Below are 56,674 nucleotides of genomic sequence, written 5' to 3'. Positions count from 1 at the left end.
ACGCCATCCCTGTGGGAGCGGGCTTGCTCGCGAAGGTGTCGTGTCAGCCCATTCAAAATTGAATGGCACACCGTATTCGCGAGCAAGCCCACACAGGGTTCGTTGTCAGGTGAAGTGGCGTCCTGCCAGCCGTCTCGCTCAGCCCCGTCTACACTCAACCCATCAACGGAGGTAGCGCTCGGCAGTGCGCCGGCAAAGGAGTGCGGCATGTCGCCTCGTTCGCAGTTCAATGGCCCGGCCCGGCAGCGGGGGGCAATCGGTTTGATGGCGGCGCTGACCCTGGGGTTGGCGCTGGTGTTGATGCTGGTGGTGGTCGACAGCGGTCGGCTGTACATGGAGCAGCGCAAGCTGCAGCGAGTCGTCGACACCGCGGCGCTTGAGGCCGTGAGTCGCGGCGGTAGTTGTCAGTCCGGTCTGACCGCTGCCAGTTACGCCGGGCAAAGCGCCGTGCGCAATGGCTTCGCCGTCAATGCCAATAACACTCTGGCCACGACCTGCGGCACTTTGCTGACCGGGCCAACCGGTCTGCGTACCTTTACCGTCAGTGCGACGCAGGCGACGGCCATCAAAGTCGCCGCCAGTCACACCGTAGCCACCAGTTTTGCCAATGCTGTGTATGCGTTGTTCAGTGGGGCGTCGGTCAGCCTCAATACCGTACTTCGTGCTTCTGCCGTTGCTGCCCAGCCACAGCCACCGGTTGCCCAATTGAGCATCCGCAGTACGCTGGGCAGTATCAACACAGCGCAATCGAATATTCTGAACCCAGTGTTTTCAGGGTTGCTCGGAGGCAACGTCAACCTGACGTTACTCGGCTGGGACGGATTGCTCCACACGGACATCAATCTGCTCAAATACCTGGATCAACTGGCGATCAACCTTAATGTGACCGCCGGCGATTACACCCAGCTACTCAACACCCAAGCCTCGGTGACCCAGCTGATTCAGGCCGCTGCGACCGTAGTTCAAGCCAATGGTGCGACTGCCGAAGTGATTACCGCTCTAGGCAACCTGCAAGCGGCGGCGCTCAGTGCCGCCCCCGTCAAACTGGGAGACATTTTACAACTGCAGACCGGCACCACATCGACGGGGCTGGATGCCGACGTGCAGTTGATGCAGCTGATTCAGGGCGTCGTGCAACTGGCGAACAGCAAAAGCGCGGTGGCTGCGACATTGCCAATCAGCGTGCTTGGGCTGGCGAATGTCACGGTGCGGGTCAAAGTGATCGAGCCGCCGCAGTTTTCCGCCATCGGCAATCCGGCGTTGGCCAAGATCAATCCCACCGGGCCTGACCGGATTTATGTTCGCACTGCGCAGATCCGCACGATGCTGTCAGTGAATCTGCCAGTGCTGACCGGTGTGAGCGGGCTGAGCAACGCAGTGCTGGGGCTGGTCGGTACTTTGACCCCGACTCTCAATTCACTGCTGAGTCTGAACCTGGTCGCTACGCTCAACTCGGCCGCTTGCTTACTGGGTGCCGGTTGTCAGCAACTGGATCCGAAATTGTTGCCGTCGCCCCAAATCGATATCAGCCTGGATGCCGGTGGCGCCACCAGCTACGTCACTGACTACACATGTCCAACCGGCACCAGTGGCACCAAGAGCCTGACGGCTCATACCACCATGTCTATTGCTGATCTCAAAGTCGGCAAAATCGATCCGACCAATGCCTTTTCATCGGCCGCCGAACCCACGGTCACGCCTTTGCCGTTGATCGACCTCGGCATTGTGACCTGTCACAAGATTCTGGGGATCGGCAGTTGCGACGCTAGCACCCATGTTCAGTATGGCGCCGGCGGCATCGCGATCATGGCCAGCACCAGCGTGGCAGGCAGTACTCAAGATCTGCTTTATTCCAGCACTACACCTTTCCCAATACCGGCCAACCTTAAACTGCCGCCGAGCACGTTGTCCGCCACGCCTTCCAGCAATGTTGTCGGTAGCCTGGCGAGCACTCTGGCCGGTATTAATCTGATTGTTTATAAGCCGCAAGGCGGTAACCCGTTTGGTGCCATCGTTACTGGCGTTGCCAGTTCGATAAGTGATGTCGCCAGCATTCTCCAACCGCTGATCACCAACCTGTTGAGTCCGCTGCTCGATCCGTTGCTCAACAACTTGCTAAATAGTCTTGGCATCAACCTGATGGCTGTCGATGTCGGCGCCAATATGACCTGTGGCCAGACCGGCAAGGCCTATCTGGTGATCTGATCGTCCTCGGCCATCGGCAGCTCGATACAAAACCGCGCGCCCTCGTCACCATTGCGCACGCTCAGGCGTCCGCCCATGTTGTCGACGATGCCGTAGCTGACCGACAACCCCAGCCCGGTGCCGACGCCGACTGGTTTGGTGGTGAAAAACGGTTCGAAAATCCGTTCAATCAAGCGCGGGTCAATACCGCCGCCGTTGTCCTCGACCCACAGCCGCACCACATGCTCATCGCACTCGGCATAGACCGCTATCCATGGCTGGAAGTCGCGGTCAGCCTCGCGTTTGCCGAGCAAAGCGTCGCGGGCGTTGACCATCAGATTGATCAGCACCTGCTCAAGTTGATCGACGTAACCGCGCACCTGGACTTCAAAACCGGCCTCTTTGATACGCAACTCGACGCCTTTACCGCGCAAGCCCTCGGACAATAGCGACAACGTGCCTTCAATGGCGTCGAGGGGGTTGAACGGATGCTGTTCGATTTCCGAGCGGCGCCCGAACACGCGCATGTGATCCACCACCCGCGCTGCCCGTTGAACCTGGGCGTCGATGCGATTGAGCTTGTCGGTCAGGTAGTCGATCTGCGCGTCGCCATTGTTCAAGCGCTTGAGCACATTGACGATGGCCATACGCATCACGTTCAGCGGCTGGTTGATCTCGTGGGCCAGGCCGGTGGCCATTTCGCCGAGGGTGGCCATTTTCGCACTCTGGGTCAGTTGTTGTTGCGAGCGGCGCACCTCGGTGTTGTCGCGACCCACGGCTTGTACCTCGATCAGTTGCCCGTGCTCATCGAATACCCCACGATCCGACCAGACCCACCACGCGTGTTCGCGGCCGGGCAGGCGCAGATTGATCTCAGCGGTGCTCACTGGCAGTTGCGGGGTCAGTTGTGCCAAGCGCTGGACGAACGCCTGGCGCTGTTCGTCCGACATCCAGTTGCCCAGGTTTACCCCGGGCAACTGCTCCGCTGTGCATTCCAGATAAGTCGCCAAGGGCCGATTGCCGAAGGTCAGGGTCAAGTCCGGGCGGTAGCGGCAAATCATCGCTGGGGAATCTTCCACCAGCATCCGGTAGCGCTCTTCGCTGGTCTTGATTTGCTCGGCGGCGAGGGTCGCTTCGGTGACGTCCAGCCATAAACCTACGGCCTCTACCGGCAGGCCCAAGTCGTCGCGCAGCAGTTTGGCTTCGTCGAGCAGCCAGTGTGCGTTGCCTTGGCGGTCGAGCATCCGATATCGCGCGCTCACCGAGCCTTCGCGCAGCAACTGCCGCGTGCGTTCGAAATAGCGAGGACGGTCTTCGGGGTGTATGTGTTCCACCAGTCGGCCATCGTCACAGTCGGTCAGCGTCCAGCCCAGCAAGGGTTGCAGGCTGGCGCTGAAGAAGGTCGGTTGCAGCGCCCCCTCGACGTAGCGTTGCACGTAGATCACGGCGGGGGCGCTGGCGATCAGATTGTCCAGGCGCGCATGGGCGGCGGCGGCCTGTTGCTGTTGATTCTTGATGTCGCTGATGTCGAGCATGAAACCCACCAGCCTTCGCTCGGTACCGATGCCCAAAGAGCGACCTTGCAGGCGATACCACAGCGGCTGTGGTTGATCGCTGCGTTGCAGGCGCACGCACACCTCCAACGGGGTGCCTTCCCCCTGCAAGGCTTGCAGGCGACTGCGCAGCTCATCCCGGTCGGCAGGATGCACATGATCGAACCAGTCCTGAATCGGCAGCCGCTCAGCTTTCACATCCAGACTGGCGACCAGTACCGGGGCCAACTGTATTTCGGCGCCGTCGTGGGTCATCTCCCACCAACCCGTACCGAGCAATGCTTGCAGAATCTCCAGGCGCTCCAGTTGCTGGTGATGGTGATGCTCGCGCAGGCGCTCCAGCAGAGGGGCGGCCACGGCAGCGGCCAACAGCAGCCAGTCGTGATCGTTCAAGTCCGGCGCCTGTTGCTTCGCGTTGTAGCCTGCGCAAAGCAACCACGCCGCCACACCTTGGGCGTCGCGGTAAGGCACGGCGAAGCTTTCGTCGAGACCGAACAGTGCACTCAGGCGTGGCTGTTCGCTGGCCAGCAAACGTTGTGGTAACGCACCGTTGAGGCTGTCGAGCCCGGTTCCCAATCGTTGCTGGTCATGCCACATCTGCGGTGCATCTGGCGCTGCGTAATGCTGATGAATCTGCCAGCCCTGGCCCTGCTCATCGAGCAGGGCCACTGCCAGAGACGGAATGTGCCACTGCTGGCTCAAGCGTTGCAGTTGTTCGCCAAGCACATCGGGCAGGCGCGCAAGGCTGCACAACCGCAATTGATCGCGCATCTGCGTGGCCAGCCACTGGCATTGCTCACGATTGCGCGCCTGAAGCCGCTCACCCAGCAAGTCACCGATGTCCAGCAACTGCAGAAGCCAGCCATCGCCTTGGGCCTGCACCCAGCCGCGCAAGTGCAGCGGTGCACCGTTCTGGCTGAAAAAATCGAGGTCGAGTAATTGTCCTTGCCAGTCGGCGGGGCGACCCTCTATCGCCAGGCTGCTGTAGGGCAACACATACTCCAGCAGACGCGCGGGCTGGGGGCCGGACATCCGCTGCGCCAGCACATGGCGCAAGGGGCCGCTCAAATGATTGACGTGGCCTTCGCCATCCAGATACAGCTGCAGGCCGACACTCGGCACCACAGGGCTGTCCAGAGGCTGTGGCGTCTCGGGTTGTCGATTGAGCAGACGAGCGAACAGCTTGTCACCGGAACTCAAAACTGCAGGCTCGAAGACGCGCTCAATGTCGCTGGCAGACGCGGCACCGAACCGATGCCGGGCAGCACCAGAAACGGCAGCGCCTGATTGAGCTTGGCGGTGGGGTAGTTGACCGTCACCGTCAGTACGCCGCCGACATAGGTGATGTTGCTGTCGGTGGCCGCATCGAAATTCAATGCGCCGGGCAGCCAAGCCAATTGGCGGGTCAGCTCGGTACGGGCCGTGGTGATGACGGTGGTTGAGTAATCGGCAGAGGCCGGATCCAGCGCCACGCTGCGGCGCACGGCCTCGGCAGTGGACTCATTGAACGACTGCATCAGCAACAGCGGCAGGCTGTAGCTGACCAAGCCATAAAACACGGCGAAGAACACGATGAACACCAAGGCGAATTCGATGGCGACAGCGCCTTTTTGCTTGCGGGGGAGGCTGGATTTCATGAGTGCGTCTACCCTGACATTCACTGCTTAATATCAGCATAGAATCATTCAGCCAAAACGGACGTTTTTTACCGCATGCACATCTTTGTCCTACTGATCTGGCTGACACTTTGCGCGGCGCAGGATGCCCGACAACGGCATATCGGTAACGGCCTGACTTTGGGTGTTGGAGGGTTGGCCACCGTTTATCTACTGACGACCGGCAACACTTGGCTCGGCGCCGAAGCGGTTCAGGGAGCCTGGGCGGTGCTGCTGGCCTTGGCGTTCACCCTTCCCGGTTATGCGCTGAAACGTTTTGGCGCAGGCGATGTGAAACTAATGACAGCCTTTGGTGTTGCGACGGACGGTGCTCACCTGCTCGGGGTGTTTATCGGCGCGGCGCTCGCCAGTGCAATCTGGGTCCTGCTGGGGCCAAAGCTCTGGTTGCATATGAGTCAAAGGCTTAGAGAACGTCTTCGATATATGGAGCCTGAAGCGTCAAAAAAGCTGCCATTTGCACCGTTCGCGCTGGCAGGCTCAATGCTCACCTTGTTGTGGTTCCATTAGTCGCCCCTTGTCAGTACTGCTATGTACATAGTCGGAAAGTGGGTCTACTTTCAAATCAGTGTTTGTACGGCAGCGTGCTGTAAGTACAGGAACGGTCAGTCTTTGGCCCGGGCATGGAGTGGCATGTGAACGAGCTTACATCTGTTGTAAAGGTGCTGGTGGTCGACGATCAACCGCTGATTGTCGAGGAACTCTGCGAATTCATCGAGAGCAGTGGCTACCGTTGCGTGCCTTGCGAGTCGAGCAAGCAGGCCATTGAACAATTCACCGAGGACACCGCCATTGGCCTGGTGCTGTGCGACCTGCACATGCCGGACATGGACGGCATTGAACTGGTGCAGGAACTGCAGCGGTTGTCGGGTAAACATCGGGTCTTCGAGGCCATCATGCTGACCGGGCGCGCCGACAAGCAGGACGTGATCAAGGCCTTGCGTGCCGGCATTGCCGATTACTACCAAAAGCCCATTGACCTGGACGAACTGCTCGAAGGTTTGCAGCGTCAGGAAACGGCGTTGCGGGAACGGCAGAAAACCCTGCAGTTGGGCCACCTCAATCAAAAGCTGCAATACCTGTCCGAGTCGATCGACGATCTTTACCAGGACCTCGACAAAGTACGCCGCGGACCTTCGACGATGAGTGAAGACGCGTCGAGTGATGGAGAAGGGGTGGAGATGCCGGCGATTTTCAATCAATTGTCGCCACGCCAGCTCGATGTCGCACGGTTGGTGGGCAAGGGCCAGACCAACTACCAGATTGCCTGTGAACTGGGGATTACCGAGAACACAGTCAAGCTCTATGTGTCGCAGGTCTTGCGCCTGACGCACATGCACAACCGCACCCAATTGGCGCTGGCGTTGTCGCCGAGCAATTCGGGCATGCGTCAACGGGTGACCGCACACTGATCCCCTCTGACCCCGGTGTTATGCGGGGTCAACTACCTCAAACGATGTGGGCTTTGGACTTGGGAAACAGGTTGTCCAGGGTTTCCAGCAACCGTACGTGATAGATCGGTTTGCGGAACAGGTCCAGCACCTGCAGGCGCAGCATATCGCTGACATCCTCCATGTCGGCATGCCCGGATGTCACGATCACCGGCAAATGCTGGCGTGAAGTGTGTTCACGCAGCCGCTTGATCAGCGACATGCCACTTTCTTCGGGCATGCGCAGATCGGTGATCACCAGGGCGATATCCGGGTGGCGGGTCAGATGGTGCAGGGCCAGCTTCACCGACGTGGCGGTATGACAGGTGAAGCCTTCACCCTCCAGCAACTCCGCCAGCTCCAGCAGTGCGTCCTCCTCATCGTCGACGAGGAGCAACTGCTGGCGCGGAGTGTAGGAAGAGTTCATGGGCAACACCTGCAATGGACTGAGTGCTGACGGTAGAACCCAATGGGCGTATTGACAAGTTATCGGTCCGATCAGGTGAGGGCGGTCTGGATTGTGGTCAGGATGGTGGTGACCGCGGTGCCTATACCGTTGCCGAATGCGGCAATCACCAGCGCCACCAGGCCGACGACCAGCGCGTACTCGATGGCGGACGCACCTTCAGTGTCTTTGCCCAAGCCTTTGAAGAGGGCGAGGTGAGATTTGATTTTTTGAGCAGCCTTGGAATACGACATAAGCAATCTCCTTGGGGCACACCAGGTGTTGCGCGTTCGCAACATGATTTCCCTGTGCCACCCTCAGCATTGTTGGCAATTGCCACCCCTTCAACTGTAAGAACGGATTAACACCTAAGTAGTAGGGCGCCGTTTAACGGCAGAAAACGACATTTGGCGCGTTAGACCTCTACTTTTGCTGGATATTTCCCACTTCGTAATGGCGTTTTGTTCTGCCTGCGCTACGGTTAAATAGCGAAATAGTTACTTGTTCATAGCTGCCTGATTGCGAAGTTATCTCGTTGGAATTCACGGGACATTGCATGAGAGACAAAGCGCTGCGGGAAAGGGAGAGCCGTCATGAACAGTCGCGTCACTCTGGGTCTGGCCGGGTTGTTTTTGGTGGGCGCCATCATTGCCGGATATTGGGGGCTTACCTTGAGCCGGGCACCGGTCGCTGAACCGGTCGCTACCCCCGCCACTGAGCCTGTGGTGCCTTCAGCCGTCAAAACCGAACCTGTGGAAGACCCGACGCGTCAGCCCGTCGTGGTGCTGCTGCGAGACATCCCGCCGTTCGTGAAAATCACCGCCGCCGACGTTGCCGTGGAGAAACTTCGCACCGCGCCTGCCGGCAGCCTGGGCAATGTCGATCACGTCATCGGCCGGGCGCCTTGGCGGCACTTGAACGCGGGCAGTTGGCTGAGTGACGAGAGCTTCGAATCCGGCAGTTCACTGGCCCGCATGATTCGCCCCGGCGAACGGGCGGTGGCGGTGGCGGTGGACGAAGTCATCAACGCCGGCGGGCAATTGGCCCCCGGCGATTACGTCGACGTGCTGCTGTTCCTGCGCAAGGACGAAAACAATCCACAGCCCTCGGCACAACAGGTGGTGTCGGCAGTGCGTGTGCTCGGCGTCGGCAGCCAGTTGGGCCTGACCAACGACGGCCAGCCTGCAGGTCCCGCACGCAGTGATGAGGAGCGACTCAAACAGGAACAACAGCGCCTGGCCGCCCGCAGCGTACTGCTGGCCGTGCCAGAGCCGCTGGTCAGCCGCTTGATGCTGGCGTCCAGCGCCGGTGTCCTGCGCCTTGCCGTGCGCAGCGCGGACGAACAGCAACTGGCGAAATACTGGGCGGGCGAAAACAATGTCGCTACCCAACTCGACACGCCTCGCCGCGAACTGATCGAGTTCAGTCAACTGTCCCAGACCCTACCGCCCAAACCCATGGCCGTGGCCGGCCAGCCCGGCCCACGCAAACCCGCCGTTGAAGTCATCCGCGGTGCTGAAACCGCCCAAACCACACCCTGAATCGAGCAAGGACGCCTTTACATGCGCATACGCTTTACGCCTCTGTTCAACGGTTTGCTCTGGGCCTCGCTGCTGAGTGTCACCTCGATCGGCAGCGCCGGCGCCGCCACCGGCAATTGCGCCACGTTGGGTCCATTGCCCTCGGTGCTGGAAGTCGGCGAAGGTTTGCAGCAGGCGTTGCAATCGCCGGTGGCGATCACGCGTGTCGCCGTAGGCGATCCGAAAATCGCCGATGTGCGTGCCACCGGCGATAAGGCCGTGTTGCTCACAGGCGTTGGGCCCGGCGCAACCACGCTGATGATCTGGACGGCCTGCGCCAGTGCTCCACGGCAAAGCATGGTGTTCGTGCAAGGTAAGGCCAGTGCGGCGATGAAGACCGTTTCCCTGCCGGCCACGGATGATCCGACCTTGCCCTCGCAGGTGCAGACCGACATCCGTTTTGTTGAAGTCAGCCGTACCAAACTCAAAGAGGCCGGCACCTCGATTTACGGCAAAGGCTCGAACAACTTCCTGGTCGGCGCTCCCGGCACGGTGCCCGGCACCGGAGTCAGGCCGGGTACGGTGCCGATCACTGCGCCGAACATTCCCTTGGCCAACGACATGTTCAACATTGTCTGGGGCGGCGGCAGCAGTAAATTTCTCGGCATCGTCAACGCATTGGAGGGCAGCGGTTTCGCCTACACCCTGGCGCGCCCGAGCCTGGTGGCGTTGAGCGGTCAGAGCGCGAGTTTTCTGGCCGGCGGTGAAATCCCGATCCCGGTGCCCAGCGCCAACAGCAACAGCTACTCCATCGAATACAAGGAATTCGGCATTCGTCTGACGCTGACCCCGACCGTGGTCAGCCGTGACCGCATCGCCCTCAAGGTCGCCCCTGAAGTCAGTGAACTCGATTACAACAACGGCGTGACCATTGGTGGCACCACAGTGCCGGCCTTCACTATCCGCCGCACCGATACCAGCATCTCGCTGGCCGACGGCGAGAGCTTCGTGATCAGCGGCTTGATCAGCACGCAAAACGCTTCCCAGGTGAGCAAATTTCCAGGGCTGGGTGACATTCCGGTGATCGGCGCGTTTTTCCGCAATTCATCAATCAACCGCGAGGAGCGTGAACTGCTGATGATCGTCACCCCGCACCTGGTTCAACCCCTGGCGGTCAATGCACCACTGCCTTCGCTGCCCGGGGAAAAACTGCGCAACTACGACCCCAACTGGTATCGCCTGTACTTCCTTGAAAACGGCAACTTCGATAAACGCAGCGGATTATCGCAATGAGCCAGAGCCTGAATCAGACCTTCCTCGCCATCACCCGTAACGACACCGATCTTGAGTGGCTGCAAGGCGCGCTAGCACCGCTGGGGCAGGTGGTCAGTGCTGGTGGCGGCAGTCTTGATGAGCTGCTGGCGCTGGTCGACGTCACCTGCGCCAGCCTCGTCTTCGTCGGACTCGACCCCGAACATCTGGTGGCCCAGAGCGCGCTGATCGAAGGCGTTCTGGAAGCCAAACCGATGCTCGCCATCGTCGCCCTCGGTGACGGCATGGACAATCAGCTTGTACTCAATGCCATGCGGGCCGGCGCGCGAGACTTTGTTGCCTACGGCTCACGTTCCAGCGAAGTCGCCGGGCTGGTGCGGCGCCTGAGTAAACGTCTGCCGGCGGTGACGCCGAACACCCCGTTGGGTGGGCTGACTGTGCTCTACGGTGTGCAAAGCGATGCTGACGGCGCGCTGCTGGCCAACCATATGGCGCTGGTGGTGCAGAAGAGTGGTCAACAAACCCTGTTGCTGGATCTGGGGCTGCCCCACGGTGACAGTCTGGCCTTGCTGGGGCTGGAGAGTTCATTCCATTTCGGCGATGCGTTGCGCCACTTGCGACGCCTCGACGCGACCCTGATCGACAGCGCCTTCACCAGCACCGAAGCCGGTCTGCGCATTCTCGCCTATGCCCCTGCCGATGAGCCGCTGGAGCGCACCAGCACTGCGGAGCTTTACATGTTGCTCAGCGCCTTGCGCCAACACTTCCAGCACATCGTGGTCAACCTCACCGGCCAGCCTGACAGCGAAGCGCTGCGCACCTTTGTCAGCCATTGCGACAAGTTGCTGTGGTACACCGACCAGAACGTGCTCGACTGCCGGCGCAATCTGGCGGTGCTGAACCAGTGGCGCGAGAAAGGCGTGAAACTCGACCACGGCCGCTTGCTGGTGGATCGCTACCTGCGCAACGTTGCGCCCGACTCAGAGGCACTGGGCAAAACCTTCGGCCTGGAAGTGATCGCCGTGCTCGCCTACAGCCCGGAACTGCGCCTCAACGCCAAAAATCAAGGCGTGACCCTGTTCGAACTGGCGCCGCGCGAAGCCCTCAGCCAAAGCCTGCGCACCCTCGGTGAGTGCCTGGCCAAACGCTCTGAAGGCCTGACCAAACCGAAGGTCACCTGGTTCGACCGCTTGCGAGGCACCTCATGAACGGCGAGCAATTGTTTGGCGGCCCACAGCGCCAGGCGACCGGTAATACCGATCACGATGGCCTGAAACTGGTGCTGCACCGCTACATCATCGACGCCATCGAAGAGTCCGGGAAAAACCTGCTGGAGGGCTCGCGTCAGGTGCTGGCGCAATTCGTCATCGACAAAGTCGCCGAATACATCGCACGCCTGCACCTGGCGATTTCCCGTTATGAAATGGAGCGTCTGGCCGAAGAAATCGTTGATGAACTGACCGGCTTCGGCCCGCTCGAAGTGCTGCTGCGCGACAGTTCGGTGACGGAGATTCTGGTCAACGGCCCGCACAAAGTGTTTATCGAACGCGATGGCCTGCTGCACCTCAGTGACCTGCGTTTCATTGATGCTCACCACGTTGAGCGCGTCATGCAGCGCATCCTGGCGCCGCTCGGTCGGCGTCTGGACGAGTCGTCACCGATGGTCGATGCGCGCCTGCCCGATGGCAGCCGGGTCAACGCCATCATCCCGCCGATTGCCCTCGACGGCCCATGCCTGTCGATCCGCAAGTTTCGCAAGGACATGCTCAAAAGCACTGACCTGATGGCGATGCAAACCATCGATCAGGCGATCTACGATTTCATTCAGGAGGCGGTGGGCAAGCGCTGCAACATTCTCATCAGCGGCGGCACCGGTACGGGCAAAACCACGCTACTGAACATTCTCAGCCAGTTGATCAACCCCAGCGAACGCCTCGTGACCATTGAAGATGTCGCCGAATTACAACTCGGCCACCCGCATGTCGTGCGCTTGGAAACCCGGCCACCGAATGCCGAGGGCCATGGCGAGGTCAAGGCCAGCGACCTGATCCGCAACGCCCTGCGGATGCGTCCCGACCGGATCATCCTGGGCGAGATCCGTGGCGTTGAAGTGGTTGATGTACTGACGGCAATGAACACCGGTCACGACGGCTCCATGAGTACCGTGCACGCCAACAATGCCCAGGACGCCTTGCTGCGCCTGGAAACCCTGGTGGGCCTGACCGGCCGCGCCATCGCCGAACGCACCCTGCGCCAGATGATCTGCGCCGCGCTGGATGTGGTGATTCAACTGACGCGCCTGCCCGATGGTCGGCGCTGCGTCAGCGAAGTGGTGGAAGTGGTGGGCGTGCGCGAAGACGTCTACGTCACCAACACCTTGTTCCGCCTCGACCGGCGCACAGGCTTCGGTTTTCTGCGTGAGGCGGTCAACCCGGCCGGCGACAAGCTGCGCCACGAATCGACGCTCGCGCACTGAGGGCCACGGCATGCTTAAAGCGCTGCTGCCGTACTTGCTCAGTCTGGCATTGTTCGGGCAATCCATGCGTCTGTTCTATAAGGCATGGCGTCTGAGCGGTGCCACTCGTGTGATGGAGCGATTGAATGAGGGACAGCCGCATGAAAACGCACCACCAACGCGTTGGGCGGGCCTTGAACGGGCCTTCTTGCGCGCGGGTCTGGGGCGGCCGACCGAACGTCTTGGTGCATGGATCCTGCTCTGGATGTTCGCCATCGTGCTTAGTCTGGCGCTTGCCGGATGGATCGGTGTACTGGTGATGGTGGTGTTGCCGCCAGTGGCCGTGCGGTTGTACGTCAGTTGGCGCTACCAACGGCGCTTGCGACGGATGATCGAGCAACTGCCGCAACTGCTCGATTACACCGTGCGCAGCCTGAAGTCGGGTCGCACGTTGGCCGACGCGGTGCTCGGTGGCATCGAGGCCAGCGAAGAACCGCTGAAAAACGCCATGGGCCGGGTGCAGCGCAACGTCCAGTTAGGGGTGAGTTTGCCGGACGCGGTGTCGGATCTGGCCGAACTCTACGAGCGAGACGAGTTTCGTCTGTTCGCCCTCGGCCTCAAGGTCAATCATCGCTATGGCGGCAATGCCAGTGAGTTGCTTGAAAACCTGATCAAGATGATCCGCGAACGCGATCAGGCTGCGCGCCAATTGCGCGCCATGACCGGTGAAACCCGCCTCACCGCGTGGGTGCTGGGATTGTTGCCGATTGCCATGGCCGGGTATTTCCTGATGGCCAATCCGGTTTATCTGGTCGCCATGTGGCACGATCCGTCCGGGCAGCGAATGCTCGCCACGGCGTTCGGCATGCAGGTGATCGGCAGTCTGTTGCTCTGGCGGATGTTGCGCAGCCTATGACGACGCCTCTGATGATCAGCGCCTTGTTGTTGCTCGGCGCCGCCGTGTTACTGATCGCCCATCTGCTGGAGCAGCGTCGCCGCGCGCGGCAAATCATCCGTCGACTGGACGGCGACCTGATTCGCGAAAACAGCCTCGGCAACCTGTTGCAGTCGCTCGGCGAGAGCAAGGTCGGGCAGCACAGCGTCAAGCTCGACAACGAAACGCAAACCCTGCTCAGCCGTCTCGGCTGGCGCAGCGCACGACAGCGTTCGCTGTTCGCTGCGTGTCAGATCGGTGCGCCGTTGCTGATGCTGGCCCTGGCAGTGCTGTTGCAATCGGTGTTTTTCCCCACCGTGGAAAAACAATGGATCGCGCCGTTGTTCGCCCTCGGCGTCGGCTACCTGCTGCCCAAGCGGTTGCTGGTGATGGCCGTTGCCCAGCGACAGAAACAACTGGCCAGTGAGATCGGCACGTTTATTCCGTTGCTGCGCATCCTCTTCGAGTCCGGCATGGCCGTGGAGCAGGCACTGCGTGTGCTGAGCCATGAAGGCCAAGCGTTGCTCCCCGTGCTGACTCATGAATTGCGCCTGGTGCTGGCCCGGGTCGACTCGGGCCTTGAACTGGGCGAAGAACTGAACAAGGCCACGCAACTGTTGGCGGTGGATGAGTTCACCGACACCTGCGTGATTCTCCAGCAGTTGCTGCATCAGGGCGGTGGAGCGATGAAATCGCTGTTGTCGCTCAAGCAACTGCTCGATGACCGGCGCCTCACGCGCCTGCAGGAATACATTTCGAAGATGTCGGCAAAAATGTCCGTCGTGATGATGCTGTTTCTCTTCCCTGCATTATTGATCGTCCTGGCCGGCCCGGGCTTCACCGCCCTGGCCAAGGCATTGGGGGCATGAAGGAGTGGTGATGAAAGCAATGATGGCTGGTGTTTGCCTGTTGTTGCTCGGTGGCTGTGCCAACACCGGGCAAAACCCCTGGGAGGCGCTGACCAACAGCGCCAGTTGCGGCAAGTTGAGTTCCGATCAGCAACTGTCGCTGAACCTGGCCGACGACATGGCCAACGAAGGCAAGCTCCACGCCAGTCTGGCCAACCTGCAAAGCCTGCCGGACAACCTCGCCGACGTGCGTCTGCGCAAGGCCAGGGTTCACCGCTTGCTCGGCCGCAGCGAGGCCGAACCTTTGTATCGCAGCTTGCTCGGCACATGCCTGGCGGCCGAAGCCGAACATGGTCTGGGCCAACTCGCGGCCGCGAAGTCCGACTACGGCCAGGCGCAGGCGCACCTGCAACGCGCTGCACGCCTGGCCCCGACCGACGAAAAAATCCGCAACGATCTGGGGGTGGTCTACCTCAATCAATTGCGTATCGAAGACGCGCGCTTTGAATTCCTCACGGCCATGGAACTCAAGCAGAGCGATCAATTGGCCGCGCTGAATCTGGTGACGCTGTTGCTGTATCAGGATGACTGGAACCGCGCCGCCGAACTGGTCAGCCGCCTCGGCCTGAGCCCCGCGCAGTTCAGCGAAGCACAGAGTCGCGCGGAAAAACTCAAAGTGCCGAGCCCATCTCCCGCCGCCGTTACGGCGATGCTCAAATAAGGAGACCCGCGATGAAAACCATCATTGTTTGCCTGGGCTTGCTGGCCCTGCCGCTCACCAGTCACGCCATCGACGCCGGCCCGGCCTCGGCCCAGCAACAGGAAACCGAAGGCTGGCTGCTGCTGCAAAGCCGCAACAAAGTGGCTTCGCCAAAACCTCAAACACTCACGCCGACTGAGCGCGAGCTGGTGATGCAGCGTTGGCTGAAAAGCTACCAGCATGAGATCCCGCCGTTTTTCGATCAGGAGCAGGGTGGCAAGGTCAGCAGTGGAACGGGGGGCGGTGGCTGACAGTATTCAGCAGGCTGACCGCGTTATCGTTCTTCGCGAGCAAGCCCGCTCCCACAGGTTGAAATGCATTCCACGATTTGAAGTGCATACCCCTGTGGGAGCGGGCTTGCTCGCGAAGAGGCCCGTGCAGTCAACCCATCACTTTCAGATGTTTAAACATGTGTGAATTTTGCGGAGCCTTCCCACAAAGTTTTCAGGTTGTCCGTCGGACGTGCGCTCACTAGTCTTGGGCGGTCGCTGACACCTCAGCGATCGGGTGTGGAAACCTGAATTCTAAGTAGATGCATTGCATCAGCACCGTAATCGTTGCCGACGTCTTCGTTCGTCTGCAAACTGCGTCGCGGCGGCTGTGCGTGGGCAGACTTCGGTCTGGCCGATTGCCTACTTATCGGTATTTCCACCCTGCGCACAGTTGCCACCTTTTTGTTGTGTGGAAACGACAACAGGTGGCTCCTTTAACCAAGTAGGAGCTGTTAATGGACAAGCTGATTCCCGATCCCCCCCTCGAAACCACCACCCCTCTGGCCGAAGCCCTGCGCGCCGATGACCAGGCGAAAAGCCGGGAAGCCATCAAGCGCGCGCTCGATATCTACCTCAGCCCCGATCCCGTCAAACCCCGACAATCGAGCACGATGTTCCTCGTCAATCCGAGCGTCGACACCGAAAGCCTGCTCGCCCACGCCTGCGAATCACTGGCCAGCGCCAGCGCGGCGGCCAACAACTTTGCCAATGAGCTGAGCGGTTCGCAGCGCAGCACCGTGTTGGGCATCGCGCAGATGGTCATGCTCGCCGAACTGGCGGTGAACCGGGCGCTGGATCGGTTAGACCCGCCGACCTGACTTGCAGGCTGACCGCGTTATCGTTCTTCGCGAGCAAGCCCGCTCCCACAGGTTGAAATGCATTCCACGATTTGAAGTGCATACCCCTGTGGGAGCGGGCTTGCTCGCGAAGAGGCCCGTGCAGTCAACCCATCACTTTCAGATGTTTAAACATGTGTGAATTTTACGGAGCCTTCCCACAAAGTTTTCAGGTTGTCCGTCGGACGTGCGCTCACTAGTCTTGGGCGGTCGCTGACACCTCAGCGATCGGGTGTGAGAACCCGGCAACTTATGGTCATTCAGTATCTGTGCACGCATAATCGCCGCCAGCTTCGCTGTCGGTAAATGCGTCATGGCGGCTGTGTGCGGGCAGACTTCGGTCTGGCCGGGTGTCCATAACCGGTATTCTCACCCCGCATATAGCTGCCACCTCTTAGCCCCGTGAGAATGGCAATGAGTGGCGCAGACGACTGTGGAGAATTGTTTTAATGGACAAGCTGATTCCCGATCCCCCCCTCGAAACCACTACCCCTCTGGCCGAAGCCCTGCGCGCCGATGACCAGGCGAAAAGCCGGGAAGCCATCAAGCGCGCGCTCGATATCTACCTCAGCCCCGATCCCGTCAAACCCCGACAATCGAGCACGATGTTCCTCGTCAATCCGAGCGTCGACACCGAAAGCCTGCTCGCCCACGCCTGCGAATCACTGGCCAGCGCCAGCGCGTCGGCCAACAACTTTGCCAATGAGCTGAGCGGTTCGCAGCGCAGCACAGTGTTAGGCATCGCGCAGATGGTCATGCTCGCCGAACTGGCGGTGAACCGGGCGCTGGATCGGTTAGACCCGCCGACCTGACTTGCAGGCTGACCGCGTTATCGTTCTTCGCGAGCAAGCCAGCTCCCACAGGTTGAAATGCATTCCACGATTTGAAGTGCATACCCCTGTGGGAGCGGGCTTGCTCGCGAAAGCGTTCTGACAGGCGACAACCGGTTCTATAACTGATAACTGAAACTGATGCTGTACCGTGCCCGGCGGTTGAATGTGTCCAGCGCTTCGTCCGACATTGCCTTCGCCGCCTCCAACGAAATGTTGTAGTACTTGGCATCGCCGAACCTCAGCCCGACCGCCGCCGACGACAGATTGTTGGCCTGCACCGGGAGTTTATTGAACCAACTGCGCGAGCGATCGAGCACCACGTAGGGTTGCAGGATGCGCAGCCAATTGCCGTCGCGGTTGAAGCTGTAGTTGACCTCGTACGCCACCCCCCAGCCCTTGTCGCCGGACGCCTGATCGTCGGGGTAGCCGCGACCGAAATTCTGCCCGCCAAATACCGCGCGTTCGCTGTCGGGCAAGGTGTCGTCGCTCCAGTACAACGCAGCCGAGAGCACGCCTTGCCAGTTGTCGAGGAACTTGTCGCTTTGCACCCCGGACAGGCGCAGACGCAAGAAATTGAGGTCCAGCGCGCTGTTGTTGGTTTTCGCCCCCATGCTGTCCAGCCCTTGATACAGGCCGCCGCTGAGGATGCGCAGTTGCCGGGCATCGGCCTTGCGCCAGTCGCTTTCGAAGGCGAGGGCGCGGATGTCGGTGCGCTCCTCGACGCTCAGCGGGTAGCCGATCACTTTATAGCGGGTCTTGTCGTTGACCGCGTAGAGCCGCGAGCCGGCGGTCAGCAGTTCGTTGGACGCTGCAATCAGCGGCAGGGTGAAACCGATCGAGTAGCGATCATTCTCACGGTGCGGTTTGAGTTGCAGGCCATTGTCGAGCAACACGTTGGTGCCGGGGTCGGCACGGTAGCGGGAGGCGGACAGGGCGAGTTGCGTACCCTCGCTATCGAGGAACTGGTTGTAGTCCAGGCGATAGTAATGCTCGTGGTCGTCACCCGGTGGGAACAGGCCGCTGAGGGTCAGTTGTTCGCCCATGGACGTTTGCGAGTTGCTGCTGACGCCGAGCAGGGCTTGTGTGCCGTTGCGGTTGTCTTCGGTGGTGCTGAGTGTGCTGGTGAACGGTTTGCGGCTGGCCTGGGCGACCAGCGTCGTGGCGCCATCGGTGGTGCCGGGAGGCGGCACCTGGGCCTGAATGGTGACGCCGGGAATGCGCGTCATCAGCGTGGTGTAGCGCTCGAAAGTCTTGCGGGTCAGTGGCCGTTCGGCCTGGATTTTCGCCGCCAGTTTGTCGAGCAGGCCTTTGACCCGACCGACGTCGCCCTGCATTTGTATGTCGCGAACATAGCCTTCGACCAACACAACGCGCGCCACGCCGTCGTCGAAGTTCTGTTGTGGCAGGAACGCGTAGGACAGCAGGTAGCCGTCCTGCTGGTAGCGCCGGGTGATGTTGCGCGTGGCTTCGATCAGATCGGCGAGGCTGCTCTGGTGGCCGATCAGTGGTTTGTAGATGTCGGCCAATTCGTTGAGCGGATAGATCGTGCCGCCTTCGATCTGCACGGTCTTGAGATTGACTTTGGTCTGCATCATCAATGGCTGTGCGGCGGCTGCGCCGGGGTCAGGCACTTGCAGCGGCGTAGCCGTCGGACGATAGGCGTCTGCCGGTAGATTGGGGACGGGCAGGTTGCGAATGGTTTCGTTGCTATTGAGGAAGCTGGGGAGGGTGTCGGCGAGGGCGGCGGAACTGAGACTGAGGAACAGCAGGGATGCCATAAAGCGCATAGGACACTCCGTGGTCAGATCACAGCGCAGGGCTGATGTTCTCCTAAGAAAAAAGCGGAAGACTCGTAGGAATCTTCCGCCCTCAACCAAGAGTAGGCGCTGTATGTGCGGCCGTCGAATCGGCCAGGTGCAATTTAGTGTTTGTTACCACCCAGAGCGCCGGTCAGGCCACCCAGAACACCGCCCAGACCACCGGTGGTGCCGCCGCTGGCGGTGCCTCCGTTGACCAGACCGCCAGCGGCAGTGACGACACCGCCGACGTTGCTGACCAGGCCCCCCACAGCGGTGGTGACCGGGTTATTAGTGGCGGCAATCGCACCGCCGAGATTGCTCACTGCGCTGCCGGCTTGGCCGGTGAGGCTGGCCACAGGACTGCCCAGACCCGTGGCGGCGCCAACCTGTTGCGTCAGGCCGGTGACTGCGCTGGTGACCGGGTTGAGTGCACCGCCGACATTGTTGCCGAGCGCGGCCAACGGCGCGGTTGTGGAGGTGATCGGGCTACCCGAGCCACCGAGGACAGTGTTCAGCGAGGCGACAGCATTGCCCAGCCCGCCCGCCGTCACGCCACCGGCACTGACGGCGCCATTGGTGCTGCCGGCGTTCAAGCCTGTGCCCACGTTGACGACGGCGCCGCCGACCGTTTGCAGCAGGCCAGTACCGCCCAGGCCACCACCGAGACCGCCAAGGCCACCGCCCACGCCGCCACTGGAGCCGGTGCCGTTGGACACCAGGCCGCCAGCCTTGCCGGCGGCGGTGCCCGCGTTGCTCAAAGCGCCGCCGAGGGTGTTGGTCAGCGCATTGCCGTTGCCGGCGCCAGTCACCTTGTCGCCGACACCGTCAACGGTGCTGCCGACTTTCTGGACCACGCCTTTGAGTGGGTCACCCAGGCCTGTGGCATCGCCGATTTTGTCGGTGGTGCTTTCAACCATGGCGATCACCGGCACCAGGCTGCTGCCGAGTTTATTGGTCAGTTGGCTGGTCGGGCCGTTGCTGAGGGTCGTGTTGAGGGTATCGCCGAGCATGGTGACCTTCTGGCCGACACCGTCGAGCACCGGTGCGACTTTGGTGACCACGCCGCCGACCACTGGAACACTACTGGTTGCGGTTGCCAGTTTGCCGCTGAGGTCGGACACGCCGTCGCCGACATCCTGCACCACGCCACCGACCGAAGCCACGGTGGTGGTCAGGCCGTTAGGGTCGGTGGCCAGTTTGCCGATGCCGTTGGTGACGCCGTCACCCAAGGTCGTGACCACATTGCCGGCGGTTCTTGCCGCACTCTGCACGACGCCACCGACCACAGGAACGGTGCTCAAAGAGTCGCCAATCTGGCCGACGCCATCACCGAGGCCACTGACGGTTGTGCCGACATCCTGTACGAGGGTGGTGGTCACCAGTCGTGCGACGGGAGGATTGGTCGGGGTGGTCGGGTCGGTTGGGTCTGTCGGATTGGTAGGGTTGGTCGGATCGGTTCCGCCCGTGCCGCCAGTACCACCGGTTCCACCTGTGCCAGCGGTATCACCGCTGCCACCGCTGCCACCAGTCCCGCCAGTGCCGGCGGTTGAACTGTCTGGCGAAGAACTGCCGGAGCTGCTGTGATGGCCGCCACCGCCGCTGCTGCAGCCAGCGAGACCAAGGGAGAGGATCAATGCCAGAGCGATTGCTGATTTGCACCACACGTCTTGAGTTTTCATGATTGAGATTCCTTGCACCTGGTACAACGTTCGTTGTCTTCGATGGCTTGCCGGTCTGTCGCTGGCAATGCCTCGTCCGTGGTGCCAATCTCGATCCGGGCGCTGTTTCACGCCATTCTCTAGATGGTATTAACGCCTTTATATATAGGTTGTTCGCAGTGCCTAAGGACTAATACCCAAGCGATAAGCGCGCCAAAAAAAGCCTTGAAAATCAAGGCTCGGTGTTATTCGGGTCAGGGCAAAAGCCGGAAGAAAACTTAAGTTATATATATACAATTTACGGGTGTTCCCCGGCGCATGAGGTCACCCCATCGGCTGCCAGCGCCCAACCATATGCTCCAGATTCTGCGTGCCCACCAATTGCAATTCCCCGCTGGAGCCTGCGGCTGTGGCGAGTAGTGTCACCTCGCTGGGCAGTCGCACCGGTTTGCGAAAGTACACGGTGATTTCAAGGTTGGCCTTGGGCAAATAATCGGCCAGCGCCGCGAGCGTGCGCGCCTTGTTCCACAAACCATGGGCGATAGCGGTAGGGAAACCGAACAGCTTGGCGCTGGCCGCACTCAAGTGGATCGGGTTGTAGTCGCCCGAGACCTTGGCATATTGCCGGCCGATGTCTGCCGGGGCTTTCCACTTCGCCACCTCCACCAGCGATTGCGAAGGCTCCCAGTGCTGCTCCAGCGGTTCGCCATCGAGCTTAACGCCGCGACAGAGCATCTGGCTTTCGGCTTCCCACAACGGCCCGAGTTGATCATCCAGCGTGGTCAACACATCGAACGTCGCGCCTTTGGGATGCGGTTGCAGATTGTGCACCCGCACGCTGATTTGTGCGCGACTGATCCCGCCCATCGGCCGCAACACACGGATGCGGTTGCGCAAATGAATCAGCCCCAGCAGCGGGAACGGGAAGTCCTTGGCCGTGAGCAATTGCATCTGCAAGGCAAACGCGAGGACGTGTGGATAAGTCGGTGGCAACAGACCGTCGTCGGCAAAACCGCAGACCTTGCGGTAGGCGGCCAGCCGTTGGCCATCGACATCAACCCAGCAACGCAAGCCGCTGTCGGGTAATTGCGTGCCGGTGATCTTGCGTCGCGTCGCTGCCCGCGCATACAGCCCGGGAAGGCTCGGTTCACGGTCCAGTGTGTGCCATTCGATGCTCATGTCTAAGCCCCCAGAACACTTTGTCCACAGACCCGCAACGCCTGCCCGGTGAACGCGCCGGTACCCGGTTGCGCCAGCCACGCGACAGCCTCGGCGACGTCCTGCGGCAAGCCGCCCTGGCCCAGCGAGCTCATGCGGCGCCCGGCTTCACGCAGGCCAAACGGGATGTGTGCGGTCATCTGGGTTTCGATGAATCCCGGCGCCACGGCGTTGATGCTGATGCCGCGTTCCAGCAGCGTCGGCGCCCAGGCTTGCGCCAGACCGATCAATCCGGCCTTGCTTGCGGCGTAGTTGGTTTGCCCACGGTTGCCGGCAATTCCGCTGATAGAGGCGAGCAACACTACTCGCGCGTTGTCGTGCAGAGTGCTGCTGTCGAGCAAGGCTTTGGTTAGCACTTGTGGCGCGTTGAGGTTGACCGCCAGCACGGCATCCCAGAATTCGGGGGTCATGTTGGCCAACGTCTTGTCGCGGGTGATCCCGGCGTTGTGCACCAGAATGTCGAGGCCGTCCGGCAACTGTTCGATCAGTTGTGCGGCAGCGTCCTCGGCGCAGATGTCGAGGGTGATGCTGCGGCCGCCGATACGCGCGGCGAGGGCGTCGAGATCGGTCTTGGCCGGCGGCACGTCAAGCAGGATGACGTCCGCACCGTCGCGGGCCAGGGTTTCGGCGATGGAGGCGCCAATGCCTCGCGCAGCACCGGTCACCAAGGCTTTGCGTCCAGCCAGTGGCCGTGTCCAGTCGGTGACCGGTGTCGCACACGCGGTCAGGCGAATCACCTGCCCGGACACGAACGCACTTTTCGGCGAAAGGAAAAACCGCAGCGGACCTTCCAGTTGATCTTCGGCCCCTTCGCCAACATAGATCAGCTGCAGCGTGCCGCCGCTGCGCAGCTCTTTGGCCAGCGAGCGGGAAAACCCTTCGAGTGCCCGTTGGGCGCTGGCGGCGAACGGATCTTCCAGGGTTTCAGGCGCTTGGCCAAGAATCACCACATGGGCGCTGTGCTCAAGATTTTTCATCAACGGCTGGAAAAACTCGCGCAGTTGCTTGAGTTGGTCGGTGTGCTGCAAATGACTGGCGTCGAACACCACGGCTTTGATTTTCGGGCCATGGCCGGGAATCCACGCGGTGGCCATCGACGGTTCGGTGCCATAGCTGTAGATCGCATCGGTCAGGCGGTTGGCGAATGCATTGACGCGCTCAGTCAACGGCCCGCCCCCGATCAGCAGTGCACCGTCCACCGGCCGCAGGCGGCCGGCCTGCCAGCGCTCCAGCCGTACCGGCGACGGCAGGCCCAGAGCCCCGACCATACGATGGCCGATGGACGAGTTGGCGAAGTCGATATAGCGGTCAGACATGGAACGCTCTCCAAAAGTTGGGGTTCAAAGTGTGGACTACCCACGGCAATCAATCGTTCGATCCAGGCAATAAGGCCTACGCTAGAACAGCAGAGTAGACCACTGGCCTTGTGGGAGCTGGCGTGCCAGCGATGGCGGACTGTCTGCCACTGAAGGTGTTGGATATGCCGGCCCCATCGCTGGCACGCCAGCGCTCACAGGGTTTTATGCGAGCCTGGACATCTAAATAGGAGCTTTTCATGAGTCAGTTGCGCCGCGTCGCGATCATCGGCGGTAACCGTATCCCTTTCGCCCGTTCCAACGGCCCGTACGCCACGGCCAGCAATCAGGCGATGCTCACCGCTGCCCTCGAAGGCCTGATCGAGCGCTACAACCTGCACGGCCAGCGCATGGGCGAGGTGGTGGCAGGCGCGGTGCTTAAATTGTCACGGGATATGAACCTGACCCGCGAATGCGTACTCGGCTCACGTCTTTCGCCGGCTACGCCTGCCTATGACATCCAGCAAGCCTGCGGCACTGGCCTTGAGGCCGCGTTGCTGGTGGCCAACAAAATCGCCCTCGGCCAAATCGATTGCGGCATCGCTGGCGGTGTCGACACCACCTCGGATGCGCCGATCAGCGTCAGCGAAGGCCTGCGCAAAATCCTCCTGCAAGCCAATCGCGCGAAGACAACGGGCGACAAACTCAAGGCTTTCCTGCAACTGCGGCCCAACCATCTGATCCCGGAGTTTCCGCGCAATGGCGAACCGCGCACCGGCCTGTCGATGGGCCAACACTGCGAATTGATGGCGCAGACCTGGAACATTGCTCGCGAAGATCAGGATCAACTAGCGCTTGAAAGTCATCACAAGCTCGCCGCGTCCTACAGCGAAGGCTGGCACAACGACCTGATGACGCCGTTCCTTGGCCTGACTCGCGACAACAATCTGCGCCCGGACCTGACCCTGGAAAAACTCGCCTCGCTGAAACCGGCCTTCGAAAAAAGCGCCAAAGGCACGCTGACGGCGGGCAACTCCACACCGCTGACCGATGGAGCCTCTGTGGTCTTGCTGGGCAGTGAGGAATGGGCGAAGGAACGTGGTTTGCCAATCCTGGCCTACCTGCGCGATGGCGAGGCGGCGGCGGTGGATTTCGTCAACGGCGCCGAGGGCCTGTTGATGGCGCCGGTGTATGCGGTGCCACGGTTGCTGGCGCGTAACGGCCTGACCCTGCAGGATTTCGACTATTACGAGATTCATGAAGCGTTCGCCGCGCAGGTGTTGTGCACGCTAAAGGCCTGGGAAGATCCCGAGTACTGCAAAACCCGTTTGGGGCTCGATGCGCCGTTGGGCTCGATAGACCGCAGCCGTCTCAATGTGAAGGGCAGTTCGTTGGCGGCCGGGCACCCGTTTGCTGCGACAGGTGGGCGGATTGTCGCGAATTTGGCGAAGTTGCTGGACGCGGCTGGGAAGGGCCGGGGGCTGATTTCGATTTGTGCGGCGGGTGGACAAGGGGTTACGGCTATTATCGAGCGTTGACGCCCATTTCACTGTGGGAATGGCGTCATGTCAGATTCTGTCGCAAATGCCCTCAACGCCATTTGCCAACATTCATGACCGGCTCCGCTATGATTCGCAGCGGTCGATTTTCCGGCACAGTGTGTGCATCTTCAACGTTCACAGGTCGGCAACCCCTCCCCGAGATGCGAGGATTGCCGTATAACGAGTGACATTCGCGTGTTTGGTAATAAAGGACCCACAATAAAAGCTGATGAAGACTCCAAAACGCATTGAACCCCTGATCGAGGACGGTCTGGTCGACGAAGTGCTGCGCCCACTGATGAGTGGTAAAGAAGCAGCTGTTTATGTGGTGCGCTGTGGCAATCAGTTACGTTGCGCCAAGGTCTACAAGGAGGCGAACAAACGCAGTTTCCGCCAGGCGGCCGAGTATCAGGAAGGCCGCAAGGTGCGCAATAGCCGACAGGCTCGCGCCATGGCAAAAGGCTCCAAGTTCGGTCGCAAAGAGACCGAGGATGCCTGGCAGAACGCCGAGGTGGCGGCACTGTTCCGTCTGGCCGGTGCCGGGGTGCGAGTGCCCAAGCCGTACGATTTCCTGGATGGCGTACTGTTGATGGAACTGGTGGCCGACGAATTCGGCGAGGCCGCGCCGCGTCTGAATGACGTCGTGCTGGAGCCGGATCAGGCCCGCGAGTATCACGCGTTCCTGATTTCGCAGATCGTGCTGATGTTGTGTACCGGTCTGGTGCACGGTGACCTCTCCGAGTTCAACGTGCTGCTGACACCGACCGGCCCGGTCATCATCGACCTGCCGCAAGCGGTGGACGCGGCGGGCAACAACCACGCGTTCAGCATGCTCGAACGTGACGTTGGCAACATGGCTTCGTACTTCGGCCGTTTTGCGCCGGAGTTGAGGCAGACCAAGTACGCCAAGGAAATGTGGGCGCTGTACGAAGCTGGCATCTTGCACCCGGGCAGCGTGCTGACCGGCGAGTTCGACGATCCGGAGGATCTGGCCGATGTCGGCGGGGTGCTGCGTGAGATCGAAGCGGCGCGGCTGGACGAAGAGCGCAAGCAAGCGATTCGGGCGGCCGATGATGAGCCGAAGGGCAAGTCAGAGGAACCACCGCCACCACCGTGGATGCAATGATCGTTTAGAAAAACCGGCTTCGGCCGGTTTTTTGTGCCCGCCTCATTCCCGTCTACACCGAAGTTCCCCTGTGGGAGAGGGCTTGCTCGCGAAGGGGCCTTGTCAGTCGTCATCAATGTTGCCTGATACAACGCTTTCGCGAGCAAGCCCGCTCCCACAGGTTCTATGGTGTTCTTCCAATGTGTATGGGAATCTTGTTCGCCTGCGCGCACTCAAGGACTGAATGTGACCCCCCCTCGCAACGCCCACCTGATCATCACTGCCCGGCTGATCTCCGATTTCGGCGCCTTCCTCAACATGGTCGCGCTGGCCACATACGTCTACTTGCTGAGCAACAGCGCCATGAGCGTGGGGATCTTCCTCGCCAGTCGCGTCGGTGGCGGGATCTTTGCCAGTCTGATCGGCACGCGGTTTTACCGACGCTTCAGCGGGCGTGTACCGCTGATCGCGTTCGATCTGTTACGCGCCGCTGTGCTCGGTTTGCTGTTGATCGTGCCGGTCGCTCAGCAAGCGTTGCTGTTGCCGTTCATTGCGTTCGGGCTGGGCCTGGGCAATTCGATGTTCGCCATCGGCCTCAACAGCCAGTTGCCGCGTTTGATTCCTGAGGCGCAGTTAATCAAGACCAATGCCTGGATCACCTCGACCTCGTCGGCGGCGATGGTCGGCGGCAGTCTGGTCTCAGGGTTATTGGTGGCAGGGTTTGGCTTCGAAACAGTGTTCGCCCTGAATGCGCTGACCTACTTGCTGGCGGCTTTGTTGATTGTGCCGCTGCGTTTCGCCCCATCGACCGTCACCGAAGCGCCTGAACGCGGCGAATGGTCAGCCCTCAAGCAAGGTCTGCGCAGTGCCCCGGTGATTGCCGCGATGCTCGCCGTGACGATGGCCGACACCTTGGGCAGCGCCGCGCACAACGTCGGTTTCCCGATCATTTCCAAACTGCTGTCGCCCGATTCGGCCAGCACAACCCTGGGCTTGATGCTCGCGGTGTGGGCCAGCGGCAAGCTGCTCGGCGCACGGATCGCCAGTCGCCTCAAAGGCTCGGACAACAGCCATCTGGAGCGGCGGTTTTTCTTTGGCGTGGCGCTGATGTCCTGCGGCTTCATCCTGATGTTCCAGCAACACAGCCTTTTGGGATTGTTGCTGTTTTCATTGCCGGCGGGATTGGGCGACGGCTTTTCCGAGGTCGGTCTGCTGTCGCGTCTGCAACGTGAGCCCGAACACCTGCGCCTGCCGATCTTCAGCTTTCTGACCCTGCTGCAAATGACCGGGTTCGGCGTGGGTATGCTGATCGCCGCCCCGTTCTATGGGTGGTGGACGCCGGGTGCTGTGGTCATGCTGTTTCACGGCATTCCCTTGGGCACGTTGCTGGCGGTGAAAGGGCTGGCGATCAGACGCGAACGGGTTGCGCGCAGCAGCCCGACGCCAGTTCCTTGAGGATCGGGCAATCGGGGCGATGGTCACCGTGGCAGTGCTCGACCAGATCCTGCAGGGTGTCGCGCAACTGGCCAAGCTCGCGGATCTTGTGGTTCAACTCGTCGATGTGCTGACGGGCCAACGCCTTCACATCGGCACTGGCCCGTTGGCGATCCTGCCAGAGGGTCAGCAGTTTGCCGACCTCTTCCAGTGAAAAGCCCAGGTCCCGCGAGCGCTTGATGAACGCCAGCGTGTGCAGATCATCGTCGCCGTAAATCCGATAGCCGCTGTCGGTGCGATGGGCCGCTTTGAGCAAACCGATCGACTCGTAATAGCGGATCATTTTCGCGCTCAGGCCACTGTGCTTGGCTGCTTGGCCGATGTTCATCGGTGCTCCTCCAGATCCTTGGGCTTCCAGGTTTTCAACAGTAGCGCATTGCTCACCACGCTGACGCTCGACAGCGCCATCGCCGCGCCGGCCAACACCGGGTTGAGGAAGCCGAACGCTGCCAACGGAATGCCGACCAGGTTGTAGACGAAGGCCCAGAACAGGTTCTGGCGGATCTTCGCGTAGGTCTTGCGGCTGATGTCCAGCGCCGCCGGCACCAGCCGTGGATCGCCGCGCATCAGGGTGATGCCCGCCGCATGCATGGCCACGTCGGTGCCGCCTCCCATGGCGATGCCGATGTCGGCGGCGGCGAGAGCCGGGGCGTCATTGATGCCATCGCCGACCATGGCGACGACGCCGGTTTTCTTCAGTTCGGTGACGGTGGCGGCTTTGTCGGCTGGCAGTACCTCGGCGTGTACGTTTTCAATGCCCAAGGCCTCGGCCACCACGCGGGCGCTGCCACGGTTGTCGCCGGTCAGCAGATGACTGTGGATGCCTCGTGCGGCCAGTTGTTGCACAGCTTCCAGTGCCCCGGGTTTCAACGTGTCACCGAAGGCGAACAACCCGAGAATACGCGGCTCGGGGCTTTGTTCAATCAGCCACGACAGGGTGCGGCCTTCGGCTTCCCAGGCTTTGGCGGATTCGCCCAGAGTCCCGGCGTTTAAACCGTTGTCTTCGAGCATCCGCCGATTGCCCAGCGCCAGACGCCGACCTTCGAAAGTGCCGGCAATACCGCGACCGGTCAGCGACTGGCTGTCGCTGACGTCGGGTACCGTCAGATCACGTTCGGCAGCGGCGTCCAGCACCGCTTTGGCCAGTGGATGCTCACTGCCGCGTTGCAGGGCGCCGGCCAGTTTCAGCAGATTGTTTTGATCACCATCGACCGCGTTGAAATGCGCGATGCGTGGCGTGCCAGAGGTCAGTGTGCCGGTCTTGTCGAACACCACGCTGCTGACTTCATGGGCGCGTTCCAAGGCTTCGGCGTCCTTGATCAGGATGCCGTGACGCGCTGCCACGCCGGTGCCGGCCATGATGGCGGTGGGCGTGGCGAGGCCCAAGGCGCAGGGGCAAGCGATGACCAATACGGCGACCGCGTTGATCAGTGCGGTTTCCATCGGCGCGCCGTACAGCCACCAGCCAATCAGCGTCGCCAGGGCCAGGACCAACACGGTTGGCACAAACACTTGGCTGACTTTATCCACCAGTTTCTGGATCGGTGCTTTCGCCGCCTGAGCGTCTTCCACCAGACGAATGATCCGCGCCAGTACGCTTTCGGCGCCAAGGGCGGTGGTGCGCACCTGCAACCGGCCTTCACCGTTGATCGCGCCACCGGTGACCTTGTCGCCGGGTTGTTTCGGTACCGGTAGGCTCTCACCACTGATCAGGGCTTCGTCGGCGTGGCTCTGGCCCTCCAGCACTTCACCGTCGACCGGGAAGCGCTCGCCGGGTTTGACCAGAACCACGTCGTTCAGATGCAGGGCGCTGATGGCGACGTCCTGTTCGCGACCGTCGATCAATTGAATCGCCCGTTCCGGACGCAAGGCTTCGAGCGCGCGGATGGCGCTGGCGGTCTGGCGTTTGGCGCGGCTTTCCAGGTATTTGCCGAGCAACACCAGGGCGATGACCACCGCCGATGCTTCGAAGTACAGGTGCGGCATGCGCCCGGCAGCGGTGGCCCACTCGTAAAGGCTCAAGCCATAACCGGCACTGGTGCCGAGGGCGACAAGCAAGTCCATGTTGCCGGCGCCGGCGCGGACGGCTTTCCACGCCGCGACATAGAAGCGGGCGCCGAAAATGAATTGCATCGGAGTAGCGAGAGCGAATTGCGCCCAGGCCGGCAGCATCCAATGAATGCCGAACGGTTGCAGCAGCATCGGCGCCACCAGTGGCAGGGCGAGAGCGATCGCACAGATCAGCGCCCAGCGTTCGTGTTGCAGGTGTTGATGCTGTTTGTCGGTTGGCGGGTGTTCGGCTTGCCAGACGCTGGCCGAATAACCAGCCTTGCTCACCGCGTCGAGCAGGGTTTGCTCATCGACCTGCCCAAGCAGCTCAAGGTGGGCGCGTTCGTTGGCGAGGTTGACGCTGACGCTTTTCACCCCGGGAACTTTGTTCAGGGCGCGTTCGACGCGACCCACGCAGGACGCGCAGGTCATGCCGTCGATGCTCAGTTCGAGTGTCTGCTGCGGCACGCTATAGCCGGCGCGCGCTATCGCGTCCATCAAGGCAGGCAGACTGTCGCCGGGGGCCTGGACGCGGGCCTGCTCGGTGGCGAGATTGACACTGACGGCACTGGCGCCGCTGACTTTGCTCAATGCCCGCTCGACACGTCCGGCGCAACTGGCGCAGGTCATGCCGGCAATCGGCAGATCGAAAGTGATGGATTCGGACATCGGTCGTACTCCCTGTAGAAGATGCCTACAAGGATCAACCTTGCCATGCGGGCAAGGTCAAGCGCCAATCGGTACGATGTCGCAGGGCAAAAAAAAGCGAGGGGGCTGGCTCGCGAAGGGGCGTTACATTCAAGGTCTTTGTTGAATGACACATCGCTTTCGCGAGCCAGCCCGCCCCCACATTTTGGACGGGCTTAATATTCGAGGGCGGCGGGCCGCAGGTACAAGCCTTTGGCGGATGAGGCGATACGGTACTTCACCACATCGCCAGCCTTGAGCGAGATCTCCTGCGCCGGTGGTGCCAGCATGCCGGGCTGACAACCCGATACTTGACCTGGCTCCAGTTTCAGACGAATCGAAAAAGTACCATGGGGCAGGTTGAACGAGGTGGACTGCTCTTGAAGCAGTCGCCCTGCAAACTGATCCTGGATGTACACGCCAATCTCGCAAGACGTCGGCACTTCCAGGCGCTCGCGCGAAATGATCAGAACGGCGTAGTCCTCTCCGGTCGCGTTGGCCTGAGGCAGGAAGGCGAAGAGGCTGAGCAAGCCAAACAGGCTGAAAGCTGACCAGCGCATGGCTGAATCTCCTGAATTTATGTCATTGATGCTCGCAGCTTGGCCGAGCGCGGCGCCGATTGCCAGCCCGGCAGTTTATTCAAGAACTTGACCTTGCCACCGTGGCAAGCTCAAAACTGCTGGCAACCTCACTCAAAGGAGTCATCCCATGCAAGTATTCAACGTTCAAGGCATGTCCTGCGGCCATTGCGTCAAAGCGATCACCAACGCGGTGCAAGCCAAGGATCCGGCGGCTGTTGTGCAGGTTGATCTGGCAGCCAAAGAGGTCGGTGTCGACAGTGTAATGACGGCCGATCAGGTGATCGCCGCGATCAGCGAGGAAGGTTACGCCATCAAACTCGTCTGATTTTTAATAGTTAGCGAGCTATCGGAATGTTCAAGGCGTCCGGGCGCGGCTAGACTGTCGGGCTGCCGACTTGCCAACCTGGATGCCTGATGAACTTCCGTACCATTCTGATTCTCGGTGCCTTGACCGCCTTCGGTCCCTTGGCGATCGACTTTTATTTACCTGCGTTTCCCTCCATGGCCCTGGCGTTCGCCACCGATGAAAAACACGTCCAGATGACGCTGGCCGCGTACTTCCTCGGTCTGTCGATTGGCCAACTGGCGTACGGCCCGGTAGCGGATCGCTTCGGTCGACGGGTTCCGTTACTTATTGGTCTGGCGCTGTTCACGCTGGCATCCCTGGCCTGCGCTTATGCGCCAAATCTGGAATGGCTGATCGGCGCACGCTTCGTGCAGGCGCTGGGTGGCTGTGCGGGGATGGTGATTTCTCGGGCGGTGGTCAGCGACAAATGCGACGCGGTGGGTTCGGCGAAGGTCTTTTCGCAGCTGATGCTGGTGATGGGCCTGGCACCGATCCTGGCGCCGATGCTCGGCGGCCTGCTGGTCAACACCACGGGTTGGCAGTCGATCTTTCTGGTGCTGACCGTTTTCAGTGCATTGGCTGGATTGGCGGTGGCCCTCGGTCTGCCGGAAAGTATGCCCGCGCATATACCGCGCCAACCGTTGTCCGGTGCCTTGCGCCAGTATGGACGCCTCTTGAAGGATCCGATTTATATCGGCCATGCCCTGACCGGCGGCATCGCCATCGCCGGGATGTTTGCCTACATTGCTGGCTCACCGTTCATCTTTATCAAACTGTATGGCGTGCCGGCGGAGCATTTCGGCTGGCTGTTCGGCACCAACGCGGCGGGGTTCATTCTGGTGGCGCAAATCAATGCGCGGCTATTGGCCAAGCGAGGCCCGGCGTTTCTGCTGTCGCGCGCGGTCTGGGTTTATCTGGCTGCCGGTCTGACTTTGCTAGCGGTCGCTGCCTTGCACACCGAGGCACTGTGGCCGCTGCTGATCCCTTTGTTCATCTGTGTTGCCAGCCTTGGTTGCATCAGTCCCAATGCCGCAGCCTGTGCGATGAATGGGCAGGGTGGACGCGCCGGAAGTGCGTCGGCGTTGCTCGGTTGCATGCAGTTCAGCGTCGCCGCCGGGGCTTCGGCGCTGGTGGGCGTGTTGCACGATGGCTCCGCCGTGCCGATGGCGATGGTCATCAGCCTGTGCGGTTTGTTGGTGGTGAGCGTCGCGATGCTCACCCGGCGTCTGCACAATGCCCGAGCGCTGGCGCAAGCCCGGGCCGAGGCATAAGAAAACCTCAGCCGGCAGCGCGTTGCTGGCTGAGGTCGGGGATCTGATGGGGCGCGCAAATTCGCGCTTCGAGGGTGCGGGTGAAGGCGAGGGCTTCGGCTTCACTGCGGAATGTCACGGCGTGCTGATCCAGGCGAACCTGCCATTGAGACTTTGCCACTTCTTTTATCAGGATCTTCATTACTGACCTCCCTTGCGTAAAAGATGTATCGCAGAGGCGTCGATTGTAGACCTGAATACGATCGCAATTGTGACAAGGATCAACTGTCAGACTGACGGCAAAAAAAACCTCGCAGTCCCCGCCAGCCCATTATTGGCGCTGCCGAAGACTGCGATTTTTTGATGTTTAGAAACCTTCTAAAACAATTTTCCCCTTGGCTTTGCCGCTTTCCAGCAATTCATGCGCCCGGCGCAGATTCGCCGCATTGATGCTGCCAAAGTGCTCGCCGACCGTTGTCTTCAATGTTCCGGCATCAATCAGCTCGGCCACGCGGTTGAGCAGGTTGTGCTGTTCGATCATGTCCGGCGTCTCGAACAGCGAGCGGGTGTACATGAACTCCCAGTGCAGCGACAGGCTCTTGCGCTTGAGCTTGGTGACGTCCAGCGACTTCGGATCGTCGATCAGCGCCAGTTTGCCTTGCGGCGCCAGGGCTTCGATCAGTTGATCAAGATGTTGCTCGGTCTGGGTCAGGCTGGCGACGTGGGTCACTTGGTTGACCCCGGCACGCTTGAGCGCTTCGCTCAGCGGCTGGCTGTGATTGATCACCAGGTCCGCGCCCAACTCGCTGACCCAATCGCGGGTTTGCTCGCGGGAGGCGGTGCCGATCACGTTCAGGCCGGTCAGTTGCTTGGCCAGTTGCGTGAGGATCGAGCCCACGCCGCCCGCCGCGCCGACGATCAGCAGGCTCTGGCCTTCGGCGGTTTTACCTTCGCGAATGTTCAGGCGTTCGAAGAGCAACTCCCACGCGGTGATCGCGGTCAGGGGCAGGGCGGCGGCTTCAGCGAAACCCAGGGATTTGGGCATGTGCCCGACAATTCGTTCATCCACAACGTGCCGTTCGCTGTTGCCACCCGCGCGGGCGATGGAGCCGGCGTAGAAGACGTTGTCGCCAGCCTTGAACAGCGTCACCTCGCTGCCCACAGCCTTGACCACACCGGCCACGTCCCAGCCCAGCACTTTCGCCGCACCGCCTTCAGGGGCGACGTTCTGGCGGATTTTGGTATCCACGGGATTGACCGAGATGGCTTTGACCTCCACCAGCAAATCTCGCGGGCCAGCCACTGGTTCCGGCAGCTCGATGTCTTGCAGGGATTTTGCGTCGCTGATCGGCAGGGAGGCGTAATAAGCAATGGCTTTCATGAGGGGCTCCGTCAAGGTAATAAAAGAAAGGTTCAGGCGATGCTGCCCAGACGTTTGAGTTCGAAGTGTTCGATGCACTGGCCGGCAGTGGCCTGGAAATTCTGAAAGTGTGCGCTGGCGTTGTGCGCTTGCAAGATGGCTTCGCTTGCCCAGTGTTCGATCACGTAGAACACCTGCGGGTCGGTCAGATCGCGATGCAAGTCATACTGACTGCAACCGTCCTCGGCACGGCTTGGCTCTACCAGTGCGCGCAACGCCTGCTCAAGGGTGTCCTGTTGGCCGGGTTTGGCGGTCAGGGTGGCAATAGCGGTGAATGGCTGGGACATGCTCGGCTCCATAGAAGCGGGATGAATTCGATGGCGCAGATGATTGGCTATTTCTCTGCAAGATAAAACCGGCTAAAAGAGCAGGCTCTTTCAATATTTTTTTGATAATCGAGGCAGAACATGCTGCGTTTCGATGACTTGCAGTTGTTTGTTCGGGCGGCGGATCTGGGCAGCCTGTCAGCGGCGGCGCGGGTGATGGACATGTCCGCCGCGGTGGCCAGTGCGGCGTTGAAGCGAATCGAGCAGCAACTCGGCGCACGGTTGCTGGCGCGCTCCACGCGTAGTCTTCGCCTGACCGCCGAGGGTGAAGGCTTTCTCGAATACGCCCGGGCCGCGCTGAGCAACCTAGATGAGGGCCGACGTCTGTTGGCCAGCGGGCAGGAGCAGGTCAGAGGGGTCTTGCAGTTGTCGGCGCCTTCGGATTTCGGGCGCAACCTGTTGTTGCCCTGGCTCGACGAGTTCCAGCGTGAACATCCGAAACTGACCGTACGCCTGTTGCTCGGCGACCGCATCGCTGACCTGTTTCGCCAGCCGGTGGACATCGCCCTGCGTTATGGCGAGCCGGAAGACTCCAGCCTGATCGCCTTGCCCATCGCCCCGCATAACCGCCGCGTGCTTTGCGCATCCCCGGCCTATCTGGCGCGGCACGGCGAACCGCGCCAACTCGAACAACTGGCTCAGCACAATTGCCTGTTGTACATGCTCGGCAGCCGGGTGCATGACCACTGGAGTTTTCACGACGGCAAGCGCGAAGTCGGCTTGACCGTCAGTGGCGATCGTTTCAGTGACGACGCCGACGTCGTGCGGTTGTGGGCGGTGGCCGGCGCGGGCATTGCCTACAAATCCTGGCTGGACGTGGGCGCCGATGTCCTCGCCGGGCGCCTCAAAGTGCTGTTGCCGGAGCTGCTTTGTGAGCGCGCTCCGCTGAATCTTTTGTGCGCACATCGCGCACAATTGAGTAAGCCGGTGAACCTTCTGAGGGAAATGCTCGCCAGCCGATGCGCTGATTTGAGTAGTCAATTTCCCGTTTTCCAGAAACTTGATCATTAGTCGCAGGTAAATAGAGAAATTTCTGTCAGGAACAATCACCACACGTGCAGGCCGCGACGCGGGACGGGGCGTGCATCCCGCTTATACTAGCGCCCGCCTCATGCCAGTACCGAAACCCGGCCCGGACGACGTCACATCCAGCAGTCCCTGTTCAATTCAGGGCTGTGCAAGGGTGGCGGGTTCTATGCCGGAACATGTTGTGTCAATGGCCTGCCTTGTCCCGGCTCAGGGCGTTTTTCACGTCTTGGCCGCCGACCCATTACTGGTCAAGATGTCTCCGAGCAGTAGACGATACGATTCCACAGGGAGTGAATACATGGAACATGCACCTTGCATCAGCCAGATCGCCACGTTGCTGGCCGACCCCAAGCGCAGCGCGATGATGTGGGCGCTGATGGACGGCTCGGCCCGGCAGACCGAGGAGCTAGCGCTACTGGCAGGGCTGTCGCCGTCATCGGCCAGCGCGCATCTGGCACGCTTGTCCACCGGCGGTCTGTTGAAGGTTGAAGTTCGTGGTCGCAAGCGGTTTTTCCGCCTTTCGGCACCGGAGGTAGGGGCGGCGATAGAAGCGCTGGCCAGCGCCACCATTGCCAGTGCTCCGCGGGAAATCGCCGAAGTGTTCAAGCGCGCCACGCCCATGACCAAACCTCAGACGGCACCCTCTTCGCTATTGCGCGCACGTTTTTGTGATGACCATTTGGGCGGCACGCTGGCTGCCGATCTGTACCAGCGACTGCTCGACGCCGGCTGGATCGAACAGCTTGAACAACGCGTGGTGGTGACCCATAAAGGCGCGAAACAGTTGGCCAGTCGCGGCGTGTTCATCCAGGCGCTGGCCCATCGCAACGTGCAGGTGGCTTGCGCTTGTCCGGACTGGAGCGAGCGTCGTCCGCACATGGGAGGTTCACTCGGTGCGGCATTGCTGCAGTTGTTCATGCAGTCCGGTTGGCTGACATTGCCCAATGACTCAAGGGCCCTGCAACTGACGGACACCGGCCAGCGGGAATTGCATCGATTTGCCAAGGAAACCGAGCTGGAGATGGCGTGATAGAGCATTCGAGGTCGACGTCAGGCGTGTCGACGTCGTCTACGACTGCGAGCAGGTCGCATCCAGTACGGCCTCTGTATCACCATCGCGCACACTCAATCCGGGGAAATTTCGGATGGGGGAGGCGATATGGACACTCAAGGCTTCAGCGCGGCAGAACGCTTGGAAAGACTGCCGATCAGCGGTTATCACCGGATCATTTTCATCATCATCGCCCTGGCGTTTTTCTTTGACTCCATGGACCTGGCGATGATGACGTTCCTGCTCGGCTCGATCAAAGCCGAGTTCGGCCTGAGCAGTGCGCAGGCAGGGCTGCTCGCCAGTTCGAGTTTCTTCGGTATGGTGCTCGGCGCGTCGCTGTCCGGCATGCTCGCCGACCGTTTCGGACGCAAACCGGTGTTTCAGTGGAGCATCGTCCTGTGGGGGCTGGCCAGTTATCTTTGCTCGACGGCGCAAACGATAGAGTCGCTGACGCTGTTCCGCATCCTGCTGGGGATTGGCATGGGCATGGAGTTTCCGATTGCCCAATCGATGTTGTCGGAGCTGATTCCGGCTCAGCGACGCGGGCGCTACATCGCCTTGATGGACGGCTTCTGGCCGCTGGGTTTTGTCGCGGCCGGGGTATTGTCCTACTTCCTGTTGCCGCTGATAGGCTGGCGCGACATTTTTCTGGTGTTGGCGGTGCCCGCGGTGTTTGTGCTGGCGATCCGTTTTTTCATCCCCGAATCACCGCGCTGGCTGGAACAGGCCGGAAAACATGAAGCCGCCGACAAAGTCTTGAGCGGGATCGAAGCGCGGGTACGCGCATCGCTCGGTGGCGCCGCGTTGCCGTCACCGCTGCGTATACCGCGCACTGTGACGCCCCCGGGCGACTTCTTTTCGGCGCTCAAGCAGATCTGGTCGCCACAGTATCGCCAGCGCACGACGATGATCTGGAGTGTGTGGTTCTTCGCGCTGCTGGGTTTTTACGGCCTGACGTCGTGGCTCAGCGCATTGCTGCAACAGTCTGGTTTCGCCGTGACGCAGTCGGTGTATTACACGGTGCTGATTTCCCTGGGCGGGATTCCCGGTTTCCTGATGGCGGCGTGGCTGGTGGAACGCTGGGGACGTAAACCGGTGTGCATCGTCACGCTGCTCGGCGGGGGGGTAATGGCGTTTCTGTATGGGCAGAGCGCGGTGTTCGGCGGCAATGTGGCGCTGCTGATCAGCACAGGGTTGTTGATGCAGTTCTTCCTGTTCGGCATGTGGGCAGTGCTCTACACCTACACGCCGGAGTTGTATCCGACGTCAGCCCGGGCGACGGGCTCGGGATTCGCCTCGGCGATCGGTCGGGTGGGATCGCTGCTTGGGCCTATGGTGACCGGGCTGGTGTTCCCGATGACCGGGCAGGGTGGGGTGTTTGCGCTGGGTGCGCTGTGCTTTGCGATTGCGGCGGGGGTGGTGTGGTTGTTCGGGATGGAGACGCGGGGCAAGACGCTGGAAGAGCTGACTGAAACACAAGTCGCAGGCTGACCATAGATCCCATTGTGGGAGCGAGCAAGCCCGCTCCCACATTAGCTCTTCGGTGTTGTTACGGTTTTACCAACCGTGCATCCAGGCTGTTCTGTGCCAGACGCTTGGCCTGATCCTGGGTCATGCCCAGGTGCTCGTGCAGCGCGTGGAAGTTCTCGGTCACGTAGCCGCCGAAGTACGCCGGGTCATCTGAGTTCACCGTGACCTTCACGCCACGCTCAAGCATGTCGAGAATATTGTGCTGCGACATGTGATCGAACACGCAAAGCTTGGTGTTCGACAGTGGGCACACGGTCAGCGGGATCTGCTCGTCGATGATCCGCTGCATCAGACGCTCGTCTTCGATGGCGCGCACGCCATGGTCGATACGCTGGATTTTCAGCAGGTCGATGGCCTCCCAGATGTACTCCGGCGGCCCTTCTTCACCGGCGTGGGCGACGGTCAGGAAGCCTTCGTGACGAGCGCGGTCGAACACGCGCTGGAACTTGCTCGGCGGATGACCCATCTCGGAACTGTCCAGACCGACAGCGACAAACGCGTCACGGAACGGCAGCGCCTGATCGAGGGTTTTCTGTGCTTCGTCTTCGCTCAGATGGCGCAGGAAACTCAGGATCAAACCGCTGGTGATGCCCAGTTGCTGCTCACCATCTTTCAATGCGGCGGCGATGCCGTTGAGCACCACTTCGAACGGGATACCCCGGTCGGTGTGGGTCTGCGGATCGAAGAACGGTTCGGTGTGAATCACGTTCTGCGCTTTGCAGCGCAGCAGGTAGGCCCAGGTCAGGTCGTAGAAATCCTGGGAGGTGCGCAGCACGTCGGCGCCCTGGTAATACAGGTCGAGAAATTCCTGCAGATTGTTGAAGGCGTAAGCCTTGCGCAGGGTTTCGACGTCGTTCCACGGCAGGGCGATCTTGTTGCGTTCGGCCAGGGCGAACAGCAGTTCGGGCTCCAGCGAGCCTTCCAGATGCAGGTGCAGTTCAGCCTTGGGCAGGGCGTTGAGCCAGTCGTACATATTCTTTTCTCATCAGGTGCAATGACGGCATTCTACAGATGCTCGCCGAAACAATTGGCAAAACCTGACCAAACGATCCATCAGACCGCCTCCTGTTCCCGCCGATAGGCGTAGGTATCAGCGAAGCGCGAGAGCAGGAATTCGGCGCAAGTGGTGGCCGGATATTTCGCCGGATGCTGTGCGTCCTGACAACCGGGCAGGCATTCGATGCGGGTGTCCGGGTGCGGTTCGGCAAAGAACGGCATCGAGTAGCGTTCCACGCCGAGCGGGCTGATCACCCGGTGCGGTGTCGAGCGATATCGGTCGTTGCTCCAGCGCGCCATCATGTCGCCGAGGTTGACCACGAATGTGCCTTCAATCGGCGGCGCGTCGATCCATTGACCTTTGACGTTCTTCACTTGCAGGCCACCCGCCGCGTCCTGATAGAGCAGGGTGATGCAGCCGTAATCCGTGTGCGCGCCAGCGCCTTGTTGCTCGGCAGAACTGGCGGTGTGGCGCGGCGGGTAATGGATCATGCGCAGCACACTCACGGGTTCAAAAAAGCGCTTGTCGAAAAAGTCGCGTTCGATGTCCAGGGCAAGGGTCATGGCGCGCAGCAGCGTTTGCGCGAGGGCCTGCATGTCGAGGTAGTGCTGCTCCATCAGGGTTTGCCATCCCGCTTGCTCAGGATGGCGGTTCGGCCCGCGCAAGGGTTTTTCCGCCAGCACTTCGGGATGATCGGCCGGCAGATGCAAACCCATGTCGAACGTTTCTTTCAGATCGCTGGGTTTGTTCGGGTCGAGCTGTTCGGTGGCGATGGCGCCGTAGCCGCGATGGTGGCGGGTCTGGGTGATGTCGATCTTGAGCTTCTCTGCCGCCGGCAGATCGAAAAAACGCTGCGCGTGATCGAGCAGTGCGTCGATGCGCTGGGCGGAAATCGGATGTCCCTTGATGTAGAAGAAACCCCACTCGCGGCACGCCTGGTCGATTTGCTCGGCGACGGCGGGCCAGGCGTTTTGGTCGTCGGTGTAGAGCGGGCTGATGTCGATGATGGGAAGGCTGTTCATACGTTTGTCCTGAAGAAACTCAGACTGAAAAGCAACGGAGATCTCTGTGGGAGCTGGCTTGCCAGCGATAGCAATCTCCCAGGCAACAATGATGTTGAAGGTGATGGCCTCATCGCTGGCAAGCCAGCTCCCACAGGTTCGGTGGTGTTTCTGGGAGGATTACTTCGGCATCTCGGCCTTCATGCCTTCAACGTAATAGTTCATCGAGGCCAGTTCTGCGTTGGTTGCACTCACGCCCGCCGGGATTTTTTCGACCCCGGCCTGATCCTTGATCGGCCCGGTAAACGGCTTGAACGCGCCGCTCTTGATGTCGGCGATGATCTGCTCGGCTTCAGCCTTCACGGGCGCTGGCACCAAGTCGCTGATCGGCAGTTCAACCGTGCCTTCCTTCAACCCGCCCCAGTAATCCTGGGATTTCCAAGTGTGGTCGATCACGCTTTGCGTCGCCTGAATGTAGTGCGGCGCCCAGTCGTTGACGATCGAGGTCAGCACCGCTTTCGGCCCGAAGTGCGCCATGTCGGAGGCGTAGCCCACGGCGTACACGCCACGACGTTCGGCCGCTTGAATTGGCGCCGGGCTGTCGGTGTGCTGGAACACCACGTCCACGCCCTGATCGATCAGCGCGTTGGCCGCATCGGCTTCCTTGCCCGGATCGAACCAGGAGTTGACCCACACCACTTTGATCTCGGTGCCGGGGTTGTACTTGTTCAGGGCCAGTTGAATAGCGTTGATATCGCGGATCACTTCCGGAATCGGGAACGAGGCGACGTAGCCGATTTTTTTGCTCTTGGTCATCCTCGCGGCGAGGAAACCGCCGACGTAGCGACCTTCGTAAGTGCGTGCCAGATAGGTACCGAGGTTCTTGTCCTGCTTGTAGCCGGTGGCGTGTTCGAAAGTCACTTTGGGAAATTGCTTGGCAACTTTCAGCGTCGGGTTCATGTAGCCAAACGAGGTGGTGAAGATCAGGTCGTACTTGTCCTTGGCCATGTTGCGGATCACCCGCTCGGCATCGGCACCTTCGGCGACGTTCTCCACGTAGTGGGTGGTGATCTGATCGCCGAGTTTCTCGGCCAGTGCCTTGCGCCCCTGTTCATGCTGATACGTCCAGCCGTGGTCGCCGATCGGGCCGATATAGACGAAACCGACCTTCAGCGGATCGGCAGCGCTGGCGCTCAGACTGATCCCCAGACCGAGGACGGCGCACAGCAGTTTGTGCAGCGGACGTATTTGCATGAATTGGAGCTCCATTTTGTTGTGTGTGGACAGCGTCAATGCAAATTGCTGACCAACAGGACAACAAACGTCTCCAAACCGCATAACGGCCTTCGCGAGCAGGCTCGCTCCCACAGGGGAATGCATTTCAATGTGGGCGCGGGCTTGCTCGCGAAGAGGTCGGCGCGGCCAATAAAAGTGCAACGAATGAAACGGCCGCCATCCACTGGTGCGCTAAGGTGTAACGAAACGTTAGCGCCGCTCCGCAGTCTGTAGCTCATTCGCACTCTTCGGCAAAAGGCCCGCCATGTTCACGATCCTCAAGCAAGAAAGCTTTCTACTGCTGGCCCTTATCGCCGCACTCATCGCTTATTCACTGGAACACTGGCTGCTGCACAGCGGCCAGATCGTCGCCCTGGGCGCCGGGCTGGTGCTGATCGCCTTCATCGTCGCCGCCTCAATGCGCGTCGCCCACCACGCCGAACTGCTCGCCGAAAAAGTCGGCGACCCCTACGGCACGATGATCCTCACGCTGGCCGCCGTGCTGGTAGAAGTGGTGATTCTGGCGATCATGATGAGCAACGAAGCATCGCCCACCCTGGTGCGTGACACGATCTATTCAGCGGTGATGCTCGACATCAACGGCATTCTCGGCCTCGCGGCGCTGATGGGCGGGATCAAGCACGGCGAGCAGTCCTACAACGACGACTCGGCGCGCAGCTACAGCGTGATGATCCTCACCGCCATGGGCGTGTCGATGGTGGTGCCGGAGTTCATTCCCGAGGCTAACTGGAAGGTTTATTCGGCGTTCACCATCGGTGCGATGGTGGTGCTTTACACCTTGTTCCTGCGCATGCAGGTCGGGCCGCACAGCTATTTTTTCAGCTACAGCTACCCGGACAAGCGGCGCAAGAAAGAGCCGGTCGAACAGCAACCGAAACCGCTGAGGTTGGGCTTGTCGATTGGCATCCTGGTGTTTGGTGTGGTGGTGATCGGCGCGCTGGCCGAGGTGATGTCGAAAACCCTCGATCTGGGCCTGGAGGGAACAGGGGCGCCGCCGGTGATCACGGCGATTCTGGTGGCGGCGATCTCGGCCGCGCCGGAAATTCTCACGGCATTGCGTGCGGCGCTGGCGAACCGCATGCAGTCGGTGGTCAACATCGCGATGGGCGCGTCACTGTCGACGGTGATCCTGACCGTGCCGGTGATGGAAGCCATGGCGCTGTACACCGGCCAGCCATTTCAAATGGCGATGACGCCAGTGCAGACGGTGATGATCTTCATCACCCTGATTGTCAGTGCGATCAACCTCAACGACGGTGAAACCAATGCCATTGAGGGCATGACGCACTTTGTGCTGTTTGCGACGTTCATCATGCTGTCCCTGCTCGGGCTCTAGGAACACCACAATTCCAAATGTGGGAGCGGGCATGCTCGCGAACGCGTTCTGTCAGGCAGCTTAAAACTGACTGACTGACACGACGCCTTCGCGAGCAAGCCCGCTCCCACAGGTTTAATCGGCGGTGAATCAGGTGCCGGCGATCAGTTGGCGCGCAGCCTGGCTGTGATCGGCAATCAAGCCCTTGAGATCCAGCCCTTCAACCTGTCCATCCACCACACGCCACTTGCCGCCAATCATCACGCGATCCGCACGATCGGCGCCGCACAGCAGCAGCGCCGAAATCGGATCATGGCTACCGGAGAAGCGCAGCTCATCGAGCTTGAACAACGCCAGATCAGCCTGTTTGCCCACCGCCAGTTCACCAATGTCGGTACGCCCCAACAGACTCGCCGAGCCCTTGGTCGCCCAGCCCAGCACGCGCTCAGGGGTGATTTTCTCGGCGCCATAACGCAGACGCTGGATGTACAGCGCCTGCCGCGCTTCGAGGATCATGTTCGACGCATCGTTGGATGCCGAACCGTCGACACCCAGGCCAAACAGCGCACCGGCGTCGGTCAGATCGATGCTCGGGCAGATGCCGGAGGCCAGGCGCATGTTCGAGCTTGGGCAATGGCAGATGCCGGTGCCGGCCTGACCGAGGCGGGTGATTTCGTCCGGGTTGAAATGAATGCCGTGGGCCAGCCAGGTGCGTGGGCCGAGCCAGCCAACGCTGTCCAGATAATCGACGGTACGCAGGCCGAAACGCTGCAGGCAGAAATCCTCTTCATCAAGGGTTTCGGCCAGATGCGTGTGCAGACGCACGTCGAGTTTGTTCGCCAGTTCGGCACTGGCCGACATGATTTCCGGCGTCACCGAGAAGGGCGAGCACGGTGCCAGGGCGATCTGGATCTGCGCGCCATCGCCACGCTCGTGGTACTCGTGAATCAGGCGCTGACTGTCGTCGAGGATCACCTGGCCTTCCTGCACGGTCTGCTGTGGCGGCAGGCCACCGTCCTTCTCGCCGAGGCTCATCGAACCTCGGGTCAACATGGCGCGCATGCCCAGTTCACGCACGGTTTCGACTTGTACGTCGATGGCGTTTTCCAGACCGTCGGGGAACAGGTAGTGGTGGTCGGCGGCAGTGGTGCAGCCCGACAGCAGTAGTTCGGCCAGCGCGACTTTACTGGCGAGCGCGAGTTTTTCAGGCGTCAGGCGCGCCCAGACCGGGTACAGGGTTTTCAGCCACGGAAACAAGGGCTGGTTGACCACTGGCGCCCAAGCGCGAGTGAGGGTTTGGTAGAAATGGTGGTGGGTGTTGATCAGGCCCGGCAGGATCACATGCTCGCGGGCATCGAACACTTCATTGCACGGTGCGGACGGTTGCTGACCGGCCGCCAGCACTTCGACGATCACGCCGTCTTGCAGCACCAGACCACCACGGGCATCGAGCGCGTTGGCCGTGAAAGTGGCGAGGGGATTTTTTAACCAGGTACGGATGGCAGGCATTGTGGCCGGCTCCTCTGAAAGTTGGGTTCAGGGTTGCCAGCTCAGTGTTGCCCTGTCTGCTGATCCAGGGTCGCCGCGAAGGACGAGGCGCGCAGTTTCAAACAAAACGCGATGCCGGGCAAGCCCCACCCGACAGGACAACACACACCACCCCTTATGGGAGAGGGCTTGTTCGCGAAAGCGCTGAGTCAGGCACGGGTGTATTGACTGACACGACGCCTTCGCGAGCAAGCCCGCTCCCACAGGGGTTATACGGTGCTTACCAAGGAATGGTTTCACCCTTGTAATTGACGAAGTGGTGCCCGCCCTTGCCAGTAAACGCATTCACCTGATCGACCAGACCGCGCGTGCTGGTCTCGACATCAATGTCGGCACCGTCACCGCCCATGTCCGTCTTCACCCAACCCGGATGCAGTGACAGCACCGTGAGTTTCTGTTCGCCCAACTGGGTCACGAAAGTGTTGGTCATCGAATTCAGCGCAGCCTTGCTCGCCTTGTACAGCGCCAGTTCCGGCGCATCCGGCATGGTCACGCTGCCGAGTACCGAACTCATGAACGCCAACACACCGCTGCCATCGCGAATCTGCCCGACAAAACGCTGGGCCAGATTGATCGGTGCCACCGCGTTGGTGAAAAACAATTTCCCGACTTCGGCCAGTGTCGCGCCGCCCGGGGTTTGTACATCCGGGCCTTTGACCCCGGCGTTGACGAACAGCAGGTCGAACGTCTCGCCCTTGAGTTGCTGACTCAGGGCGATCACCGCTTGCTGGTCATCCATATCAAGCTTCTCGATGCGCACCTTGCCCAGCGCTTGCAACGCGTCGGCGTTCGAAGGATTGCGCACGGTGGCCGTCACTTGCCAGCCATCGGCCAGCAGGGTTTTCACCAACCCGAGGCCCAAACCACGTGAGGCGCCGATGATCAGTGCGTTTTTTGCCTGGGACATGATGGGTTCCTTGAAAAGTTAACGTGCAGGATTCAATGGACACGCCTGAGCGAGCCGTAGTTGCAACTCCTGACGCAGTGCGTCGAGTTCACTCATACGGGTTTCGATCAGTTGCAGTTTGTCGCGCAGCAATTGCGCCACGGCATTTTCCGGATCAGGTGCCTTCCACAAGGCGGTAACGCTGTTGCCGATTTCGCCGAGAGTAAAACCCAGCCGTTGCGCAGTCTTGATGTAGAGCACCAGTTGCACCATTTCCGGCGGATAGTCGCGATAACCGTTGGCACTGCGTTGCGCCGCAATCAATCCGCGCTGCTCGTAGAAACGCAGGGTGTCGCGGCTGACGGCGCTGGCCACGGCTAATTCACCGATACGCATGGTGTTGCTCTGAAGAGGGCTTGACCCTGGAGCATACTCCAGGCTTTACCGTGCTTGCTCCTCAAATTTCTGGAGCATGGATGATGTGGACTTCAACCCAGTATCGAAACGTGGTGCGCGGCAGTGCCTGGTATGACCTGATTGTCACGGCGGCGTTTGCCACGCCATGGAGTTTTACGGCGTTGCATGGGGTTTTGGCGGCGCTGAGTCAGACGATGGATTTGCCGGGTGAACTACCAGCGTTCGCGCCGATGCATATGTTGATGGCGAATCTTTTGGGTTCGGTGGTTTGTGTGTGGGCGGTGCTGCGGATTCGTGATCCGCAGGCGCTTTATGGGCGCTATGACGCGGTGGCGCGGTTTCTGTTTGCGGCTTGGCAGGGGTATGCCCTGGTCCATGGCGCCAGTTCGATATTGTTGGTTTTCCTGGTTTTCGAACTGGCGTGGGGCATCGCTCAGGTGTTGCCTGTTCGGGCCCCATCGCTGGCAAGCCAGCTCCCACAGGTTCCGGTGGTGTAATCCAGAACGCATTCACACCCGAGATCCCTGTGGGAGCTGGCTTGCCAGCGATGGGGCCCGTGAAATCACCACATTAATGCCCTGCCTGCCACGGCTGCCCCAACGACACCGGCGCATATAACCGCGTACGCAGCGCATCGCGCGACAACAGCACCAACACCACAATCGTCGCCACATACGGCAGCATCGCCAGCAAACTCGACGGAATCGCCAGCCCCATCCCCTGTGCCACCAAATGCAGGATGCTGGCGAGCCCGAACAGATACGCCCCCAGCAACAACCGCCACACCCGCCAACTGGCAAACACCACCAGCGCCAGCGCGATCCAGCCGCGCCCGGCCGTCATGTTCTCGGCCCACATCGGCGTGTACGCCAGTGACAGATAAGCCCCGGCCAACCCGGCCATCGCCCCGCCAAACAGCACGGCCAGCGTACGCACGGTCAACACTGGCAAGCCCATCGCACTGGCCGCATCCGGGTTCTCACCGACGGCCTGAATGATCAGCCCGATACGACTTTTGATGATCACCCACGCGACCAGCGCAAACAGCGCGAACGACAGGTAAACCAACAGATCCTGAGCAAACAGCATCCGCCCGATCAGCGGAATTTCACTCAAGTACGGAATCGCCATTGGCTCAAAACCCGCCAGTGGTTTACCCACCCACGCGGTGCCGACAAAGGTCGACAACCCCACACCAAAAATCGTCAGCGCCAGCCCGGTCGCCACCTGATTGGCGTTGAACACCAGCGCCACCAAGGCAAACAGCGACGACAACAGCATCCCCGCAAGCATCGCCAACAACACGCCAAGCCAAAGATTGCCGCTGCTGAGGGCGACGATAAAACCGATCACCGCACCAAACAGCATCATCCCTTCCTGGCCGAGGTTGAGCACGCCGCTCTTCTCGCAGATCAGTTCACCCATCGCCACCAATAACAGCGGTGTGCCGCAACGCACCATGGCGTAGAAAATATTGCTCAGCAGATCGATATCCATCACAGCGCTCCGGCGGTTACGGCAGTGGTCGACGTGCGCCGTCTCCAGCGCAGTTTCAGGCGCGGCCGATAGAGGATCAGCACGTCACAGGCCAGCAGGAAAAACAGCATCATTCCCTGGAACAGTTGGGTAATCGCTTGCGGCAGGTTGAGGGCCATCTGCGCACTCTCGCCGCCGATGTACAGCAACGCCATCAACAGACTGGAGAACAGAATCCCGATCGGATTCAGCCGCCCGAGAAACGCCACGGTGATCGCCGCATAGCCATACCCTGGCGAAACCTGCGGCACCAACTGACCAATCGGCCCGGTGACTTCGCAGACCCCCGCGAGCCCGGCCAAACCGCCGCTGATCAGCAGCGCCAGCCAGATCAGCCGTTTCTCGCGAAAACCGACAAACCCCGCCGCACGCTTGTCCAGCCCGAGCACTTTGATCTGAAAACCGACAAAGCTTTTCTGCAACAACACCCACACCGCCACCAAGGCGAGCAGGGCGAAATACACCCCGGCGTGCACGCGGCCATCCTCCATCAACAGCGGTAAACGGCTGGCATCGCCAAACATCGCCGACTCGGGAAAGTTGAAGCCGGCCGGGTCTTTCAACGGGCCGTGTACGCAGAACAACAACAGGTTGAGGGCAATGTAATTGAGCATGATGCTGGTGAGGATTTCGTTGGCGTTGAAACGCGTGCGCAGCCATGCCGTCAGCCCGGCCCACGCCGCGCCGGCGAGGGTGCCGGTGAGCAGAATCAGCACCAGTGCCCAACGGCTTTGCATGTCGATGATGTTCACCGCCAGCGCACTGCCGGCCAACGCGCCCAAGAGCAATTGGCCTTCGGCGCCGATGTTCCAGATTCGCGCTTGATAGGCCACGGCCAAGCCCAACGCGCAGAGCAGAATCGGCAGGGCTTTGACCAGCAATTCGGAGACGCCGTACACGTCGCTGACCGGTGCGATCAACAGGGTGTGCAAAGTTTGCAGTGGATCATGACCCAGAGCGATGAACAGCAGCGAACCGCAACCGAGGGTCAGCGCCGCCGCCAACAACGGCGAGCACCAGAGCATCAGGCGCGATTGCTGGCCACGGGGTTCGAGAGAAAGCAGCATGTTGAAAACTCCGTTAAACCGTGGCGTGTTGTTGAGGGGCATCGAACTGGCCAGCCATCCAGCCACCGACATCGCTTAGTAGGGTGTCCGCCGTGTTGTGCAACGCGGACATCTTCCCGCCGCACAACGCACCGAGGCGGTCGCTGATCTGGAACAGTTCGTCGAGGTCTTCGGAAATCACCAGAATCGCCGCACCGGCATCGCGCAACGCGACCAACGCGCGGTGAATGGTGGCGGCAGCGCCGACGTCCACGCCCCAGGTCGGGTGTGCGGCGATCAGCAGTTTCGGTTGCTGGAGGATTTCCCGGCCGAGGATGAATTTCTGCAAGTTGCCGCCAGACAGACGGCGCGCAACGGTTTGCGTGTCCGGGGTTTTCACGCCGAAGCGTTGAATAATTTGTTGCGCGAGGGCTTCGACCTTGCCTCGCTGGATCAGCCCGTTACTGACCAATCCCTGCTGGAAGGCCGTGAGCAGGGCGTTGTCCGCCAGACTCAACTCGGGCACCGCGCCGTGGCCGAGGCGTTCGGCGGGGACGAACGCCAGACCGAGTTTGCGCCGCGCATCCGGGCGTAAGTCAGCGACAGCTTGTTCACCGAAGCGAATCGTCGTCGCCTCGGCGCTCGGCAGGGTTTGTTCGCCGCTGAGCAGGGCGAGCAACTCATCCTGACCATTGCCGGCGACCCCGGCGATGCCGACGATTTCACCGCTGCGCACTTGCACATTAATGTCGGTCAACGAGCTGCCAAACGGATCGGGGTTGCGCCAGCTCAAACCGCTCACCTGCAAAAAATCCGCGCCGCCGCTGACTTTCGGATAATCACCGATCAACGCCGCCGCTTCGCCGACCATCAACTGTGCCAATTGTTGATCCGAACACTCGGCGGGTACGCAATGCCCGGCCACTCGCCCGCCGCGCAAAACCGTGGCGCTGTGGCACAAGGCGCGAACTTCGCCGAGCTTGTGGCTGATAAACAGAATGCTGCAGCCCTCGGCGGCGAGGCGACGCAGCGTGATGAACAAGTCGTCGGCCTCTTGCGGTGTCAGCACCGAGGTCGGTTCATCGAGAATCAGCAGACGGATGTCCTGCATCAGGCAGCGGATGATTTCCACCCGTTGTCGCTCACCGATCGACAGGCTGTGGACAAGTCGCTCAGGCTCCAGCGCCATGCCGTAACGGCGCGACACTTCGCGAATTTTCGGTTCCAGTTGTTTGGGCGTACCGGCCGCTGCGCCCATCGCCAGAGCAATGTTCTGCGCCACGCTGAGGGTTTCAAACAGTGAGAAATGCTGGAACACCATGCCGATCCCCAACTGCCGCGCCTGCGCCGGGTTGCGGATATTCACCCGTTGACCTTGCCAGAGCGTCTCGCCCGCATCGGCCTGGGTGACGCCATAGATGATCTTCATCAGCGTACTTTTGCCCGCGCCGTTTTCACCGAGCAGCGCATGGATTTCCCCGGGGGCGATGCTCAGGTCGATGGCATCGTTGGCCAGACAACCGGGGTAGCGTTTGCTGATGTGGCGCAGTTGCAGGCGCGTGTTGGGCGGATCGATTGGCATGACAGGCTCGACTTGCTTGGAATTGTGCCTGTGGATAAAGCAATTTCCTGGCCATTGAGTCAGGAACCTAGGTGAACCGTGTGCATCAGCGCTTGGCGCAGAGCATTCAAGGCTGCATCGGGTATTTGCCCGGCACCAATTCAGAGCAAAGCCGTTGAACAGGCTCCAGTTTTGCCCTTCGGTGACTGATCAAAAAACGAGCAAAGATGCGGGGGCTAGGCAGAGTCTGCAACTGCGCCAGCCATGAACGGGTTATCCACAGGTTGCTCCACAGTTATTGTGCGCAAGCTGTAAACCCGGGCATAAGCACTGCAATGCTTTCTTCTAATGGTGCTAAACGCGATTAACTGATTGTTTTTAGGCGAATTTTGAATTGTTCAGGAGAGATTGAACGAAAAATGAACAAACCGCGCAAAGCCGCGTGACAGAAGGGTTACAGCGCAATGTACTCAGGTTATCCACAGCCGGGTGCACAGCCGATGTGGGCAACTCGGGGGAATAAGGAAATCAAGCGATGCCCTAAAAGATCGCAGCGCTTGAGCGCTGAAGCAAAATTCGCCCACGACTCAAATCAGCCAACTGGCGTTGCAATAATTCGATCTGCTGTTCGCCCACCGCAAGCTGCAATTCGACGCCGTTGGCAGTGAAGTTTTCCTCGACCACCAACCCGCCCAGATCCGCCACCCGCAATTTCACCAGCGCCAGCTCGGCAAACCCACAGGCACAACGCAGCGGCACACGGCTGATCAACTCGACTTTCGCTGCCGTCTGCAGGCACTTGTTTGCGCCGCCACCATAGGCGCGGGCCAAACCGCCGGTGCCCAGTTGAATGCCGCCGTACCAACGAATCACCAGTACGGCGACCTGATCGCAATCCTGCGCTTCAATCGCCGCCAGAATTGGCCGGCCCGCCGTGCCGCCAGGCTCGCCGTCGTCATTGCTGCGGTATTGATCGCCCAGTTTCCAAGCCCAGCAGTTGTGCGAGGCGTTCAAGTCGCTGTGCTGTTCGAAGAACGCCTGCGCGTCGGCCGCGCTGCTGATCGGCGTGGCGTAGGTGATGAAGCGGCTTTTGCGAATCTCTTCGCGGTATTCGCAAAAACCACTGAGGGTGAAAGGCATAGACGTCTTATAGAGAGGGAGTGAGGCCGCAGCCTTTGAGGATGATGCGGATCAAATTGTTGCCGGCGTCTTCCATGTCCTGCTTGGTCAACTTGCTGCGCCCGCTGACTCGGCAGATCTGCGTGGCAAAGTCGGCGTAATGCTGAGTGCTGCCCCACAGCAGGAAAATCAGGTGTACCGGATCCACAGGGTCCATTTTGCCGGCATCGATCCACGCTTGAAAAACGGCCGCTCGCCCCTGGAACCAGGCGCGGTAATCCTGATTGAAATATTCGCTCAGGCATTCGCCGCCGCTGATCACTTCCATCGCGAAGATGCGCGAAGCTTGCGGCTGGCGGCGGGAGAATTCCATTTTTGCGCGGATGTAGCGGGTGAGCGCCTCGGCCGGATCGTCCTCGGCCGTCAGGGTGTTGAAGGTGCTGTCCCACAACTCGATGATGTTGCTCAGCACCGCCACGTACAACCCAAGCTTGTTGGTGAAGTAGTAATGCAGGTTCGCCTTGGGCAACCCGGCATTCTGGGCAATGGTGTTCATGCTGGTGCCTTTGTACCCATGACGGGCGAACTCGTCTTCGGCGGCTTTGAGGATGGTCTCTTCGTTCTTCTGACGAATGCGGCTGGCGGGCTTGCCGCCGTGAGCGGGGACTTCAAAGGTCATAGGCACTTCCGGGTTTGTCTGTGGGCGCAACCAGTTGCGTTGATAGCGCACCCACAGGCTTCAGACAAGTCCTGAAGCAATAAAACCGTTACGCCTGTTCGACCTTGTTCACCTGCACATGGGCTTCGGTGGTGGTTTTTGCTTCCGGCAGCAGCAGGCAGAGCATGATTGCGGTCAGCCCGCCACTGGTGATCGCCGAGTCGAAAAGGTTCTGCACCAGTTTCGGCAGCAAGTGCAGCAAGTTCGGTTGTGCGGCAATGCCCAGGCCGACGCCGAACGAGGTGGCGATGATCAACATGCTGCGTCGATCCAGCGGTGATTGCGCGAGGATACGCACACCCGCCGCCGCAACGGCACCGAACATCACCAGCGTCGCACCGCCAAGCACCGGTTTCGGAATCTGTTGCAGCACCGCGCCGATCATTGGAAACAGGCCGAGACAAAACAGGATCGCGCCGATGTACAAACCGACGTAGCGACTGGCGACACCGGTCAACTGGATCACGCCGTTGTTCTGCGCGAACGTGGTGTTGGGAAATGCGCTGAAAGTGGCCGCGATCATGCAGCTCACGCCATCACCGAGAATGCCACCGCGCAAACGGCTTATATAAGAAGGGCCGCTGATGGGCTGGCGGGCCAGCATGCAGTTGGCGGTGAGGTCGCCGACGGTTTCGATGGTGCTGATCAGATAAATCAGCGCGACGGGCAGAAAAGCCGTCCAGTCGAAGCTGAATCCAAACTTGAACGGTGTAGGAATACTCACCAGCGGCAAGTCAGGCAAAGGCTGTACAACCAGTTTCCCACTGAACCATGCCGCCAGACTGCCGAGCACCAGGCCGATGATGATTGCCGAGAGCCGCACCCACGGCGTGTTCGAGCGATTGAGCAGGATGATCGTCAGCAGCACGAACACGCCCAGCGCCAGATTGCTCGGCGCACCGAAGTCCGGTGCATTGAAACCGCCGCCCAGATCTGTGATGCCGACTTTGATCAGGCTGATACCGATCAGGGTGATGACAATGCCGGTCACCAACGGCGTAACGACGCGACGCAATTGGCCAATGAAGCGGCTGAGCACGATCTGTACGATCGCGCCGAAAAAGCACACGCCGAAGATCATCGCCAGAATGTCCTCCGGGCCGCCGCCGCGCTGCTTGACCAGAAACCCTGCCGACAGCACGGCGCCAAGAAAGGCGAAACTGGTGCCCTGCAAACAAATCATCCCGGCACCAATGCCGAACGGTCGGCGTGCCTGAATGAACGTACCGACCCCGGACACCATCAGTGCCATGCTGATCAGGTACGGTAAATGCGCGGTCAAGCCAAGCGCCGAACCGATCACCAGCGGCGGGGTGATGATGCCGACGAAACTGGCGAGTACGTGTTGTAGGGCGGCAAGAATCGCGGCGGGCGGTTTGGGGCGGTCGTTGAGGCCGTAGATCAGGTCGCTGGACGGTGCGGAATCTGGCTGCATGGACTTGGGCTTCTTGTTGAAGGATCGGGGTTGATCCTGCTTTGCAAAAAGCTGTCCACATGCTCAGGTTATTGGGCGATTTTGTCTGTTAGGCCCAGCGTGGCTGGGCCTTGCAGGTTTTTCAACGCGTCGCCGCCAAGCTTTCAAGAAAACTTTCCAGCACCAAATGGGGGCGCCGGCCCTTGCGCGTGACCGATGCGAGGCTCAGGTCATAGAAACGTGTCTTGGCCTTGAGCGCACGCAGACGCCCCTGCTGCACCCATAGGCTGGCGTAGTGATCCGGCAGATAACCGATGTAGCGCCCGGTCAGGATCAGGAACGCCATGCCTTCACGGTCCGAAGCGCTGGCGGTGCAGTTGAGCGCTTGGTAATGCGCCTGAATGTCTGCCGGCAAACGGAAGGTCGGGGCGATGGCGTCCTGACTATTCAGGCGTTCGTCGTCCAGTTGCTTGTCATCGACGTAAAACAGCGGATGCCCGACCGCGCAGTAAAGCAGTGAGCGTTCGCTATACAACGGCTGATATTCCAGACCGGACAGTGCACTGGCCTGCGGCACCACGCCAACATGCAGGCGGCCGTCGAGCACGCCTTGTTCGACTTCATTGGGCGCGATCATGCGGATCTGGATCTGCACGTCCGGGCCGCGTTCTTTTAATTGCGCGAGGGCGTGGGTGATGCGCATGTGGGGCAGGGTGACCAGGTTGTCGGTCAGGCCAATGATCAACTCGCCGCGCAAGTGCTGGTGCAGACCGTTGACCTCGGTGCGAAAGCTTTCCAGCGCACTTAACAGTTGCAGCACCGATTGATAGACCTCGCGGCCTTCTTCGGTCAGCGAGAATCCCGCGCGACCGCGTTGGCACAGGCGTAAGCCGAGGCGTTGCTCCAAGTCGCTCATTTGCTGACTGATCGCCGAGCGTCCAATACCGAGCACGGTTTCCGCCGCCGAGAAGCCGCCGCATTCCACCACGCTGCGAAAAATCCGCAGTAAGCGAATATCAAAGTCACTGACCTGGGCCAGCGGATCGGGACGGCGGCTGCTCATGCTTGATCACTCAAAGTTTAGTAGCGGGCTGACTGAAGGTTAGAAGAGTTGGATTTCACCGACTTTATCGCCGTGGCAATTTAGCTGCAACAACGCTTTCTATCTCCCTGACGCTTATGCCCTGCGAGGTTTTGCCCGATGAACATGCCTGAAACCGCTCCGTCGCCACTGGCCAGCCAACTGAAGCTGGACGCGCACTGGATGCCGTACACCGCCAACCGTAACTTTCAGCGCGATCCGCGTTTGATCGTCGGTGCCGAGGGCAGTTGGCTGTTCGACGACAAGGGCCGCAAGATCTACGACTCGCTGTCCGGTCTATGGACCTGCGGCGCCGGGCACACCCGCAAGGAAATTCAGGAAGCGGTCTCCAAGCAGTTGGGCACACTCGATTACTCGCCGGGCTTCCAGTACGGCCATCCGTTGTCCTTTCAGTTGGCTGAGAAAATCACCGATCTGACCCCGGGCACCCTCAACCATGTGTTCTTCACCGACTCCGGCTCCGAGTGCGCCGATACGGCGGTGAAAATGGTCCGTGCCTACTGGCGTCTTAAAGGCCAGGCGACCAAGACCAAAATGATCGGCCGCGCCCGTGGCTATCACGGTGTGAACATCGCCGGCACCAGCCTGGGTGGCGTCAACGGCAACCGCAAAATGTTCGGTCAGGCGATGATGGACGTCGATCACCTGCCGCACACGTTGCTGGCGAGCAATGCGTTCTCCCGTGGCATGCCGGAGCAGGGTGGTATCGCCCTGGCCGATGAACTGCTGAAGCTGATCGAACTGCACGATGCGTCGAACATCGCCGCCGTGTTCGTTGAACCGATGGCCGGTTCCGCTGGCGTGCTGGTTCCGCCTCAGGGTTATCTGAAGCGTCTGCGTGAAATCTGTGATCAGCACAACATCCTGCTGGTGTTCGACGAAGTGATCACCGGTTTCGGCCGCACCGGTTCGATGTTCGGCGCCGACAGCTTTGGCGTCACTCCCGACCTGATGTGCATCGCCAAGCAAATCACCAACGGCGCGATCCCGATGGGCGCGGTGATTGCCAGCTCCGAGATCTATCAGACCTTCATGAACCAGCCAACGCCGGAATACGCGGTGGAATTCCCGCACGGCTATACCTATTCGGCGCACCCGGTGGCTTGCGCCGCTGGCCTGGCGGCACTCGACCTGCTGCAAAAGGAAAACCTGGTGCAGAGCGTGGCCGAAGTCGCGCCGCATTTTGAAAACGCGCTGCATGGCTTGAAGGGTTCGAAGAACGTCATCGACATCCGTAACTACGGTCTGGCCGGTGCGATCCAGATTGCCGGTCGTGACGGCGACGCCATCGTGCGTCCGTTCGAGGCCGGCATGGCGCTGTGGAAAGCGGGCTTCTACGTGCGCTTCGGCGGCGACACCCTGCAGTTCGGCCCAACCTTCAACAGCAAGCCACAAGACCTTGATCGTCTGTTCGACGCGGTCGGCGAAGTGCTGAACAAGCTCGACTGATTTTCCTTCTATATATATCTAAAAACAGCGGGTGCCCCTCGTGGGCATCCGTGGACAAGCATTCAGGAGTTTTCGATGAGCGTTATCCCGCATTTGATCAATGGCGAACTGGTGACCGAGAACGGTCGCGCGGTTGACGTGTTTAACCCGTCCACGGGGCAAGCGATCCACAAGCTGCCACTGGCCAGCCGCGAAACCGTCCAGAAAGCCATCGATGCCGCCAAGGCAGCGTTCCCGGCGTGGCGCAACACACCAGCGGCCAAACGTGCTCAGGTGATGTTTCGCTTCAAGCAACTGCTGGAGCAGAACGAAGCGCGCATCTCGCAATTGATCAGTGAAGAACACGGCAAGACTCTCGAAGACGCTGCCGGTGAGCTGAAACGCGGTATCGAGAACGTCGAGTTTGCTTGTGCTGCGCCGGAAATCCTCAAGGGCGAGTACAGCCGCAACGTAGGCCCGAACATTGATGCCTGGTCGGACTTTCAGCCGCTTGGCGTTGTTGCCGGTATCACGCCGTTCAACTTCCCGGCGATGGTGCCGCTGTGGATGTATCCACTGGCGATCGTTTGCGGCAACTGCTTCATCCTCAAGCCGTCCGAGCGTGATCCAAGCTCCACGCTGTTGATCGCTCAACTGCTGCTGGAAGCCGGCCTGCCAAAAGGTGTGATGAACGTGGTCCACGGCGACAAGACTGCGGTGGACGCGCTGATCGAAGCGCCGGAAGTCAAAGCGCTGAGCTTCGTCGGTTCGACGCCGATTGCTGAATACATCTACGCCGAAGGCACCAAGCGCGGCAAACGCGTTCAGGCGCTGGGCGGCGCGAAGAACCATGCGGTGCTGATGCCGGATGCCGATCTGGATAACGCGGTCAGCGCACTGATGGGCGCGGCGTATGGTTCTTGCGGCGAGCGCTGCATGGCGATCTCCGTTGCGGTATGTGTGGGTGATCAGGTGGCGGATGCGTTGGTGGCCAAACTGGTTCCACAGATCAAGGCGTTGATGATTGGTGCGGGTACTTCGTGTGGTCTGGACATGGGGCCTCTGGTGACCGGTCAGGCTCGCGACAAGGTCAGCGGCTATGTCGATGACGGCGTGGCAGCAGGTGCGACCCTGGTGGTCGATGGTCGCGGCTTGAGCGTCACGGGTCACGAAGACGGATTCTTCCTCGGGGGCTGCCTGTTCGACAACGTCACTCCAGAGATGCGCATCTATAAAGAAGAGATCTTCGGGCCAGTGCTGTGCGTCGTTCGGGTGAGCAGCCTGGAAGAGGCGATGGAACTGATCAACGATCACGAATACGGCAACGGCACCTGCATCTTCACGCGTGACGGTGAAGCGGCGCGTCTGTTCTGTGACGAGATCGAAGTCGGTATGGTCGGCGTCAACGTGCCTTTGCCGGTGCCGGTGGCTTATCACAGCTTTGGCGGCTGGAAGCGTTCGCTGTTCGGCGACCTGCATGCTTATGGGCCCGATGGCGTGCGCTTTTATACTCGTCGCAAGGCAATCACCCAGCGCTGGCCGCAGCGTGCCAGCCATGAGGCCTCGCAGTTCGCCTTCCCTAGCTTGTAAGCAGGAGGGATGAAGTAGGCCGACCTGTAGAGGTCGGCCTTTGTGTTTTCGGGGTTCTTTGACTGATATGACAGAAATATGAAAATAGGTGTTGACGGCGAATTCCAGACGTCTATAATTCGCCCCACTTCCGGCGCAGTCGAAACGGAAAACTCCTTGATATTCAATGAGTTATGATGTTTTCGGCGGTGGGTTGCTTCAGGTTATCGAGGCCAGAAAGAAGTTGAAAAAGAGGTGTTGACAGCAGCGTGTAACGCTGTAGAATTCGCCTCCCGCTGACGAGAGATCGGAGGCGCAAGTGGTTGA

52 protein-coding genes are annotated in these 56,674 nt (G+C 60.5%); 25 read left to right on the top strand and 27 right to left on the bottom strand.

Annotated elements, in window-relative coordinates; all coding sequences use genetic code 11:
• Positions 1-207 precede the first annotated feature (207 nt).
• The gene (locus tag ACIOU6_RS16410; protein WP_401137907.1) at positions 208-2,205 is read left to right on the top strand and encodes a pilus assembly protein TadG-related protein; all 1,998 of its coding nucleotides are present in this window, start codon (positions 208-210) and stop codon (positions 2,203-2,205) included.
• Here the strand turns inward: ACIOU6_RS16410 and ACIOU6_RS16405 are convergent.
• Together ACIOU6_RS16405 and ACIOU6_RS16400 are read right to left on the bottom strand one after the other, a co-directional pair.
• On the bottom strand, positions 2,190-4,937 hold the full coding sequence (locus ACIOU6_RS16405) for a PAS domain-containing protein (protein ID WP_401137905.1): 2,748 nt from the start codon (positions 4,935-4,937) through the stop codon (positions 2,190-2,192). The genes ACIOU6_RS16410 and ACIOU6_RS16405 overlap by 16 nt on opposite strands.
• Positions 4,934-5,374, bottom strand: a complete 441-nt coding sequence (locus ACIOU6_RS16400) for a TadE/TadG family type IV pilus assembly protein (RefSeq protein ID WP_221732786.1) — start codon at positions 5,372-5,374, stop codon at positions 4,934-4,936. The genes ACIOU6_RS16405 and ACIOU6_RS16400 overlap by 4 nt, the downstream gene beginning before the upstream one ends.
• A 75-nt stretch (positions 5,375-5,449) precedes the next feature.
• Here ACIOU6_RS16400 and ACIOU6_RS16395 point away from each other — a divergent pair, with 75 nt between their 5' ends.
• On the top strand, positions 5,450-5,920 hold the full coding sequence (locus ACIOU6_RS16395) for a prepilin peptidase (RefSeq protein WP_401137902.1): 471 nt from the start codon (positions 5,450-5,452) through the stop codon (positions 5,918-5,920).
• A gap of 125 nt (positions 5,921-6,045) precedes the next feature.
• Complete coding sequence (locus tag ACIOU6_RS16390; protein ID WP_401137900.1) at positions 6,046-6,822, top strand: response regulator transcription factor; 777 nt, start codon at positions 6,046-6,048, stop codon at positions 6,820-6,822.
• 37 nt (positions 6,823-6,859) lie between these two features.
• Here the strand turns inward: ACIOU6_RS16390 and ACIOU6_RS16385 are convergent, their stop codons facing one another.
• Complete coding sequence (locus tag ACIOU6_RS16385; protein ID WP_221732783.1) at positions 6,860-7,267, bottom strand: response regulator; 408 nt, start codon at positions 7,265-7,267, stop codon at positions 6,860-6,862.
• 71 nt (positions 7,268-7,338) lie between these two features.
• A complete protein-coding gene (locus ACIOU6_RS16380; protein ID WP_401137897.1) occupies positions 7,339-7,539 on the bottom strand; it encodes a Flp family type IVb pilin in 201 nt (66 codons plus the stop codon).
• 339 nt (positions 7,540-7,878) lie between these two features.
• On the opposite strand from ACIOU6_RS16380, the gene cpaB reads away from it, so the two are divergent.
• The 10 genes from cpaB (at position 7,879) to ACIOU6_RS16330 (ending at position 16,994) form a co-directional block, all read left to right on the top strand.
• The gene (gene cpaB, locus ACIOU6_RS16375) at positions 7,879-8,826 is read left to right on the top strand and encodes a Flp pilus assembly protein CpaB (protein WP_401137894.1); all 948 of its coding nucleotides are present in this window, start codon (positions 7,879-7,881) and stop codon (positions 8,824-8,826) included.
• Between the two features lie 21 nt (positions 8,827-8,847).
• Complete coding sequence (locus ACIOU6_RS16370) at positions 8,848-10,098, top strand: type II and III secretion system protein family protein (protein WP_221732780.1); 1,251 nt, start codon at positions 8,848-8,850, stop codon at positions 10,096-10,098.
• Positions 10,095-11,285, top strand: coding sequence for a pilus assembly protein (locus tag ACIOU6_RS16365; RefSeq protein ID WP_401137892.1), 1,191 nt, complete (start codon positions 10,095-10,097; stop codon positions 11,283-11,285). Before ACIOU6_RS16370 ends, ACIOU6_RS16365 begins: the two co-directional genes overlap by 4 nt.
• Positions 11,282-12,553: a CpaF family protein gene (locus tag ACIOU6_RS16360; RefSeq protein ID WP_221732778.1), complete on the top strand. Its 1,272-nt coding sequence runs from the start codon at positions 11,282-11,284 to the stop codon at positions 12,551-12,553. Before ACIOU6_RS16365 ends, ACIOU6_RS16360 begins: the two co-directional genes overlap by 4 nt.
• A gap of 10 nt (positions 12,554-12,563) precedes the next feature.
• A complete protein-coding gene (locus tag ACIOU6_RS16355) occupies positions 12,564-13,448 on the top strand; it encodes a type II secretion system F family protein (protein WP_401137889.1) in 885 nt (294 codons plus the stop codon).
• Positions 13,445-14,335, top strand: coding sequence for a type II secretion system F family protein (locus tag ACIOU6_RS16350; protein WP_221732776.1), 891 nt, complete (start codon positions 13,445-13,447; stop codon positions 14,333-14,335). The genes ACIOU6_RS16355 and ACIOU6_RS16350 overlap by 4 nt, the downstream gene beginning before the upstream one ends.
• Positions 14,336-14,345: 10 nt before the next feature.
• Entirely contained in the window at positions 14,346-15,035 is a 690-nt protein-coding gene (locus tag ACIOU6_RS16345; protein WP_221732775.1) for a tetratricopeptide repeat protein, read from the top strand.
• Positions 15,036-15,046: 11 nt separating this feature from the next.
• A complete protein-coding gene (locus ACIOU6_RS16340) occupies positions 15,047-15,325 on the top strand; it encodes a DUF3613 domain-containing protein (RefSeq protein WP_221732774.1) in 279 nt (92 codons plus the stop codon).
• Between the two features lie 476 nt (positions 15,326-15,801).
• A complete protein-coding gene (locus tag ACIOU6_RS16335) occupies positions 15,802-16,164 on the top strand; it encodes a DUF6124 family protein (protein ID WP_221732773.1) in 363 nt (120 codons plus the stop codon).
• 467 nt (positions 16,165-16,631) lie between these two features.
• The gene (locus tag ACIOU6_RS16330; RefSeq protein WP_401137886.1) at positions 16,632-16,994 is read left to right on the top strand and encodes a DUF6124 family protein; all 363 of its coding nucleotides are present in this window, start codon (positions 16,632-16,634) and stop codon (positions 16,992-16,994) included.
• A gap of 137 nt (positions 16,995-17,131) precedes the next feature.
• Here ACIOU6_RS16330 and ACIOU6_RS16325 read toward each other — a convergent pair whose 3' ends face one another.
• The 4 genes from ACIOU6_RS16325 to ACIOU6_RS16310 all read right to left on the bottom strand — a co-directional run bounded on the left by ACIOU6_RS16325 (position 17,132) and on the right by ACIOU6_RS16310 (position 23,006).
• A complete protein-coding gene (locus ACIOU6_RS16325; protein WP_221734190.1) occupies positions 17,132-18,802 on the bottom strand; it encodes a ShlB/FhaC/HecB family hemolysin secretion/activation protein in 1,671 nt (556 codons plus the stop codon).
• A gap of 134 nt (positions 18,803-18,936) precedes the next feature.
• Positions 18,937-20,493, bottom strand: a complete 1,557-nt coding sequence (locus tag ACIOU6_RS16320) for a collagen-like triple helix repeat-containing protein (RefSeq protein WP_401137884.1) — start codon at positions 20,491-20,493, stop codon at positions 18,937-18,939.
• A gap of 303 nt (positions 20,494-20,796) precedes the next feature.
• On the bottom strand, positions 20,797-21,651 hold the full coding sequence (locus ACIOU6_RS16315; RefSeq protein ID WP_401137882.1) for a MaoC family dehydratase: 855 nt from the start codon (positions 21,649-21,651) through the stop codon (positions 20,797-20,799).
• A 2-nt stretch (positions 21,652-21,653) separates the two neighbouring features.
• The gene (locus ACIOU6_RS16310; RefSeq protein ID WP_401137879.1) at positions 21,654-23,006 is read right to left on the bottom strand and encodes a 3-oxoacyl-ACP reductase; all 1,353 of its coding nucleotides are present in this window, start codon (positions 23,004-23,006) and stop codon (positions 21,654-21,656) included.
• A gap of 239 nt (positions 23,007-23,245) precedes the next feature.
• Here ACIOU6_RS16310 and ACIOU6_RS16305 point away from each other — a divergent pair, with 239 nt between their 5' ends.
• The 3 genes from ACIOU6_RS16305 (at position 23,246) to ACIOU6_RS16295 (ending at position 27,086) form a co-directional block, all read left to right on the top strand.
• Positions 23,246-24,523, top strand: coding sequence for an acetyl-CoA C-acetyltransferase (locus ACIOU6_RS16305; protein WP_401137877.1), 1,278 nt, complete (start codon positions 23,246-23,248; stop codon positions 24,521-24,523).
• A gap of 232 nt (positions 24,524-24,755) precedes the next feature.
• On the top strand, positions 24,756-25,652 hold the full coding sequence (locus tag ACIOU6_RS16300) for a PA4780 family RIO1-like protein kinase (protein ID WP_401137874.1): 897 nt from the start codon (positions 24,756-24,758) through the stop codon (positions 25,650-25,652).
• A 225-nt stretch (positions 25,653-25,877) separates the two neighbouring features.
• Entirely contained in the window at positions 25,878-27,086 is a 1,209-nt protein-coding gene (locus ACIOU6_RS16295; protein ID WP_401137871.1) for an MFS transporter, read from the top strand.
• Here ACIOU6_RS16295 and cueR read toward each other — a convergent pair.
• From cueR to ACIOU6_RS16280, 3 genes are all read right to left on the bottom strand, one after another.
• Positions 27,040-27,453, bottom strand: a complete 414-nt coding sequence (cueR, locus tag ACIOU6_RS16290; RefSeq protein ID WP_221734183.1) for a Cu(I)-responsive transcriptional regulator — start codon at positions 27,451-27,453, stop codon at positions 27,040-27,042. The genes ACIOU6_RS16295 and cueR overlap by 47 nt on opposite strands.
• Positions 27,450-29,843 carry a heavy metal translocating P-type ATPase gene (locus ACIOU6_RS16285; RefSeq protein ID WP_401137868.1) on the bottom strand — a complete coding sequence of 798 codons (2,394 nt, stop codon included), beginning with the start codon at positions 29,841-29,843 and terminating at the stop codon, positions 27,450-27,452. The genes cueR and ACIOU6_RS16285 overlap by 4 nt, the downstream gene beginning before the upstream one ends.
• Before the next feature lie 194 nt (positions 29,844-30,037).
• Positions 30,038-30,421: a hypothetical protein gene (locus ACIOU6_RS16280; protein WP_221734181.1), complete on the bottom strand. Its 384-nt coding sequence runs from the start codon at positions 30,419-30,421 to the stop codon at positions 30,038-30,040.
• Between the two features lie 148 nt (positions 30,422-30,569).
• On the opposite strand from ACIOU6_RS16280, the gene ACIOU6_RS16275 reads away from it, so the two are divergent.
• A complete protein-coding gene (locus ACIOU6_RS16275; RefSeq protein ID WP_221734180.1) occupies positions 30,570-30,767 on the top strand; it encodes a cation transporter in 198 nt (65 codons plus the stop codon).
• A gap of 89 nt (positions 30,768-30,856) precedes the next feature.
• Positions 30,857-32,059: a multidrug effflux MFS transporter gene (locus ACIOU6_RS16270; RefSeq protein WP_401137864.1), complete on the top strand. Its 1,203-nt coding sequence runs from the start codon at positions 30,857-30,859 to the stop codon at positions 32,057-32,059.
• A gap of 7 nt (positions 32,060-32,066) precedes the next feature.
• On the opposite strand, the gene ACIOU6_RS16265 is transcribed toward ACIOU6_RS16270, so the two are convergent.
• The 3 genes from ACIOU6_RS16265 to ACIOU6_RS16255 all read right to left on the bottom strand — a co-directional run bounded on the left by ACIOU6_RS16265 (position 32,067) and on the right by ACIOU6_RS16255 (position 33,745).
• Positions 32,067-32,240: a hypothetical protein gene (locus ACIOU6_RS16265; protein ID WP_221734178.1), complete on the bottom strand. Its 174-nt coding sequence runs from the start codon at positions 32,238-32,240 to the stop codon at positions 32,067-32,069.
• A 165-nt stretch (positions 32,241-32,405) separates the two neighbouring features.
• Positions 32,406-33,419, bottom strand: a complete 1,014-nt coding sequence (locus ACIOU6_RS16260) for a zinc-binding alcohol dehydrogenase family protein (RefSeq protein WP_401137861.1) — start codon at positions 33,417-33,419, stop codon at positions 32,406-32,408.
• Positions 33,420-33,451: 32 nt separating this feature from the next.
• Complete coding sequence (locus ACIOU6_RS16255) at positions 33,452-33,745, bottom strand: putative quinol monooxygenase (protein WP_339431888.1); 294 nt, start codon at positions 33,743-33,745, stop codon at positions 33,452-33,454.
• A 120-nt stretch (positions 33,746-33,865) separates the two neighbouring features.
• Here ACIOU6_RS16255 and ACIOU6_RS16250 point away from each other — a divergent pair, with 120 nt between their 5' ends.
• The 3 genes from ACIOU6_RS16250 (at position 33,866) to ACIOU6_RS16240 (ending at position 37,355) form a co-directional block, all read left to right on the top strand.
• Positions 33,866-34,795: a LysR family transcriptional regulator gene (locus tag ACIOU6_RS16250; protein WP_401137857.1), complete on the top strand. Its 930-nt coding sequence runs from the start codon at positions 33,866-33,868 to the stop codon at positions 34,793-34,795.
• Positions 34,796-35,111: 316 nt separating this feature from the next.
• Positions 35,112-35,843, top strand: a complete 732-nt coding sequence (locus ACIOU6_RS16245; RefSeq protein WP_221734174.1) for a helix-turn-helix transcriptional regulator — start codon at positions 35,112-35,114, stop codon at positions 35,841-35,843.
• A gap of 129 nt (positions 35,844-35,972) precedes the next feature.
• Positions 35,973-37,355 (top strand): MFS transporter, encoded by a 1,383-nt coding sequence (locus tag ACIOU6_RS16240; RefSeq protein WP_221734173.1) that lies wholly within the window; start codon positions 35,973-35,975, stop codon positions 37,353-37,355.
• A 58-nt stretch (positions 37,356-37,413) separates the two neighbouring features.
• On the opposite strand, the gene ACIOU6_RS16235 is transcribed toward ACIOU6_RS16240, so the two are convergent.
• The 3 genes from ACIOU6_RS16235 to ACIOU6_RS16225 all read right to left on the bottom strand — a co-directional run bounded on the left by ACIOU6_RS16235 (position 37,414) and on the right by ACIOU6_RS16225 (position 40,646).
• A complete protein-coding gene (locus ACIOU6_RS16235; RefSeq protein ID WP_401137853.1) occupies positions 37,414-38,367 on the bottom strand; it encodes an adenosine deaminase in 954 nt (317 codons plus the stop codon).
• Positions 38,368-38,447: 80 nt separating this feature from the next.
• The gene (locus tag ACIOU6_RS16230) at positions 38,448-39,413 is read right to left on the bottom strand and encodes a 2-oxoglutarate and iron-dependent oxygenase domain-containing protein (protein ID WP_401137850.1); all 966 of its coding nucleotides are present in this window, start codon (positions 39,411-39,413) and stop codon (positions 38,448-38,450) included.
• 159 nt (positions 39,414-39,572) lie between these two features.
• Entirely contained in the window at positions 39,573-40,646 is a 1,074-nt protein-coding gene (locus ACIOU6_RS16225) for a BMP family ABC transporter substrate-binding protein (protein ID WP_221734170.1), read from the bottom strand.
• 286 nt (positions 40,647-40,932) lie between these two features.
• On the opposite strand from ACIOU6_RS16225, the gene ACIOU6_RS16220 reads away from it, so the two are divergent.
• Positions 40,933-42,024, top strand: a complete 1,092-nt coding sequence (locus tag ACIOU6_RS16220) for a calcium:proton antiporter (protein ID WP_221734169.1) — start codon at positions 40,933-40,935, stop codon at positions 42,022-42,024.
• A gap of 129 nt (positions 42,025-42,153) precedes the next feature.
• Here the strand turns inward: ACIOU6_RS16220 and ACIOU6_RS16215 are convergent, their stop codons facing one another.
• The 3 genes from ACIOU6_RS16215 to ACIOU6_RS16205 all read right to left on the bottom strand — a co-directional run bounded on the left by ACIOU6_RS16215 (position 42,154) and on the right by ACIOU6_RS16205 (position 44,833).
• Positions 42,154-43,512, bottom strand: a complete 1,359-nt coding sequence (locus ACIOU6_RS16215) for an 8-oxoguanine deaminase (RefSeq protein WP_401137845.1) — start codon at positions 43,510-43,512, stop codon at positions 42,154-42,156.
• Between the two features lie 259 nt (positions 43,513-43,771).
• Positions 43,772-44,458, bottom strand: coding sequence for an SDR family oxidoreductase (locus ACIOU6_RS16210; RefSeq protein WP_221734167.1), 687 nt, complete (start codon positions 44,456-44,458; stop codon positions 43,772-43,774).
• A gap of 18 nt (positions 44,459-44,476) precedes the next feature.
• Positions 44,477-44,833, bottom strand: coding sequence for a MerR family transcriptional regulator (locus ACIOU6_RS16205; protein ID WP_221734166.1), 357 nt, complete (start codon positions 44,831-44,833; stop codon positions 44,477-44,479).
• An 83-nt stretch (positions 44,834-44,916) separates the two neighbouring features.
• Here ACIOU6_RS16205 and ACIOU6_RS16200 point away from each other — a divergent pair, with 83 nt between their 5' ends.
• Positions 44,917-45,351, top strand: a complete 435-nt coding sequence (locus ACIOU6_RS16200) for a hypothetical protein (RefSeq protein ID WP_401137928.1) — start codon at positions 44,917-44,919, stop codon at positions 45,349-45,351.
• A 73-nt stretch (positions 45,352-45,424) separates the two neighbouring features.
• Here ACIOU6_RS16200 and ACIOU6_RS16195 read toward each other — a convergent pair whose 3' ends face one another.
• The 7 genes from ACIOU6_RS16195 to ACIOU6_RS16165 all read right to left on the bottom strand — a co-directional run bounded on the left by ACIOU6_RS16195 (position 45,425) and on the right by ACIOU6_RS16165 (position 53,311).
• Positions 45,425-46,351: an ABC transporter permease gene (locus ACIOU6_RS16195; protein ID WP_401137841.1), complete on the bottom strand. Its 927-nt coding sequence runs from the start codon at positions 46,349-46,351 to the stop codon at positions 45,425-45,427.
• Positions 46,351-47,457, bottom strand: a complete 1,107-nt coding sequence (locus tag ACIOU6_RS16190; protein ID WP_401137839.1) for an ABC transporter permease — start codon at positions 47,455-47,457, stop codon at positions 46,351-46,353. The genes ACIOU6_RS16195 and ACIOU6_RS16190 overlap by 1 nt, the downstream gene beginning before the upstream one ends.
• 13 nt (positions 47,458-47,470) lie before the next feature.
• The gene (locus ACIOU6_RS16185) at positions 47,471-49,018 is read right to left on the bottom strand and encodes an ABC transporter ATP-binding protein (RefSeq protein ID WP_401137836.1); all 1,548 of its coding nucleotides are present in this window, start codon (positions 49,016-49,018) and stop codon (positions 47,471-47,473) included.
• Positions 49,019-49,537: 519 nt separating this feature from the next.
• Entirely contained in the window at positions 49,538-50,137 is a 600-nt protein-coding gene (locus tag ACIOU6_RS16180; protein WP_401137833.1) for an IMPACT family protein, read from the bottom strand.
• Between the two features lie 7 nt (positions 50,138-50,144).
• Positions 50,145-50,795 carry a TetR/AcrR family transcriptional regulator gene (locus ACIOU6_RS16175; RefSeq protein ID WP_150617871.1) on the bottom strand — a complete coding sequence of 217 codons (651 nt, stop codon included), beginning with the start codon at positions 50,793-50,795 and terminating at the stop codon, positions 50,145-50,147.
• An 88-nt stretch (positions 50,796-50,883) separates the two neighbouring features.
• Positions 50,884-52,269 carry a uracil-xanthine permease family protein gene (locus tag ACIOU6_RS16170; protein ID WP_401137830.1) on the bottom strand — a complete coding sequence of 462 codons (1,386 nt, stop codon included), beginning with the start codon at positions 52,267-52,269 and terminating at the stop codon, positions 50,884-50,886.
• A 121-nt stretch (positions 52,270-52,390) separates the two neighbouring features.
• Entirely contained in the window at positions 52,391-53,311 is a 921-nt protein-coding gene (locus tag ACIOU6_RS16165) for a LysR family transcriptional regulator (RefSeq protein WP_221734345.1), read from the bottom strand.
• A gap of 138 nt (positions 53,312-53,449) precedes the next feature.
• On the opposite strand from ACIOU6_RS16165, the gene ACIOU6_RS16160 reads away from it, so the two are divergent.
• Together ACIOU6_RS16160 and ACIOU6_RS16155 are read left to right on the top strand one after the other, a co-directional pair.
• Positions 53,450-54,799, top strand: a complete 1,350-nt coding sequence (locus ACIOU6_RS16160) for an aspartate aminotransferase family protein (RefSeq protein WP_401137827.1) — start codon at positions 53,450-53,452, stop codon at positions 54,797-54,799.
• Positions 54,800-54,874: 75 nt separating this feature from the next.
• A complete protein-coding gene (locus ACIOU6_RS16155; RefSeq protein WP_401137825.1) occupies positions 54,875-56,368 on the top strand; it encodes a CoA-acylating methylmalonate-semialdehyde dehydrogenase in 1,494 nt (497 codons plus the stop codon).
• Positions 56,369-56,674 lie beyond the last annotated feature (306 nt).

It is taken from the genome of Pseudomonas sp. NPDC087615, assembly GCF_044743445.1.
GTDB classification, from domain to species: domain Bacteria; phylum Pseudomonadota; class Gammaproteobacteria; order Pseudomonadales; family Pseudomonadaceae; genus Aquipseudomonas; species Aquipseudomonas baetica_A.
Note: the sequence above shows the minus strand (reverse complement) of the source record. Positions and strands in the feature narration are given on the sequence as shown.

Coding starts and splice junctions, on each gene's coding strand:
- ACIOU6_RS16410 (WP_401137907.1), top strand. CDS start 208: ATGTCGCCTCGTTCGCAGTTCAATGGCCCGGCCCGGCAGCGGGGGGCA.
- ACIOU6_RS16400 (WP_221732786.1), bottom strand. CDS start 5,374: ATGAAATCCAGCCTCCCCCGCAAGCAAAAAGGCGCTGTCGCCATCGAA.
- ACIOU6_RS16395 (WP_401137902.1), top strand. CDS start 5,450: ATGCACATCTTTGTCCTACTGATCTGGCTGACACTTTGCGCGGCGCAG.
- ACIOU6_RS16385 (WP_221732783.1), bottom strand. CDS start 7,267: ATGAACTCTTCCTACACTCCGCGCCAGCAGTTGCTCCTCGTCGACGAT.
- ACIOU6_RS16380 (WP_401137897.1), bottom strand. CDS start 7,539: ATGTCGTATTCCAAGGCTGCTCAAAAAATCAAATCTCACCTCGCCCTC.
- cpaB (WP_401137894.1), top strand. CDS start 7,879: ATGAACAGTCGCGTCACTCTGGGTCTGGCCGGGTTGTTTTTGGTGGGC.
- ACIOU6_RS16370 (WP_221732780.1), top strand. CDS start 8,848: ATGCGCATACGCTTTACGCCTCTGTTCAACGGTTTGCTCTGGGCCTCG.
- ACIOU6_RS16365 (WP_401137892.1), top strand. CDS start 10,095: ATGAGCCAGAGCCTGAATCAGACCTTCCTCGCCATCACCCGTAACGAC.
- ACIOU6_RS16360 (WP_221732778.1), top strand. CDS start 11,282: ATGAACGGCGAGCAATTGTTTGGCGGCCCACAGCGCCAGGCGACCGGT.
- ACIOU6_RS16355 (WP_401137889.1), top strand. CDS start 12,564: ATGCTTAAAGCGCTGCTGCCGTACTTGCTCAGTCTGGCATTGTTCGGG.
- ACIOU6_RS16350 (WP_221732776.1), top strand. CDS start 13,445: ATGACGACGCCTCTGATGATCAGCGCCTTGTTGTTGCTCGGCGCCGCC.
- ACIOU6_RS16345 (WP_221732775.1), top strand. CDS start 14,346: ATGAAAGCAATGATGGCTGGTGTTTGCCTGTTGTTGCTCGGTGGCTGT.
- ACIOU6_RS16340 (WP_221732774.1), top strand. CDS start 15,047: ATGAAAACCATCATTGTTTGCCTGGGCTTGCTGGCCCTGCCGCTCACC.
- ACIOU6_RS16335 (WP_221732773.1), top strand. CDS start 15,802: ATGGACAAGCTGATTCCCGATCCCCCCCTCGAAACCACCACCCCTCTG.
- ACIOU6_RS16330 (WP_401137886.1), top strand. CDS start 16,632: ATGGACAAGCTGATTCCCGATCCCCCCCTCGAAACCACTACCCCTCTG.
- ACIOU6_RS16325 (WP_221734190.1), bottom strand. CDS start 18,802: ATGCGCTTTATGGCATCCCTGCTGTTCCTCAGTCTCAGTTCCGCCGCC.
- ACIOU6_RS16320 (WP_401137884.1), bottom strand. CDS start 20,493: ATGAAAACTCAAGACGTGTGGTGCAAATCAGCAATCGCTCTGGCATTG.
- ACIOU6_RS16315 (WP_401137882.1), bottom strand. CDS start 21,651: ATGAGCATCGAATGGCACACACTGGACCGTGAACCGAGCCTTCCCGGG.
- ACIOU6_RS16310 (WP_401137879.1), bottom strand. CDS start 23,006: ATGTCTGACCGCTATATCGACTTCGCCAACTCGTCCATCGGCCATCGT.
- ACIOU6_RS16305 (WP_401137877.1), top strand. CDS start 23,246: ATGAGTCAGTTGCGCCGCGTCGCGATCATCGGCGGTAACCGTATCCCT.
- ACIOU6_RS16300 (WP_401137874.1), top strand. CDS start 24,756: ATGAAGACTCCAAAACGCATTGAACCCCTGATCGAGGACGGTCTGGTC.
- cueR (WP_221734183.1), bottom strand. CDS start 27,453: ATGAACATCGGCCAAGCAGCCAAGCACAGTGGCCTGAGCGCGAAAATG.
- ACIOU6_RS16285 (WP_401137868.1), bottom strand. CDS start 29,843: ATGTCCGAATCCATCACTTTCGATCTGCCGATTGCCGGCATGACCTGC.
- ACIOU6_RS16280 (WP_221734181.1), bottom strand. CDS start 30,421: ATGCGCTGGTCAGCTTTCAGCCTGTTTGGCTTGCTCAGCCTCTTCGCC.
- ACIOU6_RS16275 (WP_221734180.1), top strand. CDS start 30,570: ATGCAAGTATTCAACGTTCAAGGCATGTCCTGCGGCCATTGCGTCAAA.
- ACIOU6_RS16270 (WP_401137864.1), top strand. CDS start 30,857: ATGAACTTCCGTACCATTCTGATTCTCGGTGCCTTGACCGCCTTCGGT.
- ACIOU6_RS16265 (WP_221734178.1), bottom strand. CDS start 32,240: ATGAAGATCCTGATAAAAGAAGTGGCAAAGTCTCAATGGCAGGTTCGC.
- ACIOU6_RS16260 (WP_401137861.1), bottom strand. CDS start 33,419: ATGAAAGCCATTGCTTATTACGCCTCCCTGCCGATCAGCGACGCAAAA.
- ACIOU6_RS16255 (WP_339431888.1), bottom strand. CDS start 33,745: ATGTCCCAGCCATTCACCGCTATTGCCACCCTGACCGCCAAACCCGGC.
- ACIOU6_RS16250 (WP_401137857.1), top strand. CDS start 33,866: ATGCTGCGTTTCGATGACTTGCAGTTGTTTGTTCGGGCGGCGGATCTG.
- ACIOU6_RS16245 (WP_221734174.1), top strand. CDS start 35,112: ATGGAACATGCACCTTGCATCAGCCAGATCGCCACGTTGCTGGCCGAC.
- ACIOU6_RS16240 (WP_221734173.1), top strand. CDS start 35,973: ATGGACACTCAAGGCTTCAGCGCGGCAGAACGCTTGGAAAGACTGCCG.
- ACIOU6_RS16235 (WP_401137853.1), bottom strand. CDS start 38,367: ATGTACGACTGGCTCAACGCCCTGCCCAAGGCTGAACTGCACCTGCAT.
- ACIOU6_RS16230 (WP_401137850.1), bottom strand. CDS start 39,413: ATGAACAGCCTTCCCATCATCGACATCAGCCCGCTCTACACCGACGAC.
- ACIOU6_RS16225 (WP_221734170.1), bottom strand. CDS start 40,646: ATGCAAATACGTCCGCTGCACAAACTGCTGTGCGCCGTCCTCGGTCTG.
- ACIOU6_RS16220 (WP_221734169.1), top strand. CDS start 40,933: ATGTTCACGATCCTCAAGCAAGAAAGCTTTCTACTGCTGGCCCTTATC.
- ACIOU6_RS16215 (WP_401137845.1), bottom strand. CDS start 43,512: ATGCCTGCCATCCGTACCTGGTTAAAAAATCCCCTCGCCACTTTCACG.
- ACIOU6_RS16210 (WP_221734167.1), bottom strand. CDS start 44,458: ATGTCCCAGGCAAAAAACGCACTGATCATCGGCGCCTCACGTGGTTTG.
- ACIOU6_RS16205 (WP_221734166.1), bottom strand. CDS start 44,833: ATGCGTATCGGTGAATTAGCCGTGGCCAGCGCCGTCAGCCGCGACACC.
- ACIOU6_RS16200 (WP_401137928.1), top strand. CDS start 44,917: ATGTGGACTTCAACCCAGTATCGAAACGTGGTGCGCGGCAGTGCCTGG.
- ACIOU6_RS16195 (WP_401137841.1), bottom strand. CDS start 46,351: ATGGATATCGATCTGCTGAGCAATATTTTCTACGCCATGGTGCGTTGC.
- ACIOU6_RS16190 (WP_401137839.1), bottom strand. CDS start 47,457: ATGCTGCTTTCTCTCGAACCCCGTGGCCAGCAATCGCGCCTGATGCTC.
- ACIOU6_RS16185 (WP_401137836.1), bottom strand. CDS start 49,018: ATGCCAATCGATCCGCCCAACACGCGCCTGCAACTGCGCCACATCAGC.
- ACIOU6_RS16180 (WP_401137833.1), bottom strand. CDS start 50,137: ATGCCTTTCACCCTCAGTGGTTTTTGCGAATACCGCGAAGAGATTCGC.
- ACIOU6_RS16175 (WP_150617871.1), bottom strand. CDS start 50,795: ATGACCTTTGAAGTCCCCGCTCACGGCGGCAAGCCCGCCAGCCGCATT.
- ACIOU6_RS16170 (WP_401137830.1), bottom strand. CDS start 52,269: ATGCAGCCAGATTCCGCACCGTCCAGCGACCTGATCTACGGCCTCAAC.
- ACIOU6_RS16165 (WP_221734345.1), bottom strand. CDS start 53,311: ATGAGCAGCCGCCGTCCCGATCCGCTGGCCCAGGTCAGTGACTTTGAT.
- ACIOU6_RS16160 (WP_401137827.1), top strand. CDS start 53,450: ATGAACATGCCTGAAACCGCTCCGTCGCCACTGGCCAGCCAACTGAAG.
- ACIOU6_RS16155 (WP_401137825.1), top strand. CDS start 54,875: ATGAGCGTTATCCCGCATTTGATCAATGGCGAACTGGTGACCGAGAAC.